Here is a 57,671-nt window from a genome sequence, read left to right as displayed (position 1 = left end):
CGCGCTCGTCGCAGATGCGCTGGATTTCGGGCCAGTAGGTATCAGGCGGCACAATCACGCCCCCGGCGCCCTGCACCGGTTCGGCAATGAAGGCTGCGACATTCTCTTCACCGAGTTCGTCGATTTTCGCTTCCAGCTCGCGCGCCACCTTGATGCCGAACTCGTCCGGCGACAGGTCGCCGCCCTCGGTGAACCAGTGCGGCTGGTTGATGTGATGGACGTAGTTCAGGCCCCAGACCTGCTGGTGCATGGCGTTCATCCCGCCCAGGGAGCCGGCGGCGATGGTGGAGCCGTGGTAGGCGTTCTTGCGGCTGATGAAGTGTTTTTTGTTCGGTTTGCCGAGCAGGTCGTAGTAGCGGTGCACCAGGCGGATGTTGGTGTCGTTGGCCTCCGAGCCGGAGTTGGTGAAAAAGACGTGGTTGAAGCGCTCCGGTGTGATCTCGATCAGGGCTCTGGCCAGTTCAACCGCGGGCTGGTTGGAGCAGCGGAAAAAGTTGTTGTAGAAGGGCAGCTCCTGCAGCTGCCGGTAGATGGCCTCCACAATCTGGTGCTGGCTGTAGCCCAGGTTGCAGCACCAGAGGCCGGACATGCCATCCAGCAGCTTGTTGCCGTCGGTGTCATAAATGTAGATGTGCTCGGCGCGGTTGACGATGCGTCCACCGCTTGCCGCGTAGTCACGCAGATCGGTAAACGGGTGGAAGTGGTGCGAACGGTCGAGGTCTTTCAGATTGAGAGCGTCGTTGTGCATGCCAGCTGTCCTGTGTCTCTGCCCGGGCCCGGTATGGCCGCGCAGGCGTGGAGCGTAGTTTAATGTAGAGTAGGCCCAGTGTGGCACAGGGCCACCGCGAATCCACTACCCCCTCCCGGTGTTTTTGCCGGGGACACCGGCCGGGCCAGGCCGGTGGCGGCCCGGGGTGTAGTACACAGGAAGACCAAACCGATGGACAATTCGCAGCAGTACCTGCAGGACTTTCTGCAGGGCAATCCGGACATTGAAGTGTTTGAAGTCATGCTGCCGGATCTCGGCGGTGGCATGCGCGGCAAGTGGATAAACCGGGACAAGATCCACAAGGTTGTCGCCGGTGAATTGAAACTGCCTGCCAGCTCCGTGGCCTTCGATGCCTGGGGGCGTGATATCGAGGCCTGGATTGCTGTGGGCGGTGATGGCGACGGCTTCTGCGAGGCGGATGTCAGCACGCTGGCACGCGTGCCCTGGATGGCACGGCCCACGGGCCAGGTGCTGATGTCCATGCGCGAGGCCGATGGCAGCCCGGGTGCCCTGGATGCCCGGTTCATTCTGCGCAATATCCTGCAGCGTTTCGCGCAGCGAGGGTTGACGCCGGTGTTGGCGACTGAAATGGAGTTTTACCTGCTGGGTCCCGAGTGCGACAGCCTCGGGCGGCCGCGGCATACGCAGTCGGATCGGGTGGGCGGCCAGCTGCACGCGGGCCAGACCTATGGCCTGGACACCATGGCGGACATGGCGCCGCTGATGCACGCCATACGGGATGCCTGCAAGGTGCAGCAACTGCCGGTGGATACACTGATCAAGGAGGGGGCGCCCTCACAGTACGAAATCAACCTGCTGCACTGTGCAGACGCCCTGCGTGCCTGTGATCAGGCGGTGATGCTGCAGCGCCTCATCCGCGGTGTGGCCCGCAGCCATGACCTGCGCGCAACCTTCATGGCGAAACCCTTCGGCGATCTTGCCGGCAACGGCATGCATGTACATTGCAGTGTGCTGGATACGGCGGGCAACAATGTGTTCGACGATGGTACGGTTGCCGGCACCCCTCTGTTGCGGCAGGCGATAGCGGGCTGCCTGGCCAGCATGGAGGACTGCATGCTGTTGTTCGCGCCGCACCTGAACTCCTATCGTCGCTTCCGCCGCGGGACCCATGCGCCCGAGGCGCCCTGCTGGGGTTATGAGAACCGCACGGTGTCTGTGCGGGTGCCAGCGGATCAGCCCGCTGCCACGCGCATTGAGCATCGCCTTGCCGGTGCAGATGCGCACCCCCATCTGGTCGTCGCTGCGATACTCGCCGGTATGCTGCATGGGCTGGAGCACGCGCTGCAGCCACCGCCGCCCGTGGCAGGCAATGCGTATGACCAGGTACCGCGGACGCTGCCTCGGCACTGGCCGGACGCGGTGGAGCGTTTTCGCAGTTCAGGGTTTATTGCGGAGTACTTCGGCCCCGAGTTCCAGCGCGTGTTCACCCTTATGAAAGAGCAGGAAATGCAGGAATTTGACCGCCACGTCACCCCCCTTGAGTATGACACCTCCCTGTAGAGCGCGATCATCATCAGATAAAAGTGAACCAAAATCGCTTAAAATTCGAATAGATCGAAGGTGGCGCAATCGTTACGCTACGCCAACCGAATTTTGCAGGAAGGAGTGATCCATGAAAGCACTGAAGACATTTTCCCAGGCGCTGGCAATGGCTGCCGCCGTTGGCGCGTTTGCTCCTGTTACCTACGCCCTGGAGGCGCCGGTCACGCAAACCGCGGTCACCCAGGCGGCGCTGACCCCGGCGGACGCCGTGGCCATGCTGCGAGCGGGCAACGAGCGCTTCGTCTCCGGCGACATGCTCAAGCGTGACCTTCCCGGCCAAGTGGATGCAACGGCTGCCGGCCAGTATCCACACTCCATTGTGCTCGGTTGTATAGACTCCCGCGTACCGCCGGAGCTGGTGTTTGACCAGGGTCTGGGTGATATTTTCAGCCCGCGCATTGCCGGCAATGTGGTAACGCCGGAACTGCTGGGCAGCATGGAGTTCGCGGCGGCCGTTGCCGGCTCCAAGGCGATCGTGGTGTTGGGCCACACGGCATGTGGCGCGGTGAAGGGCGCCTGTGACGGCGTGGAAATGGGCAACCTGACCAGCAACCTCGCACACATCCACGAGGCGGTGGAAGCGGTGCCAACGGCCAGTGGCCCGCGTGACTCCAGCAATACCGAGTGGGTCAATCAGGTGGCTGAGAAAAACGTGTCCCTGACGGTGGAGAAAATCCTCCGCGACAGCCCGGTCCTGAAAGGGCTGGTTGACCAGGGCAAGCTGACCGTGGTCGGCGCCATGTATGATGTGGCCACCGGCGAGGTCGATTTCCTCGACTGAGCAGGCCTGACAGTGCAGGCGCGCCGGGCGGCGCGCCTGCACATTGATCCATCCCTCCTTCCAATCTACCTGAATCCCCTTCCGTCATGCCGCTTGCAGAGAAACCGGTTCCGGCCGGCGCAGGCGCCACTTTGTCGATGTGCCCGGGGCTGCTATCGTAGGCGCCCACAAGCAGCTTAAGGGGTGTCCCATGGCACAGGCAAAGCGCTGGCAGCGACTCAACTGGGAAGATCCGTTCCTGCTGGAGCAGCAGCTCTCTGACGAGCAACGCATGGTGCGCGACAGCGCCCGGCAGTACGCCCAGGAGCGCCTGTTGCCGCGCGTGCGGCAGGCATTCCGGCAGGAAGACACCGACCTGGCCATTTTCCGTGAAATGGGTGAGCTCGGCCTGCTGGGCAGCACCATCGACGGCTACGGCTGCCCGGGTGTCGACTACATCAGTTACGGCCTGATTGCGCGGGAGGTGGAGCGCGTGGATTCGGGCTACCGCTCCATGATGAGCGTGCAGTCTTCCCTGGTCATGTACCCTATCCATGCCTACGGCACCGAGGCCCAGCGCGAGACGTACCTGCCGAAGCTGGCGAGCGGCGAGTGGATTGGCTGCTTCGGCCTGACCGAGCCCGACCACGGCTCCGATCCGGGCAGCATGGTCACCCGGGCGCGCAGTGTGCAAGGCGGCTACCTGCTCAATGGCGCGAAAATGTGGATCACCAACAGCCCGGTGGCGGATGTGTTTGTGGTCTGGGCCAAGACCGACGATGGCAAGATCCGCGGTTTTATCCTCGAGCGCGGCATGGAGGGGCTGAGTACGCCGGCGATTGCGGGCAAGCTCGCACTGCGGGCATCGGTCACCGGCCAGATCGTGCTGCAGGACGTATTCGTGAGCGAGGCACAGCTGCTGCCCGGCGTAGAAGGGCTGAAAGGGCCTTTTGGCTGCCTGAACAACGCCCGCTACGGCATCGCCTGGGGCGCCCTCGGCGCGGCGGAGACCTGCTGGTTTACCGCGCGGCAGTACACTCTGGAGCGGTCCCAGTTTGGTCGACCGCTGGCCGCCACGCAGCTGGTGCAGCTCAAGCTGGCGGATATGCAGACCGAGATCAGCCTCGGCCTGCAGGGCTGCTACCGTGCGGGCCAGCTGCTGGATGCGGGGCAGATTGCCCCGGAGCTCATCTCCCTGATCAAGCGGAACTCCTGCGGCAAGGCCCTGCACATCGCCCGCCAGGCGCGGGATATGCTCGGCGGCAACGGCATCTCCGACGAGTATCCAGTGATGCGCCACATGGTGAACCTGGAGGTCGTAAACACCTACGAGGGCACGCACGATGTGCATGCGCTGATCCTCGGGCGCAGCCAGACCGACATTCCCGCTTTCTGAAAGCGGCTCCATTCTCGCCAGACAACAGGTACCGATGATCCGATGAAAACCGTGCTGAAATTCCTGCTGATAGTCTCGCTGCTGGTCGGCGGGGGGCTGTGGCTACTGGCCACGGGCAAGCAGCCCGAGCCCTTCGTGCCGGGCACCGAAAGCGCTGCACGGCTGCAGCCCGGCCCACTGCCTGTGGTCAAGGTGGAGCGTGACTACGTGGACACCTCGCGCCGCACGGATGCCAATGGCGACTATCCGGGCGCCGCCGACCGCCGGCTGGAAACCACGCTGTGGTATCCCGAAAACAGGGAGTCGGCGCCTTATCCCCTGCTGGTCTACAGTCACGGATTTTCCTCCTCGCGTCAGGAGGCAGAGTCGCTGGCGGCGTACCTGGCGAGCCACGGCTACATCGTTATTGCGCCTACCTATCCGCTGACCAACCTGCGCGCCCCCGGCGGTCCGCGCGTGCAGGATGTGGTAAACCAGCCCGCCGATGTACGCTTCCTGATCGACGAGCTGCTGGCGGCATCCGAGACGCCGGGCAATGCACTGTATCAGCAGGTTGACCCCGAGAGGATTGGCGCCCTCGGGCTTTCGCTGGGTGGCCTGACCTCGACACTGGTGGCCTTCCACCCGGAGATGCGCGACCCCCGTATTTCAGCGGCTTTGTCGATTGCCGGCCCCACCTTCGTATTTACCGACGTGTTCTATCGCCATCACCCGTTGCCGTTTCTGATGCTGGCGGGTGATATCGACGCCATTGTGCCCTGGGAGGACAACGCCAGGCCGGTACCGGAGCAGGTGCCCGATGGCGAGCTGGTCACGCTGCGCGGTGCTTCCCATGCCGGTTTCGCCGACCCCGCGGCCGCCATGCGCTGGCTTTCCAACCCGGACGCGGTAGGCTGCTGGATCGTGCAACGCTCAATGGCGGGGGCGGAAGAAGAACCGTGGTTTGACTTGATAGGGCCACCCGAGATGGGCATCAATTACGGTGCGGAATCCGCGCTGTGCACGATGGACCCTCTGCCGGAGGCGATGAACCCGCTGCGTCAGCAGATGCTCACTCGGGTCGTGGTGGGCAGCTTCTTTGATCGGCAGTTCTCGCGCTCGGCCGCAACGCGTGCGGCCGCCGAACGTTACCTGAGCGAAGTGCTTGCCGAAGAGCTGATGGAAGCGACCTATGTGCGCGCTGCTGACTGAAGCGCTTACTGGGCGTCGGCGGTAAGGACCTGGATCGGCTGTACCCTGGCCTTGCTGCCGCTCGGGTTCAACTGGCGCGCCTCGTTCGCCATGGCGGCCAGTGCGGCCTGTCGGTTGCCCGGGGCGGGGTGTGTGCTGAGGAACTCCGGTGGCCGTTCGCCGCCGCCCACTGACCCCATTTTCTCCCACAGGGTGACCGCTGCATCAGGGTCGTAACCGGCGCGCACGGCGATTTCCATGCCCAGATGGTCGGCTTCAAGCTCCGCGGTGCGACTGTTGGGCAGCTCCAGCGCCAGCTTGGCAGCCACGGCAGCCCCGCCCATCGCGACTGCCGGCCGGTCGGACATGGCGCCGACGGCGACGACACCCAGCGTGGTCGCCATGGCTCGGGACATGCGCTCGGCGGTGTGGTTGGCCAGTGCATGGGAGATTTCATGGCCCATGATCTGGGCGAATTCCGCATCGGTCAGCTTGAGCTGTTCAAACAGGCCGGTGTAAACCGCCATGCGGCCACCCGCCATGCACCAGGCGTTGACGGTTTTCGGGTCGTCAATGACCGCGACGCTCCACTCCCAGTCTGCGGAACGTGGGTATTCCTGCATCGCCACGGTGACCAGCCTGCCGGTAATTTCGGCAACGCGCTTGGCCAGCGCCTTGTCGCTGGACAGCTTGTTCTGCTTGTCGAGGTCGGAGACCGTGCTCAGATAGGCCGTGCGCGACTCCACGATGGCTGACTCGGGGGAAATCAGCATGAACTGGGAGCGCCCCGTCGGGCTGGTGGCACAGGCGGTCAGCAGGCAGGCCGCGGCGGCCGGGATGAGCAGTCGTTTCATGGGCGGGTCCCTCGCAGTATGGCGGCCAGTGTAGCCGATTTCCGCGAGGGATTTGACCCGCCGGGGGAGTGCCGGTTCCGTGCCGTGAACGGGCTAGAAGGGCAGGCCGTCGTCGATCGAGTGGCCCGCTTCCTTCGGTGTGATCAGGCCCTGCGTGTGGTGTGTGCCGTTCACATCCTTGCGAATTTCTGCCGCCTGCTCGGGGGTGGCGAAAAACTGGGAGTACCACTTGCGCCCGGTCTTGAATGGACCATCCGTTTTCATCTGCATGATTTTCAGTGCGGGGCGCTTGAACTTCCACACATTGAAGTCGGCGGCGAAGGCCTCCAGGGCGTTGGCCTGGAATTGCTTGGCTGCGGCCTTGTCGGCATCGCTGGCGGGTGATTCGGAGCCGCGGTAGAGCACCGCGTGCCAGGCCTTGACCCTGCCATCGTCTACCGGTGTGTTGGCGATCAGCTCGAACATGACGGCGTCACCGAACACCTGTTTGGACAACAGCACCCCCGGCCCGGTGTACCAGGTGGTGGTATACAGGTAGGTGTTGTAAAGCTGCATCGGGCCGCCCTGGCGCTGGATGTACACCTGGTCCCGGAGCTCGTTCTCGAAATACTGGCAGGGCGCACCGTGGGTGGGGCCCAGGTGGCGGCAGTCGGCCATGTTGTCGATGATTTCCTGCGGATGAATATCCAGCTCGCCCAGGTGGTCCAGCTCCCACTGTACCCACTGCGGGTCATCCCACTGCTTGAGCAGGGGTGCGTCGTAGTCGGGTGCGCGTCCGTCCGGGTCATACCAGGCCATTACGCAGCCCATGCTGTCTACCACGGGGTAGGAGCGAATTGACGCTGATTTGGGGTAGGGGCCGTCGGAGTAGGGAATGTCGTCCACATCGCCGTCACAGCTGTAGCGCCAGCCGTGGTAAGGGCAGCGAATGGAGTCGCCCTCGATCTGCTCGCCATTCTTCACGATCATGGCGCTGGTGCTGGCGGTCAGGTGGGTGCCCATGTGCGCGCAGTAGGCATCCAGCAGCACGGGCTTGCCGCTTTCGCCACGGTACAGCGCGAGATCCTGGCCGAAAAAGCGCACGGCCATGGGCCCCGCATCCAGTTCCTTGCTCTCCGCAACGATAAACCAGCCGCGGGGGAATGTGTTGGGTCCGAGATTGTAGTCAGCCGCTGTGGCCATGGTGGTGACCTCCGAGAGTCGCTTGGTAGCAGGCAGTATAGCCCTCGCGGGCACCGGGGCTAGGGGCAGCCGCTCCGGTGGGTGCACGCGGTGCGGTTTGGCTCAACTATTTGGTGCGCCGGACCGTGGGCTGTACTCACGCTCGAAGCTGCGCCCCAGGTAAATACCCGTCAGGCCCCAACAGGCGGCGATGCCTGCGCCGATCAGCGCAATCGCCACCATCCCCAGGCCCAGCCCCTGGGTCAGCGCGGTAAACGCCCAGGCGTTGAGCATGTCGCCTCCCCGGTAGACCACAATATCGATCACCGGTTTCGCCTTGAAGCGGGTTTCGCGGTCCACCGCGGTGAACAGCATCTCCCGGGCGGGGCGCGAAATGGCATAGTTGCCCGCACGCCGGACCACCTGCACGACCACCACCACGGCAACCGCGGGGGCAGCTGCGAGCAGCAGCATCCCGCCACAGATGGCGACGGGCACGCTGGCAAGGGTGAAGGGCAGGCCCAGATGATTCGCCATGCGGCCAGTGGCAAAGGCGGCGATCAACACCGTGAGGGTGTTGACCGCAAGGTCCATGGCAGCCCAGATCTGTGCGCGCCTGCCCTCGTCGTAGTCCGCGAGCAGGTTTTTCAGCTCGAAGTAGACAAACGAGCTGATGGCGGTGTAGAGAAACAGAAACAGGGCGATGCCCCACAGGTAGCGGCTGTCGCGAAATGCGGCAAAGCCGGCAAAGGGGTTGCCGCCGATGGTCGCGAGTTCATCGCGGCCGCTGCTGACAAAATCCTGCGCGAGGCCCTGGAGCTGTTGCCGTTGCAGCAGGGCGATCACCGGTAGCGTGAGCACCAGCATGAGCGCCGCGATCAGCAGCAAGGGTTCTACGCCGCGTGTGCCCGCCAGCACCGTGACCAGGGCCGGCCCTCCGAGGGCACCGATACTCGCGCCGGCGCCGATGAAGCCGAACAGCCGCTTGGACTGTCCGCGGGAGAAGCAGTCGGACATGAAGCTCCAGAACACGGACACATGAAACAGGCTGAACACGCTGACCCAGACGTAAAACGCTTTGTCGATCAGGGTGTTGCGCGTGTCACCGCTGGCTGCGAGGTAGAAGAGTACGAAGCTCAGGGCAAAACAGCCGTAGACGCCGGGCACCAGGTACTGCAGGCGGATACGCGCAACTGCGGCGCCATACAGCGAAACCGCTGCGGTGCTGAAAATGAAGGTGAGGGTCCACAGCCAGCTGACTTCCGCATCGCTCCAGTCGCTGGCCATTGCGTCGCGGACCGGGCGCAGCAGGTAGTATGCGGCCATCAGTGTCAGGATCAGGACAAAAGACGCAAGGGTGGCCGTGACTTCTCTGGTTTCTACCTCACAGGCCAGTGACAGCAGGCGTTGCAGCGGGCGGCGTGCGGGGGTCAACTGCTGGCTCGCAGCGCGGCAAAGACCCGCAGCATTTCCTCTCGCTGCGCTGTATCGGGCAGGGCGCCGAAGCCCGCCTGCATGTTGTCCTGCATGTGTCGGGGGCTGGAGGTGGCCGGTATCACGCAGGTCACCGCGGGATGGCCGAGAATGAATTTAAGGAAAAACTGGCCCCAGCTGCTGCAGCCCAGCTCTGTTGCCACAGCGGGCAGCGGGGCACCGCGGGTTGCCGCAAACAGGTCGCCGCGCTGGTAGGGGCGGTTGATCATGGTGGCAATGCCACGGTCTGCAGCGGTGGGCAGTAGCACTTCCTCCGCCCGTCGGTCGGCAATGTTGTAGCTGAACTGCACGAAATCCAGGGGTTCCTCGCGCATGACCTGCAGAAATTCGGCGTGATCGCGACCGTGCGACGTGGTGATCCCGATATAGCGGACCTTGCCTTCCTCTTTCCAGCGCTTGAGGGTGTCCAGCTGGGTGCGCCAGTCCACCAGATTGTGTACGGCAATCAGGTCGAACCGCTCCACGGCCATGCGCCTGGCGGATTCTTCCATCTGGGCAGTACCCGCTTCGCGACCATCGGTCCAGACCTTCGTTGCGGCAAACAGTGGGGGAGGTTCCGGCATCGAGCGCAGCAGGTCGCCCACGCGCTGTTCCGCCTTGCCGTACATGGGGGACGAGTCGATAACCTGGCCACCGCCGGCGAAAAATGCCTCCAGCACCGCCATGAGGGGTTGCGCCGCATCCGCTCCGGCGTCGACATCGAAGGTGCGTGAGGTGCCCATACCGATCACGGGCAACATTTCCCCGGAGCCGGGTATGGGGCGCCGCAGGGGCGCGCCGCGTGGCGCAGGCGCGGCGGCGTTTAGCGTGCCGCCCCGTGTCGCGGCGAGCAGGGCACTGGCGAGCAGGAGTTGACGGCGACTGAGCATGACAAACCTCGCGGGCGGCAAACGTCGCGCCAGTATTTCAAGCCCGGACTTGCCGGGTCAAGGTCGCGGGCCCTAGCGACCGGCGAGCAGCCAGCGGCGCAGCCGGTTGGAATCGCCGAAGGGTGTGAGCTTGCCGAAAGAGTTCAACAGCACGATGGACACCGGCTCCCCCTCGATGGTCGCCTGCATGACAAGACAGCGCCCGGCTTCGTTGAGGTAGCCCGTCTTGCTGAGCCCGATCTGCCAGTTCTGGTTCTTCAGCAGGCGATTGGTGTTGTTGTAATTCAGGGGGCCGCGCCGGGCAAAGGGGTAGACGGCCATACCGGGTGTGGTGCTGGCCTCGGCGATCAGGGGGTATTCGCCAGCAGCGCGCACCATGATGGCCAGGTCGCGTGCAGTGGACAGGTTCTCGCCGTGCAGTCCGGCGGGGTCGGCGAAGCGGCTGTTGCGCATGCCCAGCTGCTGCGCCTTGTCGTTCATCGCCTGCACAAAGGCATCCAGGCCGCCGGGATAGGTTCTTCCGAGGGCGCTGGCAGCCCGGTTTTCCGATGACATCAGCGCCAGCAACAGCATGTCCCTGCGGCTCAGGGTTGCGCCGTAGTCAAGGCGTGAGCCGGTCTGGCGCACCACATCGCGATCCGCCTTGGTGATGGTAATGGCCTGGTCGAGATCCAGCTGTGCATCCAGCGTCACCATGGCGGTCATCAATTTGGTGATGGAGGCGATGGGCCGCACGGTGTCGGTATCCTTGCCGTAGATGACCTCGCCGGAGGCGTCGAGAACCAGCGCAGAGGCAGAGCGCAGGTCGGGGTTGCCGCTGAGATGCGTGAACTTGCCGGCATGGGCTGCCTGGGTGGTCAGTGCGCCGAGCGCGAGCAGGACAAGGGCCAGTGGCAGGTTCTTCATTGGGGCTTCCGTCATGTTGCGTTGGCGCCATTCTGCACCAGAGCCGGGCCCGGAAAAAGGGGCGGTCGTGAAAAGCCCTTCAGCCCGGCTCGGATTCTGCACCTGCGGTCACCCGCAGCAGGCCGCGGAAGATACGCTGCGCCGATGTCTCGCCGCTCAGCACCTTGTACACGTCACTGGCTATGGGCATTTCGACGCCATACTGCTGCGCCAGCGCCATCACGGCCGGGGCGCTCTTGGCGCCCTCAGCGACCATGAACATATCCGCCGCGATGGTTTCCAGCGTCTTGCCACGGCCCAGCTCCATGCCGACGTGGCGGTTGCGGCTCTGCGCGCTGGTGCAGGTGGCAATCATGTCGCCCATGCCCGCAAGGCCGGAAAACGTCTCCGCCTTGCCGCCCATGGCACAGCCCAGGCGCGTGATCTCGGCGAGACCGCGGGTAATCAGCGCGGCGCGGGTGTTGTCCCCGGCGCCCAGCCCGTCGCCCATGCCGACGGCGATGGCGATGATGTTCTTCAGCACGCCGCCCAATTCGCAGCCCACCACATCCGTGTTGGTGTAGACACGGAACAGGCCGCTGGAAAACAGGCACTGCAGCTCGCGCACGATAATGGCATCTTCCATGGCAATGACGCTGGCCGCGGCCTGCCCGGCCATGATTTCCCGCGCCAGGTTGGGCCCGGTAAGCACACCCACGGGGTGGCCGGGCAGCACTTCCGCGATGATCTCGGTCATGCGCATGCGGGTGTCCAGTTCCAGGCCCTTGGTCAGGCTGATTACCGGTACCCAGGGTCGGATATGCCTGCGCACTTCCTGCAGCACGCTGCGAAAATTCTGCGATGGAATACCCATCACGATCACATCCGCACCGGCGACCGCCTCGCCGATATCCGCGGTCGCCTGCAGTTTCTCGGGCAGCCTCGCACCGGGCAGGTAGGTGGCGTTGCTATGCTCCTCGTTGATTTCCCTGACCGTTTCCGGGTTGCGCGCCCAGAGTATGGCGGGCGCATTGCGCGCCACCAGCGCCGCCACGGTGGTGCCCCAGGAGCCGCCGCCCAGCAGGCCGACTTTCAGGTTGTTCATTGCAGGGATTCCTTGCTTCGGTCGCGCCCCGTCAGGCCCAGCGCGCGGATGACCTCCAGGCGCCGTTTCAAGGCACGCAGCTGTCTCGCCAGTGCCTGCCTGCGTGGCCCCAGCTCGGGGTCGTCGCCGCCGGTGAGTTTGCGGTGCTCGAGCATCTGGTAGCCGTTGCGGAACAACAGCTTGCCTATTGACGAAGCACTGCTGATGCGGCGCTGCAGATAGAGTTGCTGGCCCAGGGTGAGGGCGTCGGTGACACACTGCTGGCTGTCCAGCGGCGCGTCGCCCATACGCGCCGCCAGGTCGGAGACCACAGAGTAGGCCTCGACATAGGTCAGCAGCGTGACGTGAGCCACCACCGGCGTCATGCCCAGCAGCAGTTGCGTAAAGCCGCCGGGCGTGTTGGCAGGCAGTGATTCCCAGTCGGGATGGTAGCGGGCAAGCTCGTCGCGGATCTCCTGGTGGAATTCCGCCGTAGGCGAGTAGAAGAACTCGAATTTGAACAGGTCCCGCAGTTCATCCACTTCCGCCCAGAAAGTTGCGAGGGCGTCCGCATCCTTGCCTTCTGTGGACTTTACCAGCGCCAGTTCAATAATCGCCTTGTTGACGAAGAAGTGAATCACGGTGTTTCGGTAGTAGCTCGCGACAGGGTGTTGTTCCAGCGCGATGGCGTAGACATCCTCGGGGCCCTCGTCGTAACGGGAGACAATCCCCTCGTTGATCATGATGCCGAGCAGGCCGTCCATCTGCTCCGCGTACCCGCGGTCGAAATCCGCGGATATGCGCAGGGAGCGCGCCTCCGCCCAGTCCAGCAGCGCCCGCAGGTCTTCCACCACCTCCGCTTCGGTCAGCGCCTTGGGTGCTGCACCCAGCAGGCTCATGGTCACCAGCGAGGGGAAGGTAATGGGTGTGACGCGATTGGCCTCGACCGCCACTTCAAAGGCGATTTTCGACAGGGCGAGGCTGTCATCCGGTTCCGGCGCCGATGGCAGAACCACCGGGGTGCCGATGTCCATGTAGATCTTGCCCATGGGCCGCGCCAGGCTGCGCACATAGCCGATAAACCAGCGCAGCGACTCGGCCCCCTTGCCGCGCCCGGTTTGTTCGGTGGCGTACTCCTCCACATCGCGGATCAGGTCATAGCTGATGGAAATGGGAATAATGTGAATATCGCGCGCATCGGTGGCGTGGCAGGCTTCCAGTGCATATTTGAGCAGGCCGTAGCGCGGCGGCATGAGCTTGCCCAGGCGTGAGCGCGTGCCCTCGAAGGACCAGTTCATCGGAAAGCGCTTCTCCATCAGGTAGCCGATGTAATGGCGCAGTGTGAGTTTGTACAGCGCGTTGTCGCCAAAGCTGCGCTTGATGAAGATGCCACCCGAGCGGCGGATAAGGAAGCCCATTCCGGCGAAGGCGATATTGGCGCCGCCGAACATGTGCGGCATGGGGAAGTCATTGTCGTAGAGAACCTTGGGCACGACCATGCCGTCGAGGTAGGTTTTATGTGTCCAGAGCAGCAGGGAGGGGTGGTCGCGCACGGTCTGTCGCATGGCCTCGATGGCCTGCGGGTCGCAGACGATTTCCCGCTCATAGCCCAGCCGCAGGCAGAAGCTGCAGAAACGCGCCCAGACATCCAGCCAGAAGGTGCTGGGGATGGAGATCATTTCCTCCATGTAGGCCCCTGCCTGTTTCAGCAGGGCCTCGCGGGTCGTACCCTGTTCTTGCGCCAGCTTTTCCAGCGCTTCGTTGTAGCTGCGGTTGGCGCGCAGGCTTTCCGCTACGTAGCGCGGCACCTTGTAGCGGCCGCCCTGCAGGCGGCGCTCGGCGATATCCAGAACCACCGCGGCCTGCCGTGCGACAAAGGTGCCAAACGCCGTACTGTCGGCCGCGCTTTCCTGGGCGTACTTGGTGTTGTAGCGCTGCCGCAGGTTGCCCAGCGAATCGGGCTCGCCGCACACCAGGTGCATGCGCTCCGGCTCCTTTTCCGCGATGCGGCGGGCGCGCCGGGGGCTTGGGCGTCGCGGATCGCCCAGAATCAGGTCGCGCAGCTGGGGGCCCGAATTGATCGCGGCAAGCGGTGGCGTCCAGGCTACCCGCAAGGGCGCAATGATCACGTCCCCTGGCAGTGAAAGACGTTCACTCAGTGCGCGCGTATCAATGCCCCGGCGGTCGTCACCCAGGTCGATGGTGAGCACCTCGCAGTCGCGGCCGCTGCCCGTCTCGGTATGCTGGTCAAGCCAGCGCTGCAGTAGCGCCTCTTCAAAGCGGTTGCTCGTGTCCAGCAGGAACAGCACCGGTCCGCTGCCGGGAGGCCACGGGCACTGGTCGAATTTACCCTCCAGGGTCACTGATCGCGCACCGTGCCGGCCCGGCTCTTGGGCCTTGCCTTGGGTCTTGCTTTACCCGGTCGCTTGCGCGCTGCCGAGGCCTTGGGCGCCGGATTGGCGGCGGTCTTCTTGCGCGCAGTGGTTTTCTTTGCGGTCGCGATTTTCTGCGGCGCGGAGGTCTTCGTGCCAGCTTTGGCTTTGGTTTTGGTTTTGGTTTTGGTTTTGGTTTTGGTTTTGGCGTTGGCGTTGGCGTTGGCGTTGGCTTTTGCTTTGGCCGGGCGCTTTGCTTTGCCGCTGACCGCGTTGTCGGCAGGTTCCAGCGGCTGTCCAAGCACGCTGAGCATGCGGTTGCGCACCTCGCGGATGCGCTCGTTGAGCTCGCTCACCGTCCAGCTGGAGGTGTCGATCGGTTCGAGCACATCGACATCCACCGTTGCGGGTCGGAACACGAAATCGCCTTTCGGCGCGACGTCGCCGGCATTGCGGATGACGATGGGGATGATCGGCACGCCGGCCTGCATGGCGAGATGAAACGCACCCTTTTTGAACGGCCCGAGGCGCGGTGACACGCTGCGCGTGCCCTCCGGTGCCAGCACCACGGACTTGCCTTCATTCCGCATCGCCTCAACCAGCGGTGTCATGGCTTCGATGGCGCTCGCCGAGTTGGCGCGATCAATCATCACCACGCCGGCGGTTTCCAGCACCCGGCCAATCACCGGCATATCGCGAATTTCCTTTTTGCCCACCCCCGCCATATCGGCCCGCAGCAGGCTGGCGATCACCACCACATCCGCCTTGCTCTGGTGGTTGAAGATGAACACCGCCGGGCGGTGTGACCACAGGTGTTGCTTGCCGGTGACGTTGAGGTCCAATCCAATCAGTGCGCTCGCAGTGTCCGCGAACAGTGACAGGGAGAAGTTCAGCGACTGGCGTTTCGATCGGGTCAGTGCATAGACCGGCAGGCCGGCGAGAAAGGTGGGCACCAGGCTCACGGTTGCCGCCGCCGAACGCAGGTAGAGCGACAGCGAGGGGCGGCCGCGGCTGGAGAAGCGCGCGACGGGCCAGTGCCGGTCCCGGGCAATGCCCAGCAGACGCGTGTTCGGGTTCAGCACCCTGGGCAGGCCCACACGTTCCAGCAGCAGCAGGTCGTCGTGGCTGTCACTGTAAAAGAAGCTCTGGTCGAGGTCGGCGCCCTGCTCGCGCGCGAGGCGTTCTGCCGCGTCCACCTTGCCCTGGCCGAAGCAGGTGGGCCGGATTACCTGGCCGGTGAACAGCCCGTCCTCGACTTCCAGCTCGGTGCACATGACGTGCTCAATGCCCAGGTCGCGCGCGGCCGGCACAACCTGGTATAGCGTGGCCGAGGAAATCACGGCAACGGTGTGACCCTTGGCCAGGTGGGCATTGATCAGGGCGCGTGATTCCGGGTAGATGCGTCGCGCGAGCTGGTCGTTGTAGAGCGTTTCCCCGAGATCTTCATAGCTGGCTTCGGTGATGCCCCGCAGGAACTGGGTTGTCACGGTCATCATGGCGGAAAAGCCGAGGTTGCCCAGTCCGAAGCTGGTCATGGCCTGGGCCAGTTCCAGCAGCTCCCGGGTTTGCAGGTCACCACGGCGTAACTGTTCGCGAATGAACGAGGTCGCGGAATAGCCCGAGATGATCGTGCCGTCGAAATCGAATATGGCGGCAATGGCTGGACCATCCGGCGCGGCCGCTATATCCCTGAGAAGTTGTTGAACACTTGCCATGCCGATCCCCGCCGCGCCAGTGTGTAGTCGCCTGTTATGCCTTCAAGCATATCATCCCGCCCGTGAGAGGGAAGCGTTCAGGCGACCGTGGTCAGGGTACCATCCGCCGCGACCTCCATCAGCGCATTGCGCGGGTCATCGGTCTCCCAGTAGCCACGCAGCGACAGCAGTTTGCCGGCGTCATCGACGTGATAGGTGAACACACCATGCACCTTCTGCTGCAGGGTTTTGCCTTCGCCGCCGTCGATGGTGATGGTCAGGGTGACCAGGTTGGCAACCTCGCTGCCGGCGGCAAAGGACTCAAGAATCTCGATGCGGATGTCCACGGGGGCGATGAAGTTGTCCCAAAACGCTTCCCGTGCCGCGGGCCCACGATGCCCCTTGCCGGCGGGGTCGATGTGCGAGACCCCGATAGGGTCTTCGATGATCGCGTCCTCAGCGTAGAGGCCCAGCCATCCGGCCTTGTTTTTGCTGTGAACGTACTCGCGCGACAGCAGGGCCGCACGCCGCGCCGGGTGCTCGTTATCAAACATGCCAGTGTCCTGTTATTTGTATGACTGGACAGTGGAGTGTATACGCATTCGGTTTTGCCGCGCCACAGTCGCGTAGCCGGGTGCGGCGGTGGCAGACAGAGCGCGCGGACGGTGGCCGGCACCGAGCTGGCGAAACTGGTTGAGGATTCCGCGCGTCAGCTTTATAATCGCGGCCCTCACGACAGGACCATAGCTCAGTTGGTTAGAGCGCTACCTTGACATGGTAGAGGTCGGCGGTTCGAATCCGCCTGGTCCTACCACCCTTTACTTCCCGTTAAAGCTGTCCATGATCTCCTGCAAGCGCGATTCGCTGGCAGATTTCGCGTCGGCGAGTTTTTGTCCCGCGTCATCGATCTGCTCCTGCAGCTGCCGGGTGCGCTCCTTGAGCTCGGTTTGCATGTCTGCCCGCGCCTTCTCGCTTTCGGCTTCGGCCATTTTGCGCTCTGCCTCGGCTTGTTCGGCTTCAATCTTGTGATTCAGCTGTTCCATCCGTTTTTCAATCATTTCGGTGGCTGAGTCGAGTAGTGACATCGTGGTACCTCCAGGTTTCAACCGTGAATAGGGGTTTGCTTCGACGCTCGCAGAGCAATGCCGGGGTCTCGCGACCCCGGCGGCAGCGTTTACGGCGCCGGCGGCTTGCGCCCGGTTACCAGGTGTATAACCAACAGCACGATGCCGATGACGAACAGTATCCACGCAATCTGGCTCGCGATCGCGGCAACGCCAGAGGCGCCAAGCAAGCCGGCAACCAGGCCGACAACCAGGAAGACAAGTGCCCAATACAGCATGATCATTCTCCTTTTTGCGCCTTCAGGTGCCCGCTTGTGCGGACACGCCGAGCGGCTGTGCGGTTGGTGTTGCGAGAACCGTGCCAATGCCGTCCAAAACGCTTGAAAGCCCCGTGATCGAGAGGCCTGGCGAAGATTGAGGTGCACGGACGTGTCGCCTGAGGCGCCCTGCGCTTGCAAAAATGACCGCGTGTCTTGCACCTTTTTACAAAGGAACCCCGCCGCCCGGGGCGCGTGACGACCCGCTCCGTGGTGCTGATGCGGTGGATAGGCTGGCCCGGTCGATATTGGTGTGGATTGTGCATCCTCCAAGGGGTGACACTTCAAGAGGGTGAAAGCATGGATCAGGCGATGCCATCCGCCAAGCTGCTGGGGGCCGGGGTGTACGATGCCCGTGGTTCCGAAGTGGGGACTATCTCGGAGCTGCAGATCGACCCGGCCGCGGGCATTGTGCGTTTCGCGCGAATCACGCTGCCGCAGCGGGGCACGGTGCTGATGCCCTGGGCTGCCATGTTCCGGGTGAAGCACAGGCAGGGCTTCGTGTTGACGGCTCGCGGTGAGGAGCTGTTGCGAGAGAATCTGGCGTGACGGGTCGGACGCCGGTGCCTCAGTCCCTTTCGTATTCCTTGAGTTTGTTATAGAGCGTTTTCAAGGCGATACCGAGCGTCTCGGCAGCCGCTTTCTTGTTGCCTTTGCAGGCCTCGATGGTCGCGAGGATCTGCTGCTTCTCTGTCTGCTGCAGTGATTCTCCCACGGATATGCGCAGGAATTCACCGGCCTGCTCAATCTGGCCCTCGGGCAGGTGCTGCGGCTCGAGCGTGTCTTCGGCGAGGATAAAAGCCCGCTCTACGGCGCTTTTCAGCTCGCGCACGTTACCCGGCCAGGCGTAGTCTTCAATGGCGACGATGGCATCCGGTGAGAAACGCTTCGCTGTACCGTGTTCCGTGTTGAGTTCGTTCAGGAACGCGTGCGCCAGACCTGCGATATCCCGGTCGCGTTCACGCAGCGGCGGCATGCGCAGGCAGAACTGCGCAATGCGGAAATAGAGGTCTTCACGCAGCAAGCCCTCTTGAATCGCCGCCTCCGGATCCCGGTTGGTTGCTGCAACAAAGCGCACGTTCATCGACAGGTCCTCGGTGCCGCCGACGCGACGAAACTTGCCCGTTTCCAGTACGCGTAGCAGCTTGACCTGCAGGTCAAGTGGCATCTCCCCCACCTCGTCGAGTAGCAGCGTGCCGCCCTCCGCCCGTTCAAAGTAGCCGGCATGACGTCGCTCAGCGCCGCTGAAGCTGCCTTTTTCGTGGCCGAAAAGTTCGCTTTCCGCCAGCTCGCTGGCGATAGCCCCGCAGTTCATGGCGACGAAGGGCCCTGCCACCCCCGACATTTGATGCAGGGTCTGTGCGGCCAGCTCCTTTCCGGTGCCGCTTTCACCCACCACGAGTACCGTCGCATTGGAAGGCGCCACCTTCCTCACCACCCGATACAGCTTGCGCATCGCGGGTGAGTTTCCGCGCAGCATGCCGAACTGGTCGATAGCCACGCTGTCGTCGGCGGCCCCTGCGGTCGCTTTCTGCGCGCATTCCCGGCCGATATCCTCGAGCAGTTCGCCGATGAATACGGCGTCCAGTGGCTTGCGAAAGAAGTAGCTCGCCTGCTCCCGGATACCGCGCTGCGTGCGTGCGGGATCATCGTGACGATGTATCAGGGCGACATCGGTATGGTCCCGAAGCAGGCTGTTCTTGCCCAGCAATTCGAGGCCTTCTCCGTCAGGCAGGTCCAGGTCGATGAAGGCTACCGCAAGAGCGTCAGCATGTACCTCGAGGGTTTCGCTGGCCTCGGCAAGGGTGCCGCAGTGCAGGGTGCTGAAACCCTTTGCGGCAAGCAGCTCGGAGAGTGCATCAACGGTTTCCTGATCGGCGTCTACGATCAGGCCCAGGGGCGCAGCAGCGCCCTGCGTTACCACCAGGGGTAGAAGGCGGGCATGGCGGACGCTTTGCCGCTGAAGTTGGGGTCGCGCTTTTCACGGAAGCTGGCGACGCCTTCTTTGCCGTCCTCCAGGCTGGTATAGAACATGGCGATGGAGTCCACTTCGTGCGCCACACGCGGGTGCTCCGCTGCCGCATTCCGGTACAGCATCTGTCTGGCCAGGGCGATGGCCACCGGTGAACGGTTGGTGATGATGCGCTGCGCGAGCGCGCGCGCCGCCGGTAGCAGTTCATCGGGTGTATAGACTGCCTTCACCAGGCGGCCGCTCATGGCTTCCTGCGCATCGAAGATGTCTGCGGTGTAGACCCATTCCAGCGCCTGCTGAATACCGACAATCCGCGGCAGGAACCAGCTTGAGCAGGCTTCGGGGACAATGCCGAGCTTGCCGAAGACAAAGCCGATGCGCGCACGGTCGGAGGCCAGGCGGATATCCATCGCCAGGGTCATGGTCGCGCCAATGCCCACCGCAGCGCCGTTGATGGCGCCGATCACCGGCTTCTTGCAGTCGAAAATCGCCAGTGTGACCCGGCCGCCGGTGTCGCGCACACCGTCGATAATCTCTGGGTCGTCAGCGCGCTCGCGCACGTCTTCAAGTGTAGGCGTCAGCGTTTCGTTCAGGCCAAAGGTGTTGCCGTCGGGTGAAAGGTCCATGCCGGCGCAAAAGGCGCGGCCGGCGCCGGTCACGACAATGGCGCCGATGTCGTCATCATCGCTGGCGCGCGTGAAGAAATCGATAAGCTCGTTGGCCATCTCGACGGTGAACGCGTTCAACTGGTCAGGACGGTTCAGGGTGAGGGTGCAAACCCGATCTTCAACCTGGGTAGTGAGTGTCTGGTACTGATACACAATTCGCTCCTAGAGAAATGGGCCGTCGACACAGCCGCGGCGGCCGTCCGGCGCGGCGCAGGCTCCGCAAATCCCCACCCCGCACTTGGTGAGGTAGTCGATGGCACTGAAAATCTGCCCCGGTTGGCAGAACTCGCGTTGTACCGCCTCAGCGGCGTGCACCATGGGTTCCGGGCCGCAGTTGTAGAACACCAGCGCATCCCTGTCCTCCGCGGGCATGCTGCTCAGTCGCTCGCGCAGCAACTCGGTGACGCGGCCGTGGTAGCCGGCGCTGCCGTCGTCGGTGGCCACGTGCAGCTCTGCAATCTGCGCGCATTCATCGAGGAAGTACAGCCGGTCGTCGCTGCGCGCCCCGACAAATATCTCGGCGTTGCCGAAATCCCGGGCAATCTGGTAGACGGCGGCCAGCCCGGTCCCGCCTGCCACTGCCATGATGCGCGCGTCATCCGGAGGCTCCACCGGCACACCGTGCGGCCCGCGCACGTAGGCTTCCGTGCCCACAGGCAGGTCCATCAGTGCGTGGGTAAACTCGCCCAGGTCGATGACCACCAGAGAGAAGGGGTCATCGGTCAGTGCCGAGAACGGTTTCTCGCCCAGGCCCGGAATCCACAGGAAAATGAATTCCCCGGCCTGCACGTTGACCTTGCGGTCGAAGGTGAGGATGGCAATGTCGCTACACACCCGCTCATTGCTGACCAATGAGACCGGGCGGAACTGCATGTCAATGTCATAGCGCACCAGACTTTCGGCCCGGTCGCTGTTGTGGTCCAGATCGCGCTGCAGGGTGCTGAAGTACGCCTGCATGTCGCCGGTGGTCATGCCCACCAGTGCAGAGCCCACGCCAACCACGCTGGCGCCGGCGTCGAAAAAGGCACGCACGTCCTCCGCGCTGCTCGCGCCCCCACAGCCGATGACGGGCAGTCCGGTCGCGGCGATCACCTCGCGCACACATTTCAGGGCGATGGGCAGCACCCCCTTGCCCGACATGCCGCCGGCGCCGTTGCTCAACACCGGATGGCCGTGTGACGAGGTGTAGCCCGGCCCCAGGGTGTTAATGGCGCAGAGTGCGTCAGCCCCGCCCTCGGCAGCGGCCCGGGCAATTTCGGCGATATTCGGGGTATTGGGAGTCAGCTTCGGGATGACCGGAATATCAACCACGGCCTTTACCGCCGCGGTGATGGCGCGCACCATCTCCGGATCCTGCCCCATGGCCATACCGTAGCCCTTGGCGTGGGGGCAGGACAGGTTCAGCTCCAGGCCGTCGGAAACCGGCGCGAGTAACTTCGCGACTTCGACGAATTCCTCCAGGCTGCCGCCAAAGATGGAGGTGAGCAGAAAGCGATCCGCGGGTACGCGCAGCTGCCCCAGCAGCGCCACTGACTCGTGGGCGCCGGGGTTGGTCAGCCCGACGGCGTTCACGAAGCAGCCCGGTGCGTACTGGCTCAGCACGGGCTCCCGGTTCCCGAGCCGCGGTGCCAGGCCGATACTCTTGGTCGTGACCACGCCCACTTCCGGCATATGGTCGAACACATACTGGATGATCGAGGTTGCGGTGGTCACGATGCCGGATGGAATCGTGAAGGGACCGGAAAGGGTCTTGCCGAAAAATTGCGTGTTCAAGGCGTCACTCGAGGCGTGGACTGGGCGAAGCGAGCATTATACTGCCTTGCCCGAGCCGAGTCGAAACGCGGTGCACCGCGCCTTGGCTGCCAGCGGCCGCAGGGCGCTCAGGTGCCGCAGAAGGTCTGGTGCACGCGCTGGCCGGCCTCGGGCGGCATGGCCAGGTGTCTGTCCTCGGGGTCCCATTGCCCCGGCCGTGCGAGTCGCTGGACCAGGGCGTGAAAGGGTGCGAAATCCCCGTGATCCGTGGCCGCAGTCAGTGCCGCTTCAACCAGGTGGTTGCGCGGGATGAATACCGGGTTGGCCCGGTACATGGCCGCCTGCCGCGCGCGCGGGTCGCCCGGTTCGCGCGCCAGTCGTGACTGCCACTGCGCCAGCCATGCATCGAACGCCGGAGGCAGGGTGTACAGGTCGCCAATATCCTGCGGGTTGCCGGGCTCCGGGTTAGCGAGGTCGGCCAGGCGGCGGAAGGTGAGGGTGAAGTCGGTGGCTTCCTCCGCCATCAGCGCGTAGAGCTGCTCGATGAGCCCTGCGTCATCCGCCTGTTGCCCGGTGAGCCCCAGTTTCGCGTTCAGGCCTTCGGTGTGGGCTGCAAGAAAGCGGTCGCTGAAGGTGTCGACCGCGGCCTGTGCCAGTGCCACCGCCTGTTCTGGATCGCTGTGCAGCACAGGCACCAGAGCCTGGGCCAGAGAAGCCAGGTTCCAGTGCGCGATGCCGGGCTGGTTGCGGTAGGCGTAGCGACCCGCGTGGTCAATGGAGCTGAAGACAGTATCCGGGTTAAAGGCGTCCATGAACGCGCAGGGTCCGTAGTCGATGGTTTCCCCACAGAGCAGCATGTTGTCGGTGTTCATGACTCCGTGAATAAAGCCCAGCAGTTGCCACTGGGAGACCAGTTGTGCCTGTGCCTGTAGCACCGCGTTGAGCAGGGCCAGCGCGGGATTGTCCGTGTCGGCCCGTGCCGGGAAATGGCGCTGCAGCGCGTAGTCGACCAGCAGCTGCAGGGCTTCCGTGTCCTTGCGCGCCGAAAAATACTCCACGCTGCCAATGCGCAGGTGGCTGCTGGCAACCCGCGCCAGAATGGCCCCGGGCAGCGGGCGGTCGCGCATGACGGTCTCGCCGCTGCTGACCGCGGCCAGCGCCCGGGTAGTGGGCACACCCAGAGCGGCCATGGCCTCACTGACCAGATACTCGCGCAGGACCGGGCCCAGCGGCGAGCGCCCGTCCCCACCGCGCGACCAGCGGGTAGGGCCGGCACCTTTCAGCTGCAGGTCAAAGAGCCTGCCCTGTGCATCCCGCAATTCGCCCAACAGTATGGCGCGTCCATCGCCGAGCTGCGGATTGAAACCGCCGAACTGATGGCCCGCGTAGGCCGCTGCCAGGGGGCGTGACGCTGCTGCGACGGTGTTCCCGGCCAGCCATTCAGTGCCTGCAGCAGAGTTCAGCCAGTCGGGATCCAGGCCCAGGTGTCGGGCGAGACCTTCGTTGACGCGGATTGCCTGCGGTGCCGCCACCGGCGTGGGAGCAAGCGCCTGGTAAAAGCGCTCGGGCAGGTCGGCAAAGGTATGCTCAAGGGCGGGGGTAGTGCCGGTGCTGCTCATCTGGGGAACTCTCTCCGGGCTCAGGCCTCCGTGGCCGGAGCGCTGGCCTCATGCAGGTCTTTCGGAACGCGTAGCAGGAGCACCATCGGGATGGCTGCCAGGTTGACCCACATGAGCAGATGAAAATCGTTCACGTAGGCGATCTCGGCGGCCTGCCGGCTGACGGTGGCGATCAGCTCGCCGGGCAACGCCGCCAGCGCGGACGGATCGCCCAGGCCTTGCGGCAGCATCGAACCCGGTCTCAATCGCGAGGCCAGCTCCTGCTGGTTGATCCACATATTACGGCTCAATAATGCCATGATCATGGAGACACCGATACTGCTGCCCAGGTTACGTGACAGGCTGAACAGGGCTGCGCCCTCATCACGTAGATGCGGGGCAAGGGTCGCGTACGCCAGGGTGGTGGTCGGGATGAACACCAGCCCCAGTCCGAGCCCCTGCACGAAGCCGGTAATGGCCAGGGTGGTTTGCCCCACTTCCATGGTGAAGCGCGCCATCTCGGCCAGTGTGGCGCTGGCCGTGCACATGCCGAGGATGATCAGGATGCGTGGGTCGAAGTGGCGCATCAGCCGCGCCACTACCATCATGCCGAGCATCGTCCCCACGCCGCGAGGCATCAGCACCAGCCCGGTGGTGACCGCCGGGTAACCCTTCCAGATCTGCAGAAAGGGCGGCAGCAGGGCCATGGTGGCCAGCAGTACAATCCCCACCAGGAAAATGAACAGCACACCGGTCACGTAATTGCGGTCCCGGAACAGCGCCGGCGACACAAAACGCTGGTCGCTGGTGAGGGTGTGCACCGTGAACAGATACAGCCCAAGGCCGATCATCACCGCGTAAAGCTGTATTTCCAGCGACTCAAACCAGAGCACGTGCTCGCCGCGGTCCAGCAGCAATTGCAGCGCACCCACGGCCACTGCCAGCAGGCCGAAGCCGAGCAGGTCGAAGCGCTTCTCTACGGTCGGGGTTTTGGGCACGAAGCAGTAAATGCCGATCAGCGACGCGACGCCCAGCGGCACGTTGATGTAGAACACGTAGCGCCAGGAGTAGCTGTCGGTGAGCCAGCCCCCCAGGGTGGGGCCCAGGATCGGACCTATCATGATGCCCATGCCCCAGATGCTCATGGCAGAGGCGTGTTTTTCCTTGGGGAAGGTGTCCAGCAGGATGGACTGCGACAGCGGTGCCAGGGACGCTCCAAAGGCGCCCTGGGCAATGCGCCAGATGACCATTTCATTCAGGCTGGTGGCCTGGCCACAGAGCATGGACGTGAGTGTGAAGCCGGCAACCGACCAGAGCAGCACCGAGCGGCGGCCGAAGCGCTGGGCCATGTAGCCCACCGGAAGGGTCATGATTGCCGCGGTCACAATGTACGAGGTCAGGATCCAGATGACCTGATCGCTGCTTGCGCCAAGGCTGCCCTGCATGTGCGGCAGTGCCACATTGGCGATCGTGGTATCCACCACCTGGATAATGGTGGCCGGCATGACGCTGGCGGCCACCAGCCAGGGTGCTGCGGTGCGCGGACTCACAGGGGGCTGGCAGCCACCTGGTTGGCGCCGGGAGCGGCACTCACACCTGCACTGGCCAGCGGTGTGGGGCTCTCCGTCGCAATACGCACCTCGGCGCTCATGCCGGCGCGCAGTACGGCGTCCTCCGGCCTGGTTTCCAGTCGCAGGCGCACGGGAATCCGCTGCACGACCTTGACCCAGTTGCCGCTGGCGTTCTGCGCCGGAATCATCGCGAATTCTGATCCACTGGCCGGGCTCAGGGTGTCGACCCGCGCTCGCAATACCTGCCCGGGGTAGGCGTCGATGGTCACCTCGGCGGTCTGGCCGGGACGCACGTGGGTCAGTTGCGTTTCCTTGAGATTGGCTTCAATCCAGATGTCGTCGGTCGCCATCAGGGTGACCACGGCAAAGCCCGCCATGGTCATTTCGCCCAGTTGGGGCACCTCGTTGGCGACGGTGCCCGCGGTGGGTGCGGTGATGCGGGTGCGGGACAGCTGATAGCGCGCGCGGTCCAACTGCGCCTGTGCGACCTGTATGTCGGCCTGGGCCTCAAGGGGGGTGTCGGGGTTGCCGCCCAGTGCGGCACGCAGGCCTGCCAGCTTCTGCCGGTTGATGGCGATCTGGGCCTGTGAGCGCGCCAGCTTTTGCCGTGACTCGTCGAGGTCGGCTTCGGAAATCGCCGACGGTCCCATGCGCTGGTTGCGCGCCAGCTGACGTTGGTAAAACGCCGCATCTTCCTCGGCCTGGCGCAGTTCGGCCTCGACTTCGGCGTAGTCGGCGCGTCGCACCATGATCTGGTTTTTCACCTGCGCGAGGTGTGCCTCGGCTTCCGCCACCGCAAGCTGGAACGGTTGGTCCTCCAGCTGCACCAGCAGCTGTCCCGCCTCGACCGGCTGATTGGGCTGTACCAGCACCGCTTTGACGATGGCATTCACCTCACTGGACAGCGCCAGCTTGTTGGCCTTGACGTAGGCGTTCTCGGTGCTGATGCTGCCCTGCCCACCGAGCAGGAACCAGGCAACCGCCAACCCGCCGGCGACCAGCCCTGCACCCATCAGCAGACGTCTTTGCAATAGCGGTGACACAGTGGCTCTACTCCTCTCTGCCCAGGTTCAGGCGAATGCGCTCCAGCAGTGATTTCAACTGCACGATCTCTTCATAGCTGAGCCCCGCCAGCGCCTCACCGCGGGTCATTTCCGCCAGCTCGCGCAGTGTGGTCAGTGCCGGCTGCGCGGCATCGGTCAGGTAGATGCGAAAGCAGCGTCTATCCTGCTCGTCGCGGCGGCGCTCCAGCAGGCCCTCCTGCTCAAGCACATCCAGCTGACGCGTAAGACTGATGGGGGCAACATCCAGTCGCTCGGCGAGCTCGGCCTGTTTTACCCCCTGTTCCCGCGACAGCGACCACAACACCTGCCACTTGGCGCGGGTCAGGCCGTGGGCGCGGGCGCGGCGGTCGTAATTGCGCCGCAGCAGGCGCGCCGTGGTGTGCAGCTCAAAGCTGAGCTGGTCGGTGGCGTCGTTGCGCGCGCGGCTCACGTCAGGCTCCCGCCGTTAATAGGTTTGTTTATTATAAGCCGGCTTATTAATTTGGCAAGTCGCGATTCTGCCCGATGCGGTCCTGCCACCGCAGTGCGGAAGCGCTTTACTGCACCGCCGGCGGATGGCAGATTGACGCCTGACTCAATAACACCAGCACACAGCCATGGAGAACGAACAGCATGAGCACAACCTGGGACACACTGATCACTGACGCACTGGTGTTTGACGGTAGCGGCGACGCGCCGCAGGTACTGGATATCGCCATTCGCGACGGCAGGATAGCGGCGCGCGGGGCCGGTCTGCCACGGGCTGAGGCCGGCCGCGTCATCGACGGCAGCGGTCAGTGGTTGATGCCCGGCCTGCTCGATATCCACACGCACCTCGATCTGGAGGTGGATCTGGACCCGCGGCTGCCTGAGGTGGTTCGCCACGGCACCACCACGGTGCTGGTAGGCAACTGCAGCCTGGGTACCTGCTTCGGTCAGCAGGTGGAGGAGGACCAGAACCCGATTGTCGACTGTTTTACCCGCGTGGAGAACATCCCGAAGAAAGTCCTCAGTAAATGCGTTGAGGCGATCACCTGGGACAACACCGGGGACTACATGGATCACTTTGACAATCTCGCACTGGGCCCGAACATTGGTGCTTTTGTGCCCCATTCCATGCTGCGTGTCGAAGTGATGGGGCTGCAGGACAGCATCAGTCGCAAACCCACGGCGGCCGAGCTGAGCCGCATGGAAAACCTGCTGGACACAGCCATGGAGCAGGGCTATCTGGGCTTGAGCACCGATGGTCTGCCGTTCCATTACCTGGCCAACGAACCCCACACGGACCAGCGCATTCCCACGCAATTCGCGGGTTACAGCGAGCTCAAGCGCCTGCTGGGTGTTGTGCGGCGGCGCGGCAGGGTATGGCAGACCACGCCATTGATCGAGAACCGGGTGAAGGGCCTGCTGTATTTTCTGTTCAGCAGTGGGCGCCTGTTCGGCAAGCCACTGAAAACGTCTGCGTTGTCGGTGATGGAGTTCGTGCTGGCGCCCAAGGCGTCCAATGCCTTTCTGGGCCTCTCCAGGCTTATCAACAGTTCATTGCTGAAGGGGCGCATCCATTTTCAGGCGTTGGGCACCAATTTCCGTCTCTGGTCGGACGGTATCGTCAGCCCGGTATTCGAGGAACTGCCTTCCACCTGCAAACTGATTGCGAAGGAGTATGACGACGTCGCCGGCCGCCGCGCGCTGCTGGACGATCCGGCCTTCGTGGAGGAGTTCCGCCGCGATTGGGAGCACGGCCGCAAGGGACGCAATCTGGCGCGCCTGAAGGCGAAGCTGGGGCTCCCCGACAAGCTGGTGATTCGCGACCTGGAGCGCATGATCTTCGACGGTGCGCCGGTCGCGGACTGGGACGGCGAAAGCATGCAGCAGGTGTTCGACCGTTTGCGGCGCGTGCAGCGCGGCCAGGCTGCGGAGGCCCGGTCCGAGGCAGAGCGGGAGGCCTTCGCCAAATTTCCCTCACCCACAGAGGATGAGGTCGATTTCATGCTGCATCTGCTGCGTGAATACGACAAGTCGTTCCGCTGGTGGGTGGATGTCGGCAACAAGGACAACCGTGCCACGCTGGGTTATCTGCTGCATCCCAGTGCCCTGCCCGGCTTCAACGATTCCGGTGCCCACCTGACCAATATGGCATTCTTTGACGGCAACCTGATGTCGCTGAAGCTGGCCCAGGCGGAGGGGCTCGGTACCGTGGCCGCCATGGTGCGGCGCCTGACCCGCGAGCCCGCGGCATTTTTCGGCCTGGACGTCGGCAGCCTCGAGATCGGTGCACAGGCCGATATCACCATGCTGGATCCGACGGCCCTGCAGGGGTGGGACAGCAACGATCACCGCGCTTTTATTCACCGCGAGCTGTTTGACCACAAGCAGATGGTAAACCGCTCAGATGGCGTGGTGACGCGGGTGCTGATTCACGGTGAGCCCGTGTGGCAGGACGGCGACTTCACCGAGGTGCTGGGCAGCCGCCGCCTGGGACGGGCACTGCGCGCTGCGTGAAATCAGTCCTTGCCCTTGAACAGGCGCTGCAGGAAGCGCCCGCCTTCTTCCTTGGCTTTGCGCTCCAGCTCGTTGCGGGTCAGTGACGCGAGGATCTCCTTGCTGTCGACGCGGCACCAGCTGGCGGGGCTGTCACCCAGTGAGCCGCTACACAGCACCGGCCAGCTGATGGCCGTGAGGCGTTCGTTCACCCGGCAGGCAGGATCAAGCTCGCCCAGTGTCGGTGAGAGGCGCGCGCGGAACTCGGCGTTGAATGCGTAGCTGTCGAGCTGCAGGTTCCCCGTGCCGCGCAGTGCCATGTGTGCCAGATCGGCCTGCAGGGGATCCAGCCGCGCCTTGCCCTCGCCCAGCGTCACGCGGGCACTCAGGTCCTGGAAGGTGCTCTGTTGCGGCAGCTCGGTCGCCAGTGTTGCCTGATTGACCTGGGCGACCACTTCACACAGCATCCGCTCGACCCCGAACTGCTCCAGCACCACATTGCGTGTGGTCAGGTTGAGCGGCCCCTCGAGGTTCTGAACCAGCGCAGTGCTGGTATTGCCGCGGCTTTGCAGGTCCCAGCCTGCGTCCGCGAGGCCGGAGAGCAGTGGCTCTGACTCCAACGCTGCGAGCAGCTGCACGGTGTCCAGCCCAGTCAGTTCACCGCGGGAGGACAACACGGCGGTTGCCCGGTGGGCGTCCAGGGTGGCGGTGGCGTTCAATGCGCCGCCGTGCAGTGTGCCGGTGATGGTGTCAATCTTGAGCACGCCCTCGGCTGCCCGCAGGCGCAGGCGCAGGTTGTCGATGGCGTGTGGCCCCAGGATGGCGCGCTCGACACGCAGGTCGGCCCGGGTGTCCGCCAGACGGATGGCGTCCAGGGGCAATGCATCGTCACCGCTTCCCGCGCTGTCTGGCGTTGTGGTCGCAGCCTCCGGCCCGGCGAGCAGCAGTAGTGCCGGGTCCAGCAGGTTGAGACGCAGCTGGGCGTCGATCTGCGGACTCTCGAAGCTGCTGTAGACCAGCGTACCCGTGCCCTGAATCTCACCGCTGGTCAGCTCCAGCGCGAGTTCGGCGCGCTGGGTATTCAGGGTGATGGTGCCGCTGGTCTGCAGCACCACGGGTTCCGGCGTGGCGCCGGCGAGCGTGATGGTCAGCTCCTCGACGTCGGCTGCGCTCTGGTCGGCGCTGAGTGTAAAGCCTGCGGTGAGCGTGACGTCGACAGGGCGCTCGCCGGCGAGCTGCAGGGCGAGGTTGAGTGCCGCGGGGCGGCCCTCGAGGTTGATGTCGCTGGCAGTCATGGATGAAATCGTGATCTCCTGCGGTGCCGCGCCATCGGCTTGCAGCAGCTGCACGCGCGCATTATCGAGCGACAGATTGGCAATGTTCAGGGCCAGCGGCAGACCCAGCGCCGCGCCGGCACCGGCTTCAGCAGCCGCGCGCAGGGCTTGCCGGCGCTGCGCGTAGAATGCTTCCAGCTCGGCATCGCTGAGGGCCAGGGTCGAGCTGGCGGGCGCGGACTCCGAGGCGGGCACGATGACCTTGAGCCCCGTGAGGCTGATGCCCTTGATCGCCACCTCCCGCGACAGCAGTGGCCACAGGAACACCTCCACCGACAGCTGCTGCACGCTGATTTCAGGCTGTTGCTCCTCTGGCAAGCGCAGCACCGTATCCTCCAGCTGCAGCGACAGTCGTGGCAGCAGGGAGAGGCCCGCGTCGCCCCGGACCTCCAGCCTGGCGCCGCTGCGCTGCTCCAGGGTTTCGGTGGCGAGCCGTATCAGCCGCGCCTCATCCAGAAACACCGGCAGCAGCGCAGCTGCCGCCAGCACGAGAACGACCGGAACAGCGATAAGATAGATCAGTAGTCTGGGCATGGGGGCAGCGACCGTGAAAATCCGTTGTCACGATGGTAGCAGAATTCCCCCGCTGGCTGCCCGTACCTGCCGCAGCTAGAAGTTGTAACCCAGTGCCAGGCCAAAGGTTCGCGGCTCGATGGAAAACGCATTGGTGAACAGGCCGGAGGACGGGTCGGTGACGTACATGGCCACCAGGTGATCGTCATCGGTGATGTTCTTGATGTAGGCCCTGGCATACCACCGGCCGTCGGCTGCCGTGTAGGTGGCCTGTGCGTTCCAGACGTCCCAGGCGTCAATGCGGTCGATGGGGCGGTTGAACAGCCGTGCATACATGGCGTCCTGCCAGTAGTAGTCGACGCGCAATGCCAGTGCGCTGCTGTCGGCAAAGGCCAGGTTGTACTGCGCGCCAACACTCAGTGACCACTCCGGGGCGTTCTGCAGGTGGTTTCCATCAAGGTTCTGCGCAATGCCATCGGTAATCGGCACACCGGCCGCCGCCAGCGCACTGCAGCGGGTGAACGGTGAGCCAAACTGCGCGGCGTATACGTCCGGCGGCAGCAGCGCGACACAGTTGGAGGCGTTGGTCAGGTCCTTGAGCAGGGTGACATCGCTGCGCCCCGCGGTGGGGTCGCGGGTATCGAAGCTTTCGAAGTCCTTTACCTCGGTGTTGAGGTAGGCGAGGTTGGCGTTCAGCACCCAGCTGGCGCTGGGTGCAAACACGAACTCTGCCTCACCCCCCCAGATCTGTGCATCCGTGTTCTCGTTAAAGGAGGTGCGGTTGACGATCTTGGAGACCTGCATGTCGGTGTAGTCGTAGAGGAAGGCACTGAAGTTTGCCTGCAGGGTGTTATCCAGCAGCGTGTTCTTGGTGCCGACTTCCAGCGCGTCGACAAACTCCGGTTCGAAGTTCGGTTCCTGGCTGGGGAACTGCACCGGGTCAAAGGGAGGATTGAAGCCGCCACCCTTGTAGCCGCGGGACAGTGAGACGTAGGCCAGTGTGTCGGCGGTGACCGACCAGTCGAGCACAATACGCCCCGTGGCTTCCTTCCAGTCATTGCTCTCGCGGCGTGTCGCGGTGGGGATGGGGAGGTCTGCTCCCAGTGGCTGCAGCACCGGCGCGCCGGTCACCGGGTCGTTGTTGAACAGGATCTGTCGATCCTCAATGGTTTTTTTGTCCTGTGTATAGCGCGCACCCAGTGTCAGTTTCAGGGTGTCGGTCAGTGCGTAGTAGATTTCGCCGAACAGCGCCTGTGAGCGGATGCCATACTCGCCGGTTTCGTTGTTGAACTGTGGCCCGACCCAGCCCAGCCCGTCGAGGCCGAGTGCGGCTGCCGGAAAGACGCTGGCAAAATAGTCGAAGCCGGAGGAGAAGACCCAGTACTGGTTATCGAGGTCGACGTCCATCCAGAAGCCGCCGATGAGGAAATTCAGCGGCCCGTCGAGGTCTGACTGCAGGCGCAGCTCTGCGGACACCTGCTCGGAGGACTGGTTGGATTGGTCGTAGGCTTCCAGGCCGGGGCTGAAGGAATCGACATGGCCCCCCACGCTGCCGGTGGCGTTGCGCGAGGGCGCAGAGATGGGCCAGAGGCCATCGGCGTAGAGCGTGGCCGCCGCCGTGGGCGCGACTACAGGCAGCAGCGCCGGGATGGGGAAAGCGCCTGCCACCGTCCACTGGTAATCCATTTGCGACAGGACCGTGGTATCCTGATAGCCGCCGACAAAGCTCACGGTGTAGTCACCCAGTTCCTGTGCGATATTCAGCGTGAGCAGCGTTTCATCTGCCTTGTACACGGGTGCCCGTTCACTGGCGACTTTGCGCAGGTCCCGTGGCACCTCACCGCGTATATTGGAGCCCAGCGTGAACGCCCCCAGCGGCCCCAGAAGCGCGTTGGATGCCAGAATGTTCGAGAGCTGTGACGAGGGGTTGGGGACATCGAAGTCCAGGCGATCCGGCAGGCAGCCCATAACCCCGCTGGGGTCATTGTGACAGAGCGTCTTCTGGCTGCGTGTGCGGGTGCTGTCCTCGTCGAACCAGGACAGCATCAGGTCGACCTGGGTGGTGTCTGTCGGCAGCCAGCGCAGGGATGCGCGCAATGACACCTGGTCCCGGCCATCGACATCGCTGCCATTGAATACGTTGTCGGTGTAGCCCTCCCGGTCCAGCCACAGCCCGGCGAAGCGCAGGGCCAGGCTGTCAGCCAGGGGAATATTCACCGCGCCGCTGAGCTTCTTGTGGTCATAGTTGCCGTATTGCACCTCCAGGTTGCCTTCCCGGCCATCGAGACCGGCTGGCCGGGTCACCATGTTCGCGGCGCCGCCCGTGGAGTTGCGTCCATACAGCGTACCCTGCGGCCCGCGCAATACGGCGACCTGTTCGATATCGTAGTACTCGGTTTCGAACAGCCGTGGCGAAATCAGCGGCACTTCATTGACGTGTACCCCCACGCCGGCGTCCGCCGAGGCCGCGACGAGGTTGGTGCCCACGCCGCGAATCTGGAAGTTGTTGCCGGTGAAGTTGCCCTTGTTGAAGGTGACGTTGGGGGCGGTGAAACGCATGTCGGCGAAGCCGTTGATCTGCTTGCTGCGCAGCGCGTTTTCATCGAAGGCGGTGATGGCAATGGGGACATCCTGCACAGACTCAGCGCGTTTCTGGGCGGTGACGATCACCTCTTCGAGCTGTGCCTGCACCGCAGTGGAAAAGGGCAGCGCGCTGGCGATCAGCGCCACACGCCAGAGGGGGTGCCCCGAGGGGCGTGCGGAAACGATCATTCCAGCTCCTGCGTTATGCTTTGTTATTGTTGTGTTCTGCTGACCCTCGGCGGGTCAGTTCAAGTTTATGCACAATCGGGTTAACGTAGCAACGTCGCCGCACTTCGACAGGAAGGGAAATACCGTGAAAATCACGCTGCAACAGTTGCAACACAGTGTGGGCCTGACCCGCGTTGTCATTCATTCGCTGGACTTCAGTATCTACCTCGCCTACGCCGATTTCGGCGCAGAGCCGCTGCTGGTCACCGAAGCCGACGGCAAGCCGTTGCGCACGCGCAATGTGACGGAAATGAAGCAGCGCCTCGCCGGCGTGCCCCTGCCGGCGCTGTTTCTGCGCCACCAGAGCGCCTACGATGAGATGGTGGGGCAGCCGCTGCGCGCCGGGGACAATAGCCTGGAAGTGCCACTCGCCCGGGACTGGAGTGATTTCCCGGAAGGTCAATGAGGTGAGCAAACGCGCGCACACGATTGTCAACCCGATTCACTCGCTGAACCTGCTTTCGCAGGCGGAAATCGAGGCCTTCACAACCACTCGGGGAGAACTGTTCGAGTTGTACCGGCGCTGCGCGCTGGCCATTCTCAATACTGACAGCGACAAGGACGATGCGGCACAGATCTACGCCGACTTCTCGGATTTTGACCTGCAGTTTGTCCCCCAGCCTCGCGGCCTGCGCCTCGAGCTGTTCAACGCGCCTGCCCAGGCCTTTGTCGACGGGCGCATGATTCGTGGCTTGCGGGAGCACCTGTTCGCGGCGCTGCGGGATATTGTCTACACCGCCATTTCCCGCGATGCGGGGCCTCTGGCGGGTGCTGCCGACCCCACCGATGAGGTGTTCCGTATTCTGCGCAATGCCGACGTTGTGCGCCCGAATGAGCAGCCGCGACTGGTGGTCTGTTGGGGCGGCCATGCCATTCCCCGCGAGGAGTATGACTACGCCAAGGCTGTTGGGTATGCCTTGGGATTGCGCGGCCTGGACATCGTCACAGGCTGCGGCATCGGCGCCATGAAGGGCCCGATGAAAGGGGCCGCCGTGGGCCACGCCAAGCAGCAGATCAAGTCGGGGCGCTACATCGGCATCAGTGAGCCGGGCATCATCGCTTCCGAGTCGCCCAATGCCATCGTCAATGAACTGGTCATCATGCCCGACATCGAAAAGCGGCTGGAGGCTTTTGTTCGTCTGGCACACGCGATTGTGGTGTTCCCGGGTGGCGTCGGTACGGTGGAGGAAGTGCTCTACCTGCTGTCCATTCTCATGCATCCGGACAACGCACAGAGCCTGCCACTGGTCTTTGCGGGACCCCGCCACTGTGCCGAGTATTTCAGCGAGTTGGAGCGCTTCCTCGTCGCCTGCCTGGGTGAGCGGGTGCGCGACTACTACCAGATCATCCTGGGCGCTCCCGACGAGGTCGGTGCCGCCGTGCGCGCGGCGGTGCAGGCCCAGCATGTCCGCCGGCGCAAACTGCAACAGGCCTATTATTTCAATTGGGAACTGGTGATTGCGCCGGATCTGCAGCGCCCCTTTGTGCCTACGCACGAACACATGGCGGCACTGGATCTGCGCAGTGCCCTGCCGCCACATGAACTGGCCAGCCAGCTGCGCTGCGCGTTTTCCGGCCTGGTCGCCGGTAATGTAAAGGCCTTTGGTATCGAGCAGGTGGCCCTGCACGGTCCGTACCAGTTGAACGGCGAAGCGGGCTTGATGCAGGCCATGGATCGGCTGCTGCGCCTGCTGGTCAGGGAGAAGCGCATGAAACTCGGTGAGGGCGAGTTCGACTACCGACCCTGCTACCGGATCTGACCGTTGCTTTCCTCGATGCGCACACGGTCGCGTCCCGCGGCTTTGGCCGCATAGAGGGCCTGGTCAGCGCGCTGGATCAGCTCGTCCGGGGTGCCTTTTTCGGCGGGCCAGGCGGTAGCGCCGCCGACGCTCACCGTCAGGTATTCAGCAACCGGGCTGTTGGGGTGGGGAATCTTCAGTTCCCGGACCAGTGAGCGAATGCGCTGTGCCACCTGCGTGACGGCGGCGGAATCGGCGCCCGGCAGCAGGGCGAGAAATTCCTCGCCGCCATAGCGGGCGACGAGATCCTCGTCGCGTAATACGTCAGACTGCAGCGCCTCGGCGACCTTGCGCAGGCACTCGTCGCCGGCAATATGGCCAGCGGCATCGTTGTACTGTTTGAAGCAGTCGATATCCAGCATGATGATGCTGACCGGCGCGTGCTGTGCCGCACACTGGGCCCAGGTGCTGTCGAGGTTCTCATCGAGGAAGCGCCGGTTGGCGAGGCCGGTGAGGCTGTCGATGCGTGAGATTTCCTGCACCTTGGACAAGGCGATCTGCAGCTCACGGGTGCGCCGGTTGACCAGCATCTCCAGTTGCCGCTCACGCACCACTGCGCGGCGAATGGCCCGGCGGTATAGCCGGTGGATGAGCAGCAGGGCCAGAATGGTGCCCAGCATCAGGAACCACCATGTCTGGTACCAGTAGGGTGCGCGATAGATCGCCAGGCGCGTTTCCGCGCCTCGCGGGGAGGCGTCCTGTGCTGCATCGTGGTTGGACGCGGCTACCCGCAGCGTCATTGATCCGGGTGGCAGGCCGGTAAAGTAGGCGGTGCGACGTCCGCCCACCCTGTGCCAGTCGCGATCAAAGCCTTCCAGCAGGTACTCGAAGCGCAGGGTATGTGGAGCGCCCAGCCGCGGCACCGTGTAGTCCACTTCCAACGTGGCCGCTTCGGCTGGCAGCAATAGCGGGTCGGCGATGGGTACCGGTTCACCGTTGACGCGAATTTCCTCGATCTGCGGCGGCGCGGGAGCGGCCAGTGTGCTGAAGTCCCTGGGCACCACAGCGACCAGTCCAAGGTTGGAGGGAAACCACAGTCGCCCGTCCTCGGCCTTCCAGCCGGCCGGCTGGAAACCGCCCAGGAACTGGGCCGAGCGCAGGCCGTCGGTCTCGTCGTAGAGACGGGCGCGCACCCGGCGAGACTCACCCCGAGCCACCGCATCCAGCGCGGCGCGCTCGACGGCAACCAGCCCATCTGCCCCGCTCATCCACAAGCAGCCGGCATCGTCCTCGAGTATGGCCAGTACCGACAACTGCGGCATTCCATGCTCCAGTGTGAACTGGAACAGCTGGTCGCCATCGAGCCGGGCAAGACCGGATTCCCGGCTGCCGATCCAGACGACACCGTTGGCGTCGGTGTAGGTGGTGCTGACCAGATTGCTGCCCAGGCCATCGGCCTCTGACCAGAGTTGATAGCTGTTGTCGGTGATCTGGAGCAGGCCGCTATTACTGGTAAGCCAGAGGCGGCCGCGTGAATCGGCGCGAATCTCCCGCAGCAGGGTGGCAGGCAGATCGGGACGTTCAATGAAGCGCCCGCTGTCGGGGTCCAGCCAGACCAGGCCGCCATCGGTGACCACCCAGAGCCGGCCGCTGGCATCGCGTTGCATGCCCATCACATGCACATTGGGCAGCCCGTCCTCCTTGCCGTAGTACGTTATCGAGCCATCGCGTTGCAGATGATTCAACCCGCCGCCGAAGGTGCCCACCCAGAGCGAGCCGTCGGAGTCGGCCAGCAGTGAGGACACGTTGTCGTTGGAGAGTCCCTGGGCGCTGGTGTACTGCGTTACGCTGTGATCGGCGCCGAGTCGAAATAGTCCGCTACCCTCGGTGCCGGCCCAGATGCTGCCGTCCACCGGGCTCTGTGTCACCACAAAGGTGGCGGCGGCCAGGCCTTCAGCGGGGCCGAATTGGAGGAAGTCGCTGTCGCGCAGGCGATGTACGCCGTGCTGGGTCGCCGCCCAAATATTGCCCTCGGCGTCCTCTGACAGCTCGAAGACATAACCCGGTTGCTGTGTGGCCAGCGGAAAGGCTTCCAGCGTACCGTTTTTCCTCACACGCCAGAGGCCGTCCCCATAAGTACCCAGCCAGAGATTGCCGTGCACATCGCGCAGCGCCGAGTGGAGGATCATCCCGGTTTGCAGCGCCGTGTTTTCGTGGGGCACGGGGCCGGATGTGGTCAGGCGGTAGGTAGAGCCCGCCGCGGTGGCGGCAATCAGGCCCAGTTTTGGATCCTGGTGGAGCAAGTGAACCTGGGTAGAGTCGAGGCCGCTGCCTTCGGTGAAATTGGTGAATACCGTGCCGTCGAAACGGCTCAGGCCGTTGGTCAGCGTGCTCACCCAGATGGCGCCCCCGGGCTCCTCCAGCAGACGGAACGTGCGGTTGTCCACCAGGCCGTCGTGTTGCGTCCAGCTGCGCATTTCGTTTCCGCGCAGGCGCGAGAGCCCCTGACTGGTGGCAAACCAGAGTGTGCCGTCAGCGGCCGGCAGGATGTCGTGCACAATATTGTCGGCGAGGCCCTCGTCGGTGGTGTAGGCCGTGAATGTGCCGTCTGCATAATGCAGTGCGCCGCCGCCGTAGGTCGCCAGCCAGAGGCTGCCGTCGGCGAGAATTTCGATGTCGCGAACATCGTTGGAGCGGAAAGCGGGTTGATTGAGCTTGTTGAACAGCGTGAACCTGACGCCGTCGAAGCGTGCCAGACCGTTTTTGGTGCCCAGCCAGAGGAAGCCCTCGCCGTCGGACCGGGCTACCCACACGGTGTCCGAGGGCAGTCCCTCATCGCGCCCGAAGCGGTCGAAGAGGTATTGACTGGGCAGGCGATCGGGGTTCAGCGCGAAGCCTGGTAGCGCCCACAGGCAGGCAAGTAGCAACGGCCCCGCCAGGGCCGGCCAACCGAAGGGGAACCGGATTGTGCTACGTGAAGATTTCAGGATGGAGCCACCATCTCGCCGAGCGTGCGAGGATACGACAGTGGCGCAGCTGTAACAACGTGTAACCCGCTGGGTGTGAACCAGGTCTCTTTGCGCGAGGTGGTCAGTCTGCCGCTGCGTCCCGCCTGACCAGCCAGGCTGCCAGCTGTGCCGCGCTGTCGATCAGGTAACTGCGTGCGCGTGCCAGCCAACCCTGATCGGTCCGCAGGGCGTGATCCTCATGGGCCCGTGCGATGACGTAGGCGTGGATGTTATCGACCTGTGCGTTGTCGAGCACATCGTCGAAGCGCGGCATTCCGGCCTGCTCCATCAGGCCATCCAGGACTACGCTGGCGAAGTTCTCATGCCAGACCGGCGCCAGGTAGCGCAGGTCTGGAATGGAACCATCCCCCACCACATCGGCGCCGTGGCAGCGCGCGCAGAAGCGGTTGAACAGGTTCCGACCCTCGGCGATCTGCTCGTCGCTGGCCTCCGGCATGGGCGGAGGCAGGGGACGCTCCGCGACCGGGGTCGCGGGCAGCGAGCCCGAGGCACCCAGCCTGAATGCCAGCAGACGGTTGTTGGGGTTGCCGGTCGGGTAGCTCCTGCCCATGTTCATCATCAATGCACCGCCGCGACCTGCCGTGACGGCGATGTATTGCTCGCCATTGACGCGGTAGCTGATGGGACCTGCCATCACGCTGGTTTCCGTGGGGAAGGACCAGAGCAATTCGCCATTGTCTGCGCGCACGGCGATAAAGCGGCCGTCCGAGGTACCCTGGAACACCAGGTTGCCGCCGGTGGCCAGCACGCCGCCGTTGTGCGTGTAGGGGTGGGGGAGTTTCCAGGCCGCTTGCTGGCGTACCGGATCCCAGGCCAGTAGATGGGCCTTGGGCAAGTGGCTGAGCATGGCCTGGGTAAAGGCCTGTGAGTAGGCTTTGCCGCTCAATTCATAGCCGGTGTTGTAGTGCCGGCGCAGGTGCTGGTAGTCAACGGCATCAATCTCGTTGAACTCCATGCCCATGTCCAGCTCCGGGATGTACAGCAGTCCGGTATCCGGGCTGTAGGCCATGGGGTGCCAGTTATGTCCGCCCATGGCCGAGGGGAACACCATGGCCGGCTCACCGTCATAGTCCTGCCCCGGATTTTCCTGTGGGCGACCGGTATCCAGGTCGTAGCCGCTGGCCCAGGTGACGGTCGTGTAGGGCTCTGCAGACAGCAGTTTGCCCGTTGCACGGTCGACGATGTAGACGAAGCCCGCCTTCGGCGCATGCAGGATGACCTTGCGCTGCTCGCCCTGCCAGGGGATTTCCGCCAGGGTCATTTGCTGGCTGGCGGTGTAGTCCCAGGTGTCGCCCGGCACCTGCTGGTAGTGCCACAGGTACTCGCCGGTGTCCGGGTTCAGCGCCACGATGGAGGCGAGGTAGAGATTGTCGCCGCCCCCAGGGCTGCGAATGCGCCGGTTGTGCGGCGCGCCGTTGCCCACCCCCAGGTAGAGTTGGTTGAACTCCGGGTCGTAGACGATACTGTCCCACACTGTGCCGCCGCCGCCGTAGCGCCACCACTCGCCGCTCCAGGTGGCGGCGGCGCGCGCCATGGCGTCATTCTCGAAGCCGTCAGCCGGGTTGCCGGGTACCGTGTAGAAGCGCCAGGCCAGTTCGCCGCTGGCGGCATCGTAGGCGCTGACGAATCCCCGCGTGCCGAATTCGGAGCCGCCGTTGCCGATAAACACCTTGCCCCGGGCGACACGCGGCGCGCCGGTAATGGAGTAGGCCTGGTTGGGGTCGGTGGTCTGGGCCGACCAGCGCAGGGTGCCGGTGGCGCGTTCAATGGCAATCAGGCGCCCGTCGAGCGTGCCGATGTACAGCAGATCTTCCCAGGCGGCTAGCCCGCGGTTCAGCACGCCACAGCAGGCAGTGATGCTTTTGCTGCGCGGCACCTCTGGATCGAAGGTCCAGAGCATCTGGCCGGTGGCACCATCGACGGCGTACACCGTGTTCCAGGCGCCGCTGAAGTACAGCACCCCGTCAATCGCCAGCGGGGTGGACTGCAGGCCGAGGTGCGTGTCGGTTTCGAAATACCAGGCCATGCCCAGCCCGGAGACGTTCCCGGCGTTGATCTGGTCCAGAGGTGTATAGCGCTGTTCGCTGTAGTCGCGGCCATAGCTCAGCCAGTTGTCCACATCGCTGCCGGCGGCGAGCAGGCGCTGTTCGCTGACGGGCGCGGCATGGGCGATACCCGCCAGCAGGCAGGCGGTGAGGCAGGATATGGCGAGGAAGCGCATCGTTCGGGGCACTCTGTCGATGGGTTGTCATGGGCAATGGTGACCTATTGGGCCGCAAAAACCCGGTCGTGGCCATGCTTCCCGGCAGGCCCTGCGAGGTGGCGTAAATACTTGAACCTGCTGCGCGCCGTGATTCAGGTCGCTGCGATGGGGGTGTCGGCGCTCTCCCCGGCGTCCGCGGCGAGCTGCGGGTAAATCACCTCGGCAATATGCAGGATGTGTTTGGCGGCGTCCTCGAACAGGGCCACCACATGCAGGCGGCGGGTCGCCTCCGGGGCGGGCAGCAGCCCGTTGCCAATCTGCTCCAGCAGCTCCGCCCGGCGCTGCCGCCGCAGGCGTTTGACGGTTTGCAGCTGTGCCCGCCGCTCCTCCAGGGTCAACTGTTTCAGCTCGCCGCTGCGCATGAGTCCGAGTAGCGCCTCCTGCAGGGCCGGCGTCAGGGCGGCGTTGATATCGGTCTGGGGGAATTCCGCAAGTTCCAGAAAGAGATCACGCAACTGCATGCATTCCTCGCGCGCCCAGTTCAGGTTGAGAAACTGCTCGGAGAGCCCGTTGTTAAGGTGCTGGGCGCCGATGCGATTGCCGTAGTCGGCGATGGCCGCGAGCAGTACCCCGGTGTGGATGGTTTCCTCCGGCGCCGGCTCCCGGTCCGGGTCGATGATAATGCGCCCCCGCGAAAGCAGCTGCTTGAACACGCGCTTGATTTCGGAGTGCATGGCATTCACGCCCATCGCGGGTAATGCGAGTACCGTGTCGTCGAGGTAGCGCAAGCGCTCGGAGCTCAGTTCGGGTTGCTTCACCCAGCGCTCCACGAGGCGCAGCAGCCGGTCTGCCAGCAGCCACATCAGCGCCAGCCCCAGCAGGTTGAACAGGGTATGGAACAGGGCCAGCCCGGTACTGATATTGGTGCGCCCGTCGGCGCCGCCGGAAAGCTGTTCGGATATCCACCACAGGGGGCCGAGCAGGATCAGCGCAATCACCCCCGTGAACATTTTCTCGGTCACATGCACCAGTGCCAGCCGGCGGGCGTTTGCCGTGGCGCCGATGCTGGCCAGCAGGCTGGTTGCCGTGGTGCCGATATTGGCGCCGATCACCAGCGAGGCGCCCAGCAAGGGCGTAAGCACGCCGGTGACAGATGCCGTCAGCACAATGGCCAGCGCCGCGGAGGATGACTGGATCAGCGCCGTCAGCAGGGCGCCGAATACGACCCCGAGGACGATGCCCAGCACACCCGAAGCGCCGAGGCGTTCGATCGGAATCCAGTCGGCCACATCGATAAAGGCATCGCGCAGCATGCCCAGGCCGAGAAACAGCAGTCCGAAGCCCGCCAGCGCGATGCCGATATGCGCCGCTCGCCGGTTATCGCCAAACAGCTTGAGCAGCATGCCCACGCCAATCAGCGGCAGCGCAACCACCTCCACCTTGATACGCAGGCCGATCAGGGCCACGATCCACGCTGTCATGGTGGTGCCCACGTTGCTGCCGAAGACTACCCAGGCGGCCTGCTTGAGGCGCAGCATGCCGGCGTTGGTGAACCCCAGCGTGGCGACGATCACTGCGCTGGAGGACTGCACCAGCGCGGTAATGCCGAAGCCCGCGAGTGCCGCGCGCAGCCGCGTGCGGGTGGAGCGTTCGAGAAACCCCTGCAGTGAGTTGCCGGCGGCGGCTTTCAGACCATCGGTCATCATGGCCATGCCCAGCAGGAGCAGCCCGAGGCCGCCGAGTGACAGGGTCAGGGTCATCCACGCCATGGCGGTTCCTCCGGCACCCCGGTCACCCGGGCGCGGAAATCCTCGGGCACGGGCACTACGCGGCGCGCCTGGTAGTCGAAAAAGAGCAGTGTGGTGGCTACCCTGGCCACTTCCGCGCCGTTGTCGTTTTTGCTGATGCGGTAGACGAACTGGAAGCTCTTCGGCTCGACTTCGCGCGCACCGAGTTCCACCCGCAGCCGGTCGCCGTAATCCGCCTCGGCCAGGTACGCGGTTTCCGCGTGGGCCATGATCAGCCCGGCATCCTCAAAGGCGATGGCCTGACCGTGGCCGAGCTGGCGAATGAAACGCAGTTGCGCCTCCATGGCAATGGACAGCAGGCGGTCCGCGCCGAGGTGATTGGCGGCGTTGACGTCGGTGTAGAGCACGTCGTAGTGCGTCTCGAACAGAAAGTGCTCGGGGAGGTCGATGGTTTTGCGCGGCATGGCCGGGTCCGTCCGGTGGCTGGTCTACCTGCGCAGTCTAGCGCTGGCCGATGCAATTTGCATGAGCGACCATCTTCTGCGGCGTGGCCGCGGGGCGTTCGGGCTGCGCCGTTCGAGGATATAATCCTGAAAACCGGGTTATTGGATTGATTAAGCCGCAATATCATCCATGTATATCGCAACTTTCTCCCTTTGACACGTCGCCCGCGCGGCGTAGTCTGCTCGGCTACTATAAGAGTTCCGGCAGCAGGCCGTGGCTGGAACCCCATCTTCATGTGTACGACAGGAGTACGCCCCATGGCGACAGCAGAGCATAATCAGGATCCGAATCCGGTACAGCAGGAAATTGCCGAGATGATGGCGCGTGCCCGCGCAGCGCAGGCGGCCATCGAACACTATACCCAGGAGCAGGTGGACGAGCTGATTACCGCTATGGTCTGGTCGGTGGCGCGTGAAGGTGTGTCGGAGAAAATTGCCCGCTTTACCGTCGAGGAAACCCAGCTTGGTAACTACGACGGCAAGTTCCTCAAGATTCACCGTAAAACGCGCGCGACCCTGATGGACATCATCAACGACAAGTCCGTCGGCGTGATCGAAGAGGACCCGGTTCGCAACATCATCAAGATCGCCAAGCCGGTCGGTGTCATCGGTGCCCTGTCACCCTCCACGAACCCGGAGGCCACGCCGGTGATCAAGGCCATCTCTGCGGTGAAGGGGCGCAATGCCATTATCATCGCGCCGCACCCGCGCGCCAAACTGACCAACAAGATGATCTGTGACTACATGCGCGAGGCGATCGTTGCCATGGGCGCGCCGGCGGACCTGGTGCAGAGCATTGATGTGCCCTCGCTGGACAAGACCAACGAGTTGATGCGCCAGTGTGACCGCATTCTCGCCACCGGCGGTGAAGCGATGGTGTCGGCGGCCTATTCTTCCGGCACGCCTGCGCTGGGCGTGGGGGTAGGCAATGCGGTGATTACGGTCGACGACAGTGCCGACCTGGACGAAGCCGCGGAGAAAATCCGTATCTCCAAGACGCTGGACCTGGCCGCCTCCTGCTCCTCGGACAACTCCGTGCTGGTGTTTGAATCCATCTACGACGAGTTTCTCGAGAAGCTCAAGCACGAGGGCGGTTACGTCATCGAAGGTGAGGACAAGGCCCGGCTGCAGAGCGTGATCTGGCAGGACGGCCACCTGAACGCGGCGATCGTCGCGCAGCACGCCACGACCATCGCCGGACGCGCGGGTATCGACCTGCCCGAGGGCAAGCAGTTTCTGATTGTGCCCGAAGTGGGTGCCGGCCCCGATTATCCCTTCTCGGGCGAGAAGCTGACCGTGACCATGGCCCTGTACAAGGTGCGCGACATCGACGAAGCCATCGAGCTGACCAATCGTATCCAGGCGTATCAGGGCCAGGGCCACAGCTGTGGCATCTACTCCAACAACGACGACAACATCCTGAAACTGGCGATGGCCACGCGCACCTCGCGGGTGATGGTTAACCAGCCCCAGGCAGCCTCCAATAGCGGCAACCTGTGGAACGGCATGCGCCAGACCTTTTCGCTGGGCTGTGGCTCCTGGGGCGGCAACAGCATCAACCACAACATTACCTGGCGCGACCTCATCAACGAGACCTGGGTATCCAAACCGCTGGCGCAAACCAAGGTCATCCCGCCCGACGAGGAGTTGTTCGGCAAAGTCATGAATCGCTTCTGAGGAGAGCTGGCCATGGATTTTTCCATCTCAGAGGAGCAGCAGGCGTTTATTGACAGTGCGCGCGCGTTCTCCGACGGTGTGCTGGCACCCAACGCCGCGCAGTGGGACGAGGAGTCTTTCTTTCCGAAGGACGCTCTGCGCCAGGCCGGTGAGCTTGGCTTCATGGGGATGTACACGCCGGAGAGTGCCGGTGGGCTGGGTATGGGCCGGTTGGATGCCAGTCTGATTGTGGAGGAACTGGCGCGCGGTTGCACCACCACGGCGGCATTCCTGACCATCCACAACATGGCGACCAGCATGATCGGCAACTTCTGCACCGATGCCGTTATCGAGGCCTGGTGCCCCGCGCTGGTCAGTGGCGAAAAGCTGGCGTCCTATTGCCTGACAGAGCCCGGTGCGGGCTCCGACGCCGCCTCGCTGCGCACCTCGGCGCGACGTGAGGGGGGCGACTATGTGATCAACGGCAGCAAGGTGTTCATTTCCGGCGCCGGCGAAACCGACGTGCTGGTGGTCATGCTGCGAACCAGCGACAACGGCGCGCGCGGTATCACGGCGCTGCTGGTGCCGGCGGATGCCGAGGGTATCAGCTACGGCAAGAAAGAAGCGAAGATGGGCTGGAACGCCCAGCCCACACGCATGGTGACCTTCGATAACGTGCGCGTACCGGTGGAGAACCGGCTCGGTGCCGAGGGGCAGGGCTTTTCCATCGCCATGATGGGACTCGACGGTGGACGTATCAACATCGCCACCTGCAGCGTGGGCACAGCCCAGCAGGCGCTGGAAGAAGCTACCGCCTACGTGCAGGAGCGGCGCCAGTTCGACACGGCTATCGCCGACTTCCAGCACACCCAGTTCAAACTCGCCGACATGCTCACAGAACTGGTGGCGGCGCGGCAGATGGTGCGGCTCGCCGCCAGCAAGCTGGACCACAAGGACCCACAGGCCACCACCTACTGCGCCATGGCCAAACGCTTTGCGACCGATGTGGGTTTCCAGGTCTGCAACGATGCCCTGCAACTGTTCGGCGGCTATGGCTATATCCGCGAATACCCGATGGAGCGCCATGTGCGTGATACACGGGTGCACCAGATACTCGAGGGTACCAACGAAATCATGCGCGTGATTGTGGCGCGCAAACTGTTAATGGAAGGCGCACTGGAGGTGATCAAATGAGCCTGAGCACATCGGACAAACTGAAAGTCGAGATTCGCGGCCACACCGCACTGGTGACGATCGACAACCCCGCAGCCAATACCTGGGACACCGAGAGCCTGCCCGCGCTGCGCGATCTGGTCGCTGCGCTGAACAGCAATCTGGATATATACGCGCTGGTGCTGACCGGCGCTGGCAGCAAGTTCTTCTCGGCCGGAGCGGACCTGAAACTGTTTGCCGACGGCGACCCGAAAACGGCGGAGCGCATGGCACGCTTTTTCGGCGAGGCCTTTGAAGCGCTGGCGGACTTCCGCGGCGTCTCCATTGCTGCTGTGAACGGCTTTGCCATGGGCGGCGGTCTGGAAGTCGCCCTGGCCTGCGACCTGCGCATTGTTGAAGAGCAGGCCCAGCTCGCGCTGCCCGAGGCGCGGGTCGGCCTGCTGCCCTGTGCCGGCGGCACCCAGCGTCTGGCCTGGCTGGCGGGCGAAGGCTGGGCCAAGCGGATGATCCTCTGCGGTGAGCGCATCAATGCTGCCACAGCGGAGCGCATTGGCCTGGCAGAAGAGGTGGTTGGCACCGGCGAGGCGCTGGAACGTGCCCTGGCCCTGGCCGAGCAGGTGGGCGAGCAGAGCCCCAGCTCGATCGGGCGCTGCAAGCAGCTGATCCACTCCGCCCGCGACAAGGCGATCGGCGATGGTCTGGCGGCAGAGCGCGAACTGTTCGTTGAGCTGTTCTCCACCGAAGACCAGCGCGAGGGTGTGAATGCGTTTCTCGAGAAGCGCAAGCCCGAATGGAAAAACCGCTAAGGATTCAACCATGTCAGATGCCCCTGTCATTGTTGAGCTTGTCGCCTGTGCCGAGCGCAAGCTCGGCCGGCTCACGCTCAACGTGCCCAAAACCCTCAACTCACTGACCCTACCGATGGTTGACACGCTGCAGCAACAGCTGGATGCGTGGCGCGATGACCCTGAGATCGGCGCCATCCTGATTGATGGCAGTGGTGAAAAGGCCTTCTGCGCCGGCGGCGATGTGCAGGCCCTGCACCGCTCCGCAACCGCCACGCCCGGTGGGCCCTGCGAGGAGGCGGAGGCCTTCTTCGCCCGCGAATATCGCATGAACTACACCCTGCACACCTATCCCAAGCCGATCATCTGCTGGGGTCATGGGATCGTGATGGGCGGCGGTCTGGGTGTGATGGCGGGTTGTTCGCACCGGGTGGTGACGGAAGCCACCCGCATCGCCATGCCGGAAATCACCATCGCGCTGTTCCCGGATGTGGGCGGCAGCTGGTTTCTCAACCACATGCCCGGGAAGTCGGGGCAATTCCTTGCCCTCACCGGTGCCTCCATCAACGCTGCCGACGCGGTGTTTACCGGGCTCGCGGACCGTTTTATCGCCAGTGAACACAAGGACGTCGTGCTGGAGCAGCTGCGTCGCAGCGCCTGGCGCGGGGACTGCGCAGCCAATCATGCCCGCGTGCGGCATATCCTGCGCCCGCTCACCGAGCAGAGTATCGGCAGCATGCCCGGGGGCCAGGTGGAGCCGCACCTGAGCCGGATCAATTCCCTCTGCGACGGCGACGACGTCCATCAGGTGGTGGATAACATCGTTAACCAGCAGACCACCGACCAGTGGCTGTCCCGCGCCCGCGACGGCCTGGCGCATGGCTCGCCACTGGCGGCGCTCTGGATCAGTCGCCAGCTGCAGGCCACCCGGCACTGCTCCCTGCGGGAGGTGTTCCAGTCGGAAGTCCAGCTGGCCACCAACGTGGTGCGCTACCCGGAGTTTGCCGAAGGCGTGCGCGCTCTGCTGCTGGACAAGGATCGCAACCCGGCCTGGGCCTACAAAAGCACCCGTGAAGTACCGGAAGCGCTGCTCGATGGCTTCTTCACGGCGCCCTGGCCGAACAACCCGCTGGCCGACCTCTAAACCGCACAGGAGACTTCACAATGGCGCAAGTTGGATTTATCGGCCTTGGCAACATGGGTGGCCCGATGGCCGCCAACCTGATTCGGGCCGGTCATAGCGTAACCGTCTTTGACCTGTCGCAGGCCGCCTGTCAGCAACTGGCGGACGCCGGGGCCCAGGTCGCCACCTCCGCCGGTGAGGCAGTGGTGGGCGCCGAGTATGTCATCTCCATGCTGCCTGCCGGCAAGCATGTGGCCAGTGTCTACCTGGGCGATGATGGCCTGCTGGCTCGCCTGGGGCCGGAGACCACCGTGCTGGATTGCAGCACAATCGATGCCGCAACGTCACGCGAAGTGGGCCAGGCCGCAGCGGCCCTGGGTATCGGTTTCATGGATGCGCCGGTATCCGGCGGCGTTGCTGCCGCCGCCGCAGGCACCCTGGCCTTCATGTGTGGCGGCGAGGCGGCAACCTTCGAGAAGGCCCGGGTCATTCTGTCGGGCATGGGCAAGAACATCTTCCACGCCGGCCCGGCAGGGGCGGGGCAGGTGGCCAAGGGCTGTAACAACATGCTGTTGGCCATTCACATGATCGGCACCTGTGAGGCCCTGGAAATGGGTGTACGCAACGGGCTGGATCCTGCGGTGCTGTCGGAAATCATGCTCGCCAGCTCGGGGCGCAACTGGTCCCTGGAGGTGTACAACCCCTATCCCGGCGTGATGGAAAAAGCACCGGCCAGCAACGGCTACAAGCCCGGCTTCATGGTCGACCTGATGGCCAAGGACCTCGGCCTGGCCATGGATATCGCCAGCCAGAGTGGCGTCGACAATCGCATGGGCCAGCTGGCGCGCGAGCTTTACACGCGCCTGCAGGAGGCCGGCATGGGTCAGCAGGATTTCTCCAGCGTGCTCACCTTACTCGAGCAGAAAAACTGAGCTGCCGCGCCTGGGTCAGGCGGGGCCGTTCTGCCAGCGCATCAGGTTGAGAAATTCCCGGCGATTTTTTGGGCCATAAGTGCGGAAGTGCGGGTCTGGTGCGCTGCGGCTGGCTTCCCGCCGCTGCGCCACGGTATCCCGACTGAAATGCGGCATCAGGTCGGCCACGTGTTGCCCGTAGGGTTTCAGTGCATTGAGCCCGAACACCTTGGCCCGCAGCTCGGCGGTCATTTTCGGGTAGCCGTACATCGCTTGCAGCTTCTCGGCAATCTGGAAGGTGCGAAACGCCTGTATCTGGTCCTGCGGCGACCCGTACCAGATGGAGTCGGTGCCCCAGAGGACGTTGTCCTCCCCCACGTAGGTGAGCAGCTTGCCCAGGGTGTGCGCCGCGCTGTCGGGGTCGCGCATCAGATAGCGCCACGTACTGCCCATCTCCGCATACACATTGCTGTTGGGTGCAATGCCGTTGGCGCGCAGTGACGTGACCAGTGCGTCAACGCCGTCTTCACGGTTCGGGTCGTAGGGCCCCTCTGCGCTGCCGGCGACATAGCCGGAGTGATAGACCAGAAAACTCATATCGGGGTAGCGCCTGGCAACCCTGCCGATGTCGGCGCAGGTCGAATGCTCATAGGACTCTTTGCCAAAGGGCAGGCCCTTGTGGATGGCGACAATCTTCACGCCCAGTTTGCGCGCCTTCTCCAGAAACGGAATGCCGGTGTCTTCGTCGTCCAGCCAGAAGCCTGTGCCATCCGGTCCCCACTGCGTATAGGTCTTCCACGCTGCGACGCCCCAGTGTTCGGCGAGTTCATCCATGGCATCCAGGTCGCCCTCCTGGTTGGGGTTGACCCGGCCGTGCAGCAGCAGGCGGTGGGTGCCCTGCATCTGCTCCACGATTTCCGCGGTAGCGGCCGCTTCCTCTATGGTCAGCGGCTCGGCATCGGAGCGTGAGGGCACGAAGGAGAGCACCATCAGGTCGGTATCCGAGTCGATGAAAACGTCCTGAACAAACTGTTCGGCATTGAAGCAGTCGAGGTAGGCGCGACCCGGCCCTTCCGCGGCAGGGCAGCTGGCGTTGGGCAGCCCGCTCAGGGGGCGAGCTTCGGCAGGCAGCTTTGCTGTCCAGGCACCTGTGGGGTTCACGAAGTGGCCCTGCACATCAAAGATGAACTCGTTGCCACCCACCTGGGCGGCGGCCAGTTGCTGGTCCCATTGTGCATCGGGTTCCAGTTCGAAATAGCCGCCGCGCTCGCCGAGGCTGGCATAGGCACGGTTGAAGGCGAGCAGGGTGGTGGCGACGCCGCAGGCACTGGTCAGAAAGGCGCGCCGGCGCAGGCCGGAATGCCGTGCACTCTCATCAGCCGTGCTGAGCGCCAGGCGGTTGGCATGGTGGTGTATCGCGTCCAGCGGGATGGGCATGAACTCCCCGTTGGATGTTGTGTCGAGTTTTACCGGCAGGCGGATACCATCCGGGTCCTGTGGGGTGCGCGGGGCCATGGGCTACTCCAGATCAACGGTTCAGGTTCGTGCATGGTAGAACATCGGGTGAATGCCTGCTCAGGTGTTGAAGTCTCCGTGGCGGCCTGCCCCGCCCGCAAAGCGCGCGGCGCCGCCCAGTGCCTCGCTGGCGATGACCGGGTAGCCCCCGCGACCTTCCTCTTGCAGTGCGTTTTCCAGTGGCAGGCTCCACTGGGCGAGACAGGACGCGCGGTCGGCGCGCAGGCAGTGCTGCGGAAAGGCAGCGATTGTGGCGGCCAGCGTCTCTGCGGCCCGCCGCGCCTCGCCATCTTGCACGACCCGGTTGGCAAGGCCCATCTGCAAGGCTTCTGCGGCGTCCACCGGGCGCCCGGTGAGTATCATGTCCAGGGCGCGGCCCTGGCCGACGATCCTCGGCAGACGCACGGTACCCCCATCAATCAGGGGTACGCCCCAGCGCCGGCAAAACACGCCAAAGGTCGCGGATTGCTCTGCGATGCGCAGGTCGCACCAGAGTGCCAGTTCCAGTCCACCGGCCACCGCGTAGCCCGCAACCGCGGCAATCACCGGTTTCTCCAGCTGCAGGTGGGTGGGGCCCATGGGCCCGGGACCGGTGCCGTCTTCATTCACTGTGTTGCGCAGCTCGGGATCGTTCATCGCGGCAAGGTCCGCCCCGGCACAAAAATGCCCACCCGCGCCGGTGAGCACGGCTACGCGCAGCGTGTCATCGTTGGCGAAGTTGATGAAGGCGGCATGCAGGGCTTCCGCCGTGGGCCTGTCAACCGCATTGCGCTGCGCTGGCCGGTTGAGAATGATCGTACACACAGGGCCTGCGCGCTCGGTGATGACGGGCGGTTGAGACATGGCTTCCTCCAATGCGTTTGGGTGGCTTCAGCCACTCTGGGAGAGCAGCCAGTAGAGGGTGGGCAGGGTGACCAGCGATAACAGGATGCCGATACCGATCAGGCCTGCAACCAGGCGCGGTGCCAGACCCGCCATGATGGCGATGGTGCCGGCGGAGATCATCGGTGGCATCGCGGCCTGGAATACGGCGATTTGCGTGGCCAGCCCGCGCTGGCCCAGGGCTTTCCACAGTATGAAGGTACACAGCGGCATCAACACCAGCTTGATCCCCAGTGCAATGGCCAGGGTGAGCCGTTCGCTGCGTGCCAGACGAATGCTGATCTGGAAGCCCACGGCAATCATTACCAGTGGCACCAAGGTGGCGGCAACGGTCGCTACCAGCTGCTCTACAAGGGGGGGCAGCGTCGTCCCGCGCAGCGCCAGCCCGGCCAGCAGGGCGAGGAAAGGTGGAAAACTGACAATCCGTGTGAAAATAGCGCGGGCAGAGGGCGTCGCCACCTGCGGGCTGTAGAAGGCCGCGATCACCACTGCGTAGCTGGCCAGTGCGAGAAAGGAGCCCAACTGGTCGTACACCATGGCGTAGGGCATGCCGGCCGTGCCAAAAAACGACTGCACCAGTGGAAAGCCCAGGTAGGAGGTATTGCCCAAAGGCAGCACGATCAGCAGCGCCCCCACCACATTGCGCGGCCAGTGCAGCAGGCGGCCCAGCAGGAGAACCAGGGGCACCACCAGTAACATGAGCAGCCAGGGGGTAATGGTAGGAATCAGCAGCGCGCTGGAAAACGTGAGCAGCGGCACATTGCTAAGAATCACCGCCGGCAGCGCCACGTTGAGTGCGTAGGCGTTCAGCACCTCCGAGGTATTCCCGGGCATGCCGCGCAGCCGGCGCAGGCACAGGCCGATGCCGAGGTAGGCGAGGATCAGCAGGAAATTGTCCATGTTAGGCGGTGGTGCTCGGCGACCGGAGCGCACATGGTAAGCAAGCAGAGCGGGAATGGGTAGTCGCGCATCACACGCCTTTGCAAATGCCGCGGACGCCGCTACGCTGGCACTCTTTGCCACGGACAGCGAGACGACCTGAGCAATGGACTCCCGCGCTATGGATATGCACCGTAAAGCGCTCGCACAGCAGGGCTATACCGTGTTGCCCGACTTTCTGTCCGCGCAGCAGCTGCACCGTATCAACCTGCTGTTCGACCAGTGGCTGGGCGGTCATCTCGGCCGCAATGCCTTTGAGGGGCAAGCCACCGAGCGCATCTACACGCTGGTTGCGCGGGACAGGGTGTTCCAGGATATCGTGGAGGACCCGCGTATCCTCGCCCTGTGTTCGACACAATTGCTGCCCAATTTCCTGCTCACCGCGAGCCAGGCCATTGTTATCGGCCCGGGTGAAACAGCGCAGCCCTGGCATACCGACGATGCGTTCTACACGGTGCCGCGGCCACGCCCGATGATCAGTCTTTCCACCATCGTAGCCGTTGAGGACTTCACCCCGGAGAATGGCGGTACCCAAGTGGTTCCCGGTAGCCATCGCTGGTCGGACGCGGAGTTGGCGGGCGCCTACCTGCAGGGCGATGAGCCGGCAGGCGAGGCGCTGGACCAGCGCGTGGCAGCCCAGGTGCAAACGGTGACCATGAGTGCCGGCAGCTGCCTGGTGTTCGCGGGAACCCTGCTGCATCGCGGCGGTGCCAACGCGAGTTGCGGAACACGTCGGGCCTTTTCCAACCAGTACTGCCAGCCCTGGGCCCGACCACAGGAGAACTTCTTTCTCGGCATTCCCCCGCAGCTGGCATCCGCGATGTCGCCACAGCTGCAGTCGCTGTTGGGCTATTCTATCCACCCCCCTTTCATGGGTCAGGTTACTGCCTATCACCCGCGCCGCGCGCTGGACCCGGATTTCGTGGCGCCGGTACTCCGCGATCTCGGGGACGCCGAGCGCCGATGATCCACGTCTTCCCCTCAAACAGGCTGGAACACCTGGCCGGCGCGCTGGCCGCCTTGCTCAATGTGCCCGCCGCCTCGCCGCTGGCACCGGAGCATATACTGGTGCAGCACCGGGGCATGCAGCACTGGCTCAGCATGCAGCTCGCAGAGCATCCGCAGCGTGGCATTGCCATGAACCTGCAGTTTCCGCTGCCGGTGCGGTTCATGTGGACGCTGATTCGCACAGTGCTGGGCGAGGACGCTGTGCCGGAGGCCTCCCCTTACCAGCGGGAAGTGCTGGCCTGGCGTATCTACGACCTGCTGGGTAGGTCGTCGGTGACCGCAGACCCCCTGTTCGTGGAGCCCACCCGCTACTGGCAGCAGCAGTCCGAGCGGCAACAGCCGCTGCGTCGCTACCAGTTGGCAGAGGAGCTTGCGGACCTGTACGAGCAGTACCTGATGTACCGGCCCGACTGGGTAGAGGCCTGGGACCGCGGTGGCCGTGGAGCACGTGAACCGGACCCGGGAGAGCCGCTGCACTGGCAGGGACTGCTCTGGCGCATGTTGGTGGCCGAGGTGCCCGCGCATCCGGTGGCGTTATTGCGTGAGGCTATGCAGCGTCTCACGCAGCCGGTGGTCGGGTTGCCCGAGCGCTTCTTCGTGTTCGGTGTGAACTCCCTCGCGCCACTGTGGCTGGATTTTTTGCGCGTGCTGTCTGCGCAGCAGGGCGTCGAGATCTTTTTGCTCTACCTGAACCCCAGCAATGAGTTCTGGCAGGAGGCTGCAAGCGAGCGCCAGGTCGCGCGCCGGCGTGCAACCTGGCTGGCAGAGCACGACAGTGAAGACGGCTTCGTCGAGGAACCGGGCAATCCGCTGATTACCAGCTTCGGCCAGCAGGGCCAGCAGTTTGTGCGCCTGCTCGCGGACTGGGCGGACACGGAGACCGAGCTGTTCACGGAACCTGCAGCGGACACGCTGCTGACGATGCTGCAACGCGACATGTTCCGGTTTGTCGACGGTCGCGAAGCACCGACGCCGGTGTCTGATGACTCCATTACCATCGCTTCGGCGCACAGTGCGCTGCGCGAAGTACAGGGACTCCATGACTGGCTGTTGCACCGGTTCAATGCCGATCCCGCCCTGAAACCGCGCGATGTGGTGGTGCTCTGTCCCAGCGTGGAGGACTACGCTCCCTTTGTGGAAGCGGTGTTTGCCGGCCGCTACGAGGGTCTCGGTGATCATGTGCCGCCGCTGCCTTGCTCGATTGCCGATCGCAACCCCGGCGACGCGGACCCCACGATTGCTGCCTTCCTGGCGTTGCTGGCGCTGCCGGATGCGCGTTTGCAGGTCGGTCAGGTGCTGGGCTGGCTACAGGTGCCTGCCATCCAGCAGCGCGCTGGCATTACGCCTGCGGAGCTGGTGCGTATCGGCCACTGGCTGCAGGCCGCTGCGGTGCACTGGGGCCTGGATGGTGAGCACCGCCAGGAATGGGTGCCGGGCACCAGCGGCGACGAATTCACCTGGGCCCAGGGGCTGGAGCGCCTGCTGCTGGGGTTTGCCTGGGGTGACGAAGAGGCGGTGGTGGAGCAACGTTTACTGCTGCCACAGGTCGAGGGCGCCGATGCCCTCCTGCTCGGGCGCCTGTGCGCCTTCATCGAGGCCCTGCAGGCACTGCGCCGGGATCTCAGCGCGCTGCGCTGCGTCGCCGACTGGCAGCAGTTCCTGCACGACAGACTGCGCCTGGCCTTCCTGGCCGAGGGTGGCCCGCTGGATGCGGCGCATGAGGACCTGGTCGCTGTGATCCGGGAGCTGGGCGAGCACAGCAGAGCGGCGGGTTTTAGCAGCGAGCTGCCGCTGGCGGTGGTTCGGGAGGTGTTGCAGCGCAGCCTGCAAAGCCCCACGCGCACGGGGCGACAGTTCCTCACCGGGCAGGTGACGGTCTGCTCCATGGTGCCCATGCGGTCGATTCCCTTCAAACTGGTGGCGGTGCTGGGGCTGAATGACGGCGAGTTTCCGCGCCAGCGCCCGCCGCTGGGTTTCGACCTGATGGCGCAGGATCGGCCGCGACCGGGTGATCGCTCCCGCCGCGGTGATGATCGCTACCTGTTCCTGGAGGCCCTCGTTTCCGCACGGGATGCCTTGTACCTGAGCTACCAGGGGCACGATGTGCGCAATAACAGCGAGCGCCAGCCTTCTCTGGTACTGGCAGAACTTACCCGCTATCTGGAGCAGGCCTCGCATTGGCGACGCAGCGATCTCAGGACGCTGCCACTACAGCCCTTCAGTGCGGACAATTACCGGGGCCAACTGCGCACCTTTGATCCCCACTGGCGGCGTCTCGCTGCACCGCTCGCTGCGCCCCTGCGGGTGGTGAGCCTGCCGGCGCCGGAGCAGCTGCCTGAAACCCTGCCGCTCACCACGCTGGTGCGGGCGCTCGAACACCCGGCGCGACACTTTGCCGAGCAACGCCTGGGCCTGACCCCGGAGCGCACGGCCGCCGCGCTGCTCAGCGATAGCGAACCCTTCGTCACCACACACCTGGATCGCTACCGAGTGCAACAGGACATGCTGGGCCGCCTGTGGGCGGGCGACAGCGCCGGGCTGGAGGCGGCGGTCAGGCGCGAAATGCTCTCCGGCCGCTTGCCCGCCAACCCGGTAACCCCACTGCAGATTGCACAATGGCGGGAGCAGGCGAGCGGTTTTGCACAGCACTTGCAGTCACGTTCAGCGCCGCCAGCGGGTGAGCAGGTGTCACTGGCGCTGCACGGCCTGCAGTTGACCGCCACGCTGCCGCGAGGTGCCGAGGGCAGCCTGGTGTTTGCGCGTCTGGCCAACCCCAAGGCCCGAGACTACCTGACCCTCTGGCTGCACCACCTGGTGGCCAATTGCCTCGCCCCCAGCGATACGCTGGGTTTTTATCGTGGCGAGGACAATGGCGTGCTGGAACTGCACGCAGCGCCTCTGCCAGCGGAGCACGCTCGGCAGCTGTTATCGGACTGGTGTCAGCTGTGGCAGGACAGCCTGCTGACGCCACTGCCGCTGCACGGCAGTCTGGGCATGCTGGCCCTGGAGGAGGGCTTCGTGGAGACCCATTTTCCGGCGCTGTGGGAGGACAGTTATCAGCGCGCGGGTTTGGGCGCGGACCCGTGGCTGGCCTGGTTCTGGCCCGAGCCCCCGGACCCGCAGTCCCTGCAGGCGCAATTGCTGCCGCTCTACGGCCCCATGCTGCAGCACCTTGAGCACACGCAGATTGCGCTGGAGGCAGGCGATGGTTGAATCCCTGCGGGCGCAGACCCTGCCGTTGCAGGGACGACAGCTGATCGAGGCCAGCGCCGGCACCGGCAAGACCTTCAACATTGCCCGCCTCTACCTGCGCCTGCTGCTGGAGCGCCAGCTACCGGTGCAGCAGATACTGGTGATGACCTTCACCCGGGCCGCTACGGCGGAGCTCAAGGGGCGTCTTGCCGGGGCAATCAACGCGGCCCTCACACGCTGGGGCGACGACGCCGAAGACCCGTTCTTCGCCCACCTCTACGCGCAGCAGCCGGCGCCGCGCGCGCGTGCCCTGCTGCGCCGCGCGCTGCTGGATATGGATGAAGCTGCTGTGTTTACCATCCACGGGTTCTGCAAGCGGGCGCTGACCCAGCAGGCCTTTCGCAGCGGCATCAGTTTTCATGCCGATATGGAAGCGGAGACGCGTGCGCTTGTGCTGGAGGCACTGCAGGACTGGTATCGGCAACAGAGCCAGCAACCCGGCTTTGCGGCGCTGTATGCGCTGTGGGATGGACCGGAGGCCTTTTTCGCCACCTGGGGCCGGGTGATCGCCGGCACCGAACCCGTGCAGGCACCGGACATGCCGGACCTGCGGGCTGACTGGCGTGCGCTGCGTGCGGCCTGGACCGAGGAGTCTGCAGCGTTTCAGGCGCTGGATGTGGACAAGCGGCGCTCGCCGCACACCCGGGCCGAGGCCGCATCGGTGCTGCAGTCCCTCACCGAGGCACTGGACGCCGAATGGCATCCGGCACAGGCGGCGCAACTGGCGTCGTTATTGCCGGCCAGATCCTACGTCAATACAGCCGCCAAGCAGGCCAGTATGCCGCTGCTCTACGCGCTGATGCAGCAGCTCCCCGCTGCGGCGCGCGCCTACCGGGCCAGTGTGGCGCAGGCGGGCATCCGCTTTGCCCGTGAGCACCTGTCTGTGGCCAAGGACCGGCTCGACCAGCTGGATTTCAGTGATCTGGTTGCACGTCTGCGACAGCGGCTACACGACAGAGAGCAGGGCCCGGCGCTGGCCGCTGCGTTGCTGCAACAGTATCCGGTGGCGCTGGTGGACGAGTTCCAGGATACCGACCCGGAGCAGTACGACGTGCTCAACGCCATTTACGCTGCTGCGTCGCCCTCAGCGCCACTGCTGTGCATGATCGGTGACCCCAAGCAGGCCATTTACGGCTTTCGCGGCGGTGATGTGTTTGCCTACCTGCAGGCACGTGATGACGCCGACACGCAGTGGGTGATGGACACCAACTACCGCTCCAGCGAGGGCGTGATCCGCGGTTACAACCGGCTTTTTTACGGCGCCGAGCTGTCCGCTGCCGCCGGCAGCGATGTTTTTGGCTTCGGCATCGACTACCACCCGGTGCGGGCGGGGCGAACCGATCTCGCGGGTCTGGAAGACCCGGCTCCACGTGCCGATTTCCAGTGGTGTCTGTTGCCCCATGACCCAACATTGCCCGGCGCAGACAAGCGGGGCACGGGCTACACCCGGGCCGGCCAGCAGCATCTGGCGCGCTGGACTGCGGAGGAGATCGCGCGCCTGCTGCGCCAGGCCCGCCTGGAGGGCGAGGCCCTGTCACCGGCGGATATCGCCATTCTGGTACGCGACCGTTTCGAGGCCGCCGAGATGCAGCGGGCGCTGCGCGAGCTGGGCCTGGATGCGGTTTACCTGAGTGCCTCGGACAATGTTTTCAACAGCGACGAGGCGGCCAGCCTGCAGCAGGCCTTGCTCGGTATTCTGCATATGGAGGATGACCGGCTGCTGGTAGCGGCCCTGGCCACGCCGTGGCTGGGCTATGACACCCCGGCCCTGTATGCGCTGCGTCAGGACGAGCACCGCTGGGCCGCGGCCTGCGCTGATGTCGCAGCGCTGCGCCAGCAGTGGTTTGCCCAGGGCTTCATGAAAATGGCGCTGGGCCTTTACCAGAAACATCTGCAGCCGCTGCCCGACAGTCATGAGCGAACACTCACCAACAGCCTGCACCTGCTGGAGCTGCTGCAGGCGGCCAGCCAGCGCCATCGCCAACCTGAAGCCCTGCTGCACTGGTTCGC

44 protein-coding genes and 1 tRNA gene (2 of these 45 cut by a window edge) are annotated in these 57,671 nt (G+C 64.2%); 17 read left to right on the top strand and 28 right to left on the bottom strand.

Annotated features, from left to right (window positions below; all coding sequences use genetic code 11):
* Positions 1–748 carry the 5' portion of an aminotransferase gene (locus R3E49_RS01245; protein ID WP_371293387.1) on the bottom strand. 614 nt of this gene lie to the left of the window's left edge, so the window shows 748 of its 1,362 coding nt (coding positions 1–748); its start codon is at positions 746–748; its stop codon lies off the left edge, out of view.
* 192 nt (positions 749–940) lie between these two features.
* Between R3E49_RS01245 and R3E49_RS01240 the strand changes: the two genes are divergently transcribed.
* The 4 genes from R3E49_RS01240 to R3E49_RS01225 all read left to right on the top strand — a co-directional run bounded on the left by R3E49_RS01240 (position 941) and on the right by R3E49_RS01225 (position 5,679).
* A complete protein-coding gene (locus tag R3E49_RS01240) occupies positions 941–2,290 on the top strand; it encodes a glutamine synthetase family protein (protein ID WP_371293386.1) in 1,350 nt (449 codons plus the stop codon).
* Between the two features lie 112 nt (positions 2,291–2,402).
* On the top strand, positions 2,403–3,113 hold the full coding sequence (locus R3E49_RS01235; protein ID WP_371293385.1) for a carbonic anhydrase family protein: 711 nt from the start codon (positions 2,403–2,405) through the stop codon (positions 3,111–3,113).
* 190 nt (positions 3,114–3,303) lie between these two features.
* Positions 3,304–4,488 (top strand): acyl-CoA dehydrogenase, encoded by a 1,185-nt coding sequence (locus R3E49_RS01230; RefSeq protein ID WP_371293384.1) that lies wholly within the window; start codon positions 3,304–3,306, stop codon positions 4,486–4,488.
* A gap of 42 nt (positions 4,489–4,530) precedes the next feature.
* A complete protein-coding gene (locus R3E49_RS01225; RefSeq protein WP_371293383.1) occupies positions 4,531–5,679 on the top strand; it encodes an alpha/beta hydrolase family protein in 1,149 nt (382 codons plus the stop codon).
* A 5-nt stretch (positions 5,680–5,684) separates the two neighbouring features.
* On the opposite strand, the gene R3E49_RS01220 is transcribed toward R3E49_RS01225, so the two are convergent.
* The 9 genes from R3E49_RS01220 to R3E49_RS01180 form a co-directional block, all read right to left on the bottom strand.
* The gene (locus tag R3E49_RS01220; protein ID WP_290745570.1) at positions 5,685–6,512 is read right to left on the bottom strand and encodes a M48 family metallopeptidase; all 828 of its coding nucleotides are present in this window, start codon (positions 6,510–6,512) and stop codon (positions 5,685–5,687) included.
* A 93-nt stretch (positions 6,513–6,605) separates the two neighbouring features.
* On the bottom strand, positions 6,606–7,694 hold the full coding sequence (locus R3E49_RS01215; RefSeq protein WP_371293382.1) for a Rieske 2Fe-2S domain-containing protein: 1,089 nt from the start codon (positions 7,692–7,694) through the stop codon (positions 6,606–6,608).
* Positions 7,695–7,796: 102 nt separating this feature from the next.
* Complete coding sequence (locus tag R3E49_RS01210) at positions 7,797–9,107, bottom strand: NTP/NDP exchange transporter (protein ID WP_371293381.1); 1,311 nt, start codon at positions 9,105–9,107, stop codon at positions 7,797–7,799.
* On the bottom strand, positions 9,104–10,036 hold the full coding sequence (locus R3E49_RS01205; protein ID WP_371293380.1) for an aldo/keto reductase: 933 nt from the start codon (positions 10,034–10,036) through the stop codon (positions 9,104–9,106). The genes R3E49_RS01210 and R3E49_RS01205 overlap by 4 nt, the downstream gene beginning before the upstream one ends.
* A 72-nt stretch (positions 10,037–10,108) precedes the next feature.
* Complete coding sequence (pbpG, locus tag R3E49_RS01200) at positions 10,109–10,942, bottom strand: D-alanyl-D-alanine endopeptidase (RefSeq protein ID WP_371293379.1); 834 nt, start codon at positions 10,940–10,942, stop codon at positions 10,109–10,111.
* 79 nt (positions 10,943–11,021) lie between these two features.
* Positions 11,022–12,026 carry an NAD(P)H-dependent glycerol-3-phosphate dehydrogenase gene (locus R3E49_RS01195; RefSeq protein WP_290745555.1) on the bottom strand — a complete coding sequence of 335 codons (1,005 nt, stop codon included), beginning with the start codon at positions 12,024–12,026 and terminating at the stop codon, positions 11,022–11,024.
* A complete protein-coding gene (locus R3E49_RS01190; protein ID WP_371293378.1) occupies positions 12,023–14,368 on the bottom strand; it encodes a glycerol-3-phosphate 1-O-acyltransferase in 2,346 nt (781 codons plus the stop codon). The genes R3E49_RS01195 and R3E49_RS01190 overlap by 4 nt, the downstream gene beginning before the upstream one ends.
* Positions 14,365–16,092 (bottom strand): HAD-IB family hydrolase, encoded by a 1,728-nt coding sequence (locus R3E49_RS01185; RefSeq protein WP_371293377.1) that lies wholly within the window; start codon positions 16,090–16,092, stop codon positions 14,365–14,367. The genes R3E49_RS01190 and R3E49_RS01185 overlap by 4 nt, the downstream gene beginning before the upstream one ends.
* Before the next feature lie 77 nt (positions 16,093–16,169).
* Positions 16,170–16,625, bottom strand: coding sequence for a nuclear transport factor 2 family protein (locus R3E49_RS01180; RefSeq protein WP_371293376.1), 456 nt, complete (start codon positions 16,623–16,625; stop codon positions 16,170–16,172).
* 183 nt (positions 16,626–16,808) lie between these two features.
* Between R3E49_RS01180 and R3E49_RS01175 the strand changes: the two genes are divergently transcribed.
* Positions 16,809–16,885 (top strand) — tRNA-Val (locus tag R3E49_RS01175).
* Between the two features lie 4 nt (positions 16,886–16,889).
* On the opposite strand, the gene R3E49_RS01170 is transcribed toward R3E49_RS01175, so the two are convergent.
* A complete protein-coding gene (locus R3E49_RS01170) occupies positions 16,890–17,156 on the bottom strand; it encodes a hypothetical protein (RefSeq protein ID WP_371293375.1) in 267 nt (88 codons plus the stop codon).
* An 89-nt stretch (positions 17,157–17,245) separates the two neighbouring features.
* Positions 17,246–17,413: a DUF1328 domain-containing protein gene (locus tag R3E49_RS01165; protein WP_371293374.1), complete on the bottom strand. Its 168-nt coding sequence runs from the start codon at positions 17,411–17,413 to the stop codon at positions 17,246–17,248.
* Between the two features lie 339 nt (positions 17,414–17,752).
* Between R3E49_RS01165 and R3E49_RS01160 the strand changes: the two genes are divergently transcribed.
* Positions 17,753–18,001, top strand: coding sequence for a PRC-barrel domain-containing protein (locus tag R3E49_RS01160; protein WP_371293373.1), 249 nt, complete (start codon positions 17,753–17,755; stop codon positions 17,999–18,001).
* Between the two features lie 19 nt (positions 18,002–18,020).
* Here R3E49_RS01160 and R3E49_RS01155 read toward each other — a convergent pair whose 3' ends face one another.
* From R3E49_RS01155 to R3E49_RS01125, 7 genes are all read right to left on the bottom strand, one after another.
* The gene (locus tag R3E49_RS01155) at positions 18,021–19,376 is read right to left on the bottom strand and encodes a sigma-54-dependent transcriptional regulator (protein ID WP_371293372.1); all 1,356 of its coding nucleotides are present in this window, start codon (positions 19,374–19,376) and stop codon (positions 18,021–18,023) included.
* Entirely contained in the window at positions 19,370–20,245 is an 876-nt protein-coding gene (locus R3E49_RS01150; RefSeq protein WP_371293371.1) for a crotonase/enoyl-CoA hydratase family protein, read from the bottom strand. Before R3E49_RS01150 ends, R3E49_RS01155 begins: the two co-directional genes overlap by 7 nt.
* A gap of 9 nt (positions 20,246–20,254) precedes the next feature.
* Positions 20,255–21,865, bottom strand: coding sequence for a tRNA-dihydrouridine synthase (locus R3E49_RS01145; RefSeq protein ID WP_371293370.1), 1,611 nt, complete (start codon positions 21,863–21,865; stop codon positions 20,255–20,257).
* A gap of 107 nt (positions 21,866–21,972) precedes the next feature.
* The gene (locus tag R3E49_RS01140; RefSeq protein WP_371293369.1) at positions 21,973–23,463 is read right to left on the bottom strand and encodes a YdiU family protein; all 1,491 of its coding nucleotides are present in this window, start codon (positions 23,461–23,463) and stop codon (positions 21,973–21,975) included.
* Between the two features lie 20 nt (positions 23,464–23,483).
* Positions 23,484–24,992 (bottom strand): DHA2 family efflux MFS transporter permease subunit, encoded by a 1,509-nt coding sequence (locus tag R3E49_RS01135; RefSeq protein ID WP_371293368.1) that lies wholly within the window; start codon positions 24,990–24,992, stop codon positions 23,484–23,486.
* Positions 24,989–26,056, bottom strand: a complete 1,068-nt coding sequence (locus R3E49_RS01130; RefSeq protein WP_371293367.1) for an HlyD family secretion protein — start codon at positions 26,054–26,056, stop codon at positions 24,989–24,991. The genes R3E49_RS01135 and R3E49_RS01130 overlap by 4 nt, the downstream gene beginning before the upstream one ends.
* 7 nt (positions 26,057–26,063) lie before the next feature.
* A complete protein-coding gene (locus R3E49_RS01125) occupies positions 26,064–26,507 on the bottom strand; it encodes a MarR family winged helix-turn-helix transcriptional regulator (RefSeq protein ID WP_371293366.1) in 444 nt (147 codons plus the stop codon).
* Positions 26,508–26,689: 182 nt separating this feature from the next.
* Between R3E49_RS01125 and R3E49_RS01120 the strand changes: the two genes are divergently transcribed.
* Positions 26,690–28,558, top strand: coding sequence for an amidohydrolase family protein (locus tag R3E49_RS01120; RefSeq protein ID WP_371293365.1), 1,869 nt, complete (start codon positions 26,690–26,692; stop codon positions 28,556–28,558).
* Positions 28,559–28,560: 2 nt separating this feature from the next.
* Here R3E49_RS01120 and R3E49_RS01115 read toward each other — a convergent pair whose 3' ends face one another.
* Complete coding sequence (locus R3E49_RS01115) at positions 28,561–30,405, bottom strand: AsmA family protein (RefSeq protein WP_371293364.1); 1,845 nt, start codon at positions 30,403–30,405, stop codon at positions 28,561–28,563.
* A gap of 75 nt (positions 30,406–30,480) precedes the next feature.
* On the bottom strand, positions 30,481–33,156 hold the full coding sequence (locus R3E49_RS01110; protein ID WP_371293363.1) for a TonB-dependent receptor: 2,676 nt from the start codon (positions 33,154–33,156) through the stop codon (positions 30,481–30,483).
* 124 nt (positions 33,157–33,280) lie between these two features.
* Here R3E49_RS01110 and R3E49_RS01105 point away from each other — a divergent pair, with 124 nt between their 5' ends.
* Both R3E49_RS01105 and ppnN read left to right on the top strand, forming a co-directional pair.
* Positions 33,281–33,601, top strand: a complete 321-nt coding sequence (locus R3E49_RS01105; RefSeq protein ID WP_371293362.1) for a DUF6482 family protein — start codon at positions 33,281–33,283, stop codon at positions 33,599–33,601.
* Position 33,602: 1 nt separating this feature from the next.
* Positions 33,603–34,955 (top strand): nucleotide 5'-monophosphate nucleosidase PpnN, encoded by a 1,353-nt coding sequence (gene ppnN, locus R3E49_RS01100; protein WP_371293361.1) that lies wholly within the window; start codon positions 33,603–33,605, stop codon positions 34,953–34,955.
* Here the strand turns inward: ppnN and R3E49_RS01095 are convergent.
* From R3E49_RS01095 to R3E49_RS01080, 4 genes are all read right to left on the bottom strand, one after another.
* Positions 34,943–37,861 carry a diguanylate cyclase domain-containing protein gene (locus R3E49_RS01095; RefSeq protein WP_371293360.1) on the bottom strand — a complete coding sequence of 973 codons (2,919 nt, stop codon included), beginning with the start codon at positions 37,859–37,861 and terminating at the stop codon, positions 34,943–34,945. The genes ppnN and R3E49_RS01095 overlap by 13 nt on opposite strands.
* 163 nt (positions 37,862–38,024) lie before the next feature.
* Positions 38,025–40,196, bottom strand: a complete 2,172-nt coding sequence (locus R3E49_RS01090; RefSeq protein WP_371293359.1) for a PQQ-dependent dehydrogenase, methanol/ethanol family — start codon at positions 40,194–40,196, stop codon at positions 38,025–38,027.
* A 122-nt stretch (positions 40,197–40,318) separates the two neighbouring features.
* A complete protein-coding gene (locus tag R3E49_RS01085) occupies positions 40,319–41,935 on the bottom strand; it encodes a Na/Pi cotransporter family protein (RefSeq protein WP_371293358.1) in 1,617 nt (538 codons plus the stop codon).
* The gene (locus R3E49_RS01080) at positions 41,923–42,378 is read right to left on the bottom strand and encodes an acyl-CoA thioesterase (protein WP_371293357.1); all 456 of its coding nucleotides are present in this window, start codon (positions 42,376–42,378) and stop codon (positions 41,923–41,925) included. Before R3E49_RS01080 ends, R3E49_RS01085 begins: the two co-directional genes overlap by 13 nt.
* A gap of 297 nt (positions 42,379–42,675) precedes the next feature.
* On the opposite strand from R3E49_RS01080, the gene R3E49_RS01075 reads away from it, so the two are divergent.
* Genes R3E49_RS01075 through mmsB form a run of 5 tightly spaced genes read left to right on the top strand, consistent with a single transcriptional unit; the run spans position 42,676 to position 48,086 of the window.
* Positions 42,676–44,094 carry an aldehyde dehydrogenase family protein gene (locus R3E49_RS01075; protein ID WP_290745486.1) on the top strand — a complete coding sequence of 473 codons (1,419 nt, stop codon included), beginning with the start codon at positions 42,676–42,678 and terminating at the stop codon, positions 44,092–44,094.
* Positions 44,095–44,106: 12 nt separating this feature from the next.
* Positions 44,107–45,267 (top strand): acyl-CoA dehydrogenase family protein, encoded by a 1,161-nt coding sequence (locus R3E49_RS01070; protein WP_290745483.1) that lies wholly within the window; start codon positions 44,107–44,109, stop codon positions 45,265–45,267.
* A complete protein-coding gene (locus tag R3E49_RS01065; protein WP_290745480.1) occupies positions 45,264–46,052 on the top strand; it encodes an enoyl-CoA hydratase in 789 nt (262 codons plus the stop codon). Before R3E49_RS01070 ends, R3E49_RS01065 begins: the two co-directional genes overlap by 4 nt.
* 10 nt (positions 46,053–46,062) lie before the next feature.
* Positions 46,063–47,175, top strand: a complete 1,113-nt coding sequence (locus R3E49_RS01060) for an enoyl-CoA hydratase/isomerase family protein (protein WP_371293356.1) — start codon at positions 46,063–46,065, stop codon at positions 47,173–47,175.
* Positions 47,176–47,195: 20 nt separating this feature from the next.
* Positions 47,196–48,086, top strand: a complete 891-nt coding sequence (gene mmsB, locus R3E49_RS01055) for a 3-hydroxyisobutyrate dehydrogenase (protein ID WP_371293355.1) — start codon at positions 47,196–47,198, stop codon at positions 48,084–48,086.
* Positions 48,087–48,101: 15 nt separating this feature from the next.
* On the opposite strand, the gene R3E49_RS01050 is transcribed toward mmsB, so the two are convergent.
* From R3E49_RS01050 to R3E49_RS01040, 3 genes are read right to left on the bottom strand one after another with little or no spacing between them, the layout of a single operon-like run.
* A complete protein-coding gene (locus tag R3E49_RS01050) occupies positions 48,102–49,580 on the bottom strand; it encodes an amidohydrolase family protein (protein ID WP_371293354.1) in 1,479 nt (492 codons plus the stop codon).
* 60 nt (positions 49,581–49,640) lie between these two features.
* Positions 49,641–50,423, bottom strand: a complete 783-nt coding sequence (locus R3E49_RS01045) for a crotonase/enoyl-CoA hydratase family protein (protein ID WP_290745465.1) — start codon at positions 50,421–50,423, stop codon at positions 49,641–49,643.
* Between the two features lie 27 nt (positions 50,424–50,450).
* Positions 50,451–51,362, bottom strand: coding sequence for an AEC family transporter (locus R3E49_RS01040; protein WP_290745462.1), 912 nt, complete (start codon positions 51,360–51,362; stop codon positions 50,451–50,453).
* Positions 51,363–51,522: 160 nt separating this feature from the next.
* On the opposite strand from R3E49_RS01040, the gene R3E49_RS01035 reads away from it, so the two are divergent.
* The 3 genes in view from R3E49_RS01035 to recB are tightly spaced (each overlapping or abutting the next) and all read left to right on the top strand, a layout consistent with a single transcriptional unit that may run on beyond the window.
* The gene (locus R3E49_RS01035) at positions 51,523–52,368 is read left to right on the top strand and encodes a phytanoyl-CoA dioxygenase family protein (protein ID WP_290745459.1); all 846 of its coding nucleotides are present in this window, start codon (positions 51,523–51,525) and stop codon (positions 52,366–52,368) included.
* On the top strand, positions 52,365–55,622 hold the full coding sequence (gene recC, locus R3E49_RS01030) for an exodeoxyribonuclease V subunit gamma (RefSeq protein WP_371293353.1): 3,258 nt from the start codon (positions 52,365–52,367) through the stop codon (positions 55,620–55,622). The genes R3E49_RS01035 and recC overlap by 4 nt, the downstream gene beginning before the upstream one ends.
* On the top strand, positions 55,615–57,671 hold the 5' portion of the coding sequence (recB, locus tag R3E49_RS01025) for an exodeoxyribonuclease V subunit beta (protein ID WP_371293352.1). The gene runs 1,396 nt beyond the window's last position; the window shows 2,057 of its 3,453 coding nt (coding positions 1–2,057); the start codon lies at positions 55,615–55,617; its stop codon lies beyond the right edge, outside the window. Before recC ends, recB begins: the two co-directional genes overlap by 8 nt.

Source organism: Haliea sp. (assembly GCF_041395985.1).
Taxonomy (GTDB): domain Bacteria; phylum Pseudomonadota; class Gammaproteobacteria; order Pseudomonadales; family Halieaceae; genus Haliea.
Note: the sequence above shows the minus strand (reverse complement) of the source record. Positions and strands in the feature narration are given on the sequence as shown.

What these genes read in the sequence shown, in the direction of transcription:
- R3E49_RS01240 (WP_371293386.1), top strand. Translation starts at nt 941, where the DNA reads ATGGACAATTCGCAGCAGTACCTGCAGGACTTTCTGCAGGGCAATCCG.
- mmsB (WP_371293355.1), top strand. Translation starts at nt 47,196, where the DNA reads ATGGCGCAAGTTGGATTTATCGGCCTTGGCAACATGGGTGGCCCGATG.
- R3E49_RS01070 (WP_290745483.1), top strand. Translation starts at nt 44,107, where the DNA reads ATGGATTTTTCCATCTCAGAGGAGCAGCAGGCGTTTATTGACAGTGCG.
- R3E49_RS01195 (WP_290745555.1), bottom strand. Translation starts at nt 12,026, where the DNA reads ATGAACAACCTGAAAGTCGGCCTGCTGGGCGGCGGCTCCTGGGGCACC.
- R3E49_RS01205 (WP_371293380.1), bottom strand. Translation starts at nt 10,036, where the DNA reads ATGCTCAGTCGCCGTCAACTCCTGCTCGCCAGTGCCCTGCTCGCCGCG.
- R3E49_RS01110 (WP_371293363.1), bottom strand. Translation starts at nt 33,156, where the DNA reads ATGATCGTTTCCGCACGCCCCTCGGGGCACCCCCTCTGGCGTGTGGCG.
- R3E49_RS01160 (WP_371293373.1), top strand. Translation starts at nt 17,753, where the DNA reads ATGGATCAGGCGATGCCATCCGCCAAGCTGCTGGGGGCCGGGGTGTAC.
- R3E49_RS01075 (WP_290745486.1), top strand. Translation starts at nt 42,676, where the DNA reads ATGGCGACAGCAGAGCATAATCAGGATCCGAATCCGGTACAGCAGGAA.
- R3E49_RS01080 (WP_371293357.1), bottom strand. Translation starts at nt 42,378, where the DNA reads ATGCCGCGCAAAACCATCGACCTCCCCGAGCACTTTCTGTTCGAGACG.
- R3E49_RS01215 (WP_371293382.1), bottom strand. Translation starts at nt 7,694, where the DNA reads ATGGCCACAGCGGCTGACTACAATCTCGGACCCAACACATTCCCCCGC.
- R3E49_RS01120 (WP_371293365.1), top strand. Translation starts at nt 26,690, where the DNA reads ATGAGCACAACCTGGGACACACTGATCACTGACGCACTGGTGTTTGAC.
- recC (WP_371293353.1), top strand. Translation starts at nt 52,365, where the DNA reads ATGATCCACGTCTTCCCCTCAAACAGGCTGGAACACCTGGCCGGCGCG.
- R3E49_RS01230 (WP_371293384.1), top strand. Translation starts at nt 3,304, where the DNA reads ATGGCACAGGCAAAGCGCTGGCAGCGACTCAACTGGGAAGATCCGTTC.
- R3E49_RS01235 (WP_371293385.1), top strand. Translation starts at nt 2,403, where the DNA reads ATGAAAGCACTGAAGACATTTTCCCAGGCGCTGGCAATGGCTGCCGCC.
- R3E49_RS01040 (WP_290745462.1), bottom strand. Translation starts at nt 51,362, where the DNA reads ATGGACAATTTCCTGCTGATCCTCGCCTACCTCGGCATCGGCCTGTGC.
- R3E49_RS01170 (WP_371293375.1), bottom strand. Translation starts at nt 17,156, where the DNA reads ATGTCACTACTCGACTCAGCCACCGAAATGATTGAAAAACGGATGGAA.
- R3E49_RS01180 (WP_371293376.1), bottom strand. Translation starts at nt 16,625, where the DNA reads ATGTTTGATAACGAGCACCCGGCGCGGCGTGCGGCCCTGCTGTCGCGC.
- R3E49_RS01060 (WP_371293356.1), top strand. Translation starts at nt 46,063, where the DNA reads ATGTCAGATGCCCCTGTCATTGTTGAGCTTGTCGCCTGTGCCGAGCGC.
- R3E49_RS01035 (WP_290745459.1), top strand. Translation starts at nt 51,523, where the DNA reads ATGGATATGCACCGTAAAGCGCTCGCACAGCAGGGCTATACCGTGTTG.
- R3E49_RS01185 (WP_371293377.1), bottom strand. Translation starts at nt 16,092, where the DNA reads ATGGCAAGTGTTCAACAACTTCTCAGGGATATAGCGGCCGCGCCGGAT.
- R3E49_RS01115 (WP_371293364.1), bottom strand. Translation starts at nt 30,405, where the DNA reads ATGCCCAGACTACTGATCTATCTTATCGCTGTTCCGGTCGTTCTCGTG.
- R3E49_RS01045 (WP_290745465.1), bottom strand. Translation starts at nt 50,423, where the DNA reads ATGTCTCAACCGCCCGTCATCACCGAGCGCGCAGGCCCTGTGTGTACG.
- R3E49_RS01065 (WP_290745480.1), top strand. Translation starts at nt 45,264, where the DNA reads ATGAGCCTGAGCACATCGGACAAACTGAAAGTCGAGATTCGCGGCCAC.
- R3E49_RS01140 (WP_371293369.1), bottom strand. Translation starts at nt 23,463, where the DNA reads ATGAGCAGCACCGGCACTACCCCCGCCCTTGAGCATACCTTTGCCGAC.
- pbpG (WP_371293379.1), bottom strand. Translation starts at nt 10,942, where the DNA reads ATGAAGAACCTGCCACTGGCCCTTGTCCTGCTCGCGCTCGGCGCACTG.
- R3E49_RS01225 (WP_371293383.1), top strand. Translation starts at nt 4,531, where the DNA reads ATGAAAACCGTGCTGAAATTCCTGCTGATAGTCTCGCTGCTGGTCGGC.
- R3E49_RS01085 (WP_371293358.1), bottom strand. Translation starts at nt 41,935, where the DNA reads ATGGCGTGGATGACCCTGACCCTGTCACTCGGCGGCCTCGGGCTGCTC.
- R3E49_RS01220 (WP_290745570.1), bottom strand. Translation starts at nt 6,512, where the DNA reads ATGAAACGACTGCTCATCCCGGCCGCCGCGGCCTGCCTGCTGACCGCC.
- R3E49_RS01165 (WP_371293374.1), bottom strand. Translation starts at nt 17,413, where the DNA reads ATGCTGTATTGGGCACTTGTCTTCCTGGTTGTCGGCCTGGTTGCCGGC.
- R3E49_RS01050 (WP_371293354.1), bottom strand. Translation starts at nt 49,580, where the DNA reads ATGGCCCCGCGCACCCCACAGGACCCGGATGGTATCCGCCTGCCGGTA.